Origin of the sequence: Bradyrhizobium sp. UNPF46, assembly GCF_006658625.1 — a bacterium.
GTDB lineage: Bacteria > Pseudomonadota > Alphaproteobacteria > Rhizobiales > Xanthobacteraceae > Bradyrhizobium > Bradyrhizobium nitroreducens.
Genome location: NZ_LFJB01000087.1, coordinates 1 through 55,803, shown reverse-complemented (window position 1 = coordinate 55,803; position 55,803 = coordinate 1). Strand labels below are relative to the sequence as shown.

Sequence of the window (55,803 nt, the reverse complement as noted above, 5' to 3'; positions counted from 1 at the left end):
CTCCGATCGGCGACCTCAAGCTGCGACGAGCTTGGGTATCCGGACGAGGTTGTAGGCAATCAGATTGAGCAGGAAGTCGGCGGCGAAGGAACGATGCGGCCGCGCGACGTCACGCTTACATTGGAATCTCTCGCGAGGCTCCTTGGCCTCGAAGCAGACGATCTCGCGACCAAGATCCAGGGTAACCTCAGACAGCTCGTGTCAGCGTGAGGAGTGCTTCAGCCATGATGCGCTGCCGCCGCAGCACACCTCCACGCGACTGATAGGCTTTCTCTCATTTCCTTATCAGTTACAAAAAACGGTGCATGTGAGGCGACAACACAGACCGACGCAGCGGCCCTCCTAACCGATGCGTCGTCTGCGTGGTCCGATCCAGCTCCCTCCGCTATACAGCCTCCAAGCTCCCGTCGATCTTCTCTACAATGATTGTGTCTTTATACCGTCCGACGTACATGCCGCTCCGCTGCACCTCTTCGATATACTTCCGCAAGGCTCGCAAGACGTCGGATGCGCTCATGGCGGCGCCAGGCAAGATGACAAGCTCGTCCCGTAGCGATGTCGTTCCAATTTGTGCGATAGCCTTACCCCGACTTCGTAACACCTCGCGGTGTCCCCGTGTTTCTTGCCTCGCCCACGGCTCACGCGTGACGATGATCGAATACTCAACAAGCTCGCTCCCCACGAAGTCTTCCGTATTGCCGATAGTTTGGGCGTACGTCGCTCCGTGGAAACCAACTTCTAATTTGTCGTTCTTGCAGAGATTGCATTCAAAGTCTGCTTTTTTGATTTTCATCATTCACTCATTGCTTTCCGCGCCGCTTGTTCGGTCGCTTCGCACTTTACAAGGCGGGCGAATGGCAATTGGCGACGATGAACTATTGACAAAGAAATCAATGTCTCCCGGCTAAAGGACCGATAAGCAAATTCTGAAATCCTTATCAGTTGCCGCGCGCATTGCTAAAGGGCCGCCCTACCCGCGACCGCAACGATCGATAAGCCTCAATCTGACGGCGAAGCAAAATGGCCCGACCCAGACCGTTATCTTACATGAAGGGGGTCAGCGAACCGCCCCCTTCATTATTACGATTCAGGCTTCTCGTACTGTTCGGCCTGCCAGATAAATGACAAGTTCGGACTGTGTGAGCGGCTTATGCGGTGGAAGGCGATTTCTTAATTTCACCGCAGCAGCGCGTGCGTCGCTCTCGATTTCGTCAAATGTTTTGACGAACTCCCTGACTATGCGCACCTTCGTGATTCTATTAGCATTCTTCAAGTCGAGGAAGCGCTGCCGGAAGCAGCCACATTTTTTTCGATACTGACGAATGATATCGAGGCACTCCTTCATCGATTCGTCCGTTATTCCGACCGTCGGTGTTTTCTTTGCCGCGCCTCGCTTTCGCGCCTTCGTTTTCACCGGCTTTACTTTAGGCTTCTTGGTCGTAGGCTTGTCCTCATCCATCTTATTCTCCTAGCGCGTTGTCGCGGAATGCGAGATCGGCTGGAATGATTTACAAGTCTGACCGGCGCAGGTGGTCGCTCTCAACAACCGAATGATCGAGCATTGTCAGGGCTGCTTCGACTGATTGGCCTTTCTTAATTTATCAGTCAGCCACGCTCGACCAACCGTCGGGCGTAGCTTGTAAGGTCGCCATACGATCGTCTCGGTCGTGTCCTTTGCAAGTTCATTTCCCGCCGTTGCTCTGAGTATCGTCCAGCCTCCATGAAAGCGGACTGAACTGCAATTTACGTTCGCCACGCCAGCTACGCGACAGTGTGCAAGCCGTGCAGCGTAACGTGCACGGCTTGCACATGATAAGCCGAAGCCGGCGCTACACCGCCTGCGAACCGCCAAACCTCAAAAATTTCTAGTGAAAACCTTATCAGTCAGAGACATGTGAGATTTCTCCTTGCACGCAGCGTCGAACTCTTTAGAATCTGACTGCAATTGGTTTTGTGTGAGAGATGGCCGGCAAGCAAGCGAAGACACTTTCGACTGATCATATCGACGATCTTTTGTTTTTCGCCGCGCGCTCTCGCCACCCACTTCGCAACCGTCTCATCGTCTTACTGTCGGTCAAGGCAGGTCTTCGCGCCGCCGAGATCGCCAAATTGACATGGCCCATGTTGTTGGACCCAAGCGGCGAGGTCGGCAGCACTCTTGAAGTTCGCGACGAGATCGCAAAGAAGCGCAGCGGCCGCTCAATTCCAATTCATCCCGAGCTTCGACAGGCTCTCGTCGAGGCGCGGCAGCTGTCTACGGGGCAAGGCCCCCTCATTAGATCCGAGCGCGGCGGCGCAATGACACCGATGAGTATCGTTGTCTGGTTTAGCCGCGCTTATGAAGAACTCGGGTTCGAGGGATGTTCGTCGCACTCGGGGCGTCGAACTTTCATTACGCGGGCGGCTCGCTCGGTTCACAAAGCAGGCGGTTCGCTGCGAGATGTTCAACTGCTAGCTGGCCACCGATCCATCCAGACGACGCAGCGCTACATCGACGGCGATAGCGACGCTCAACGGAGGCTGGTATCCCTCATCTAGCGACCAACGTGCCGCGGCAACACTCCGCAAAAGGCCGCACCGACAAGAGGTTGATCGCGGCGAGAGCCCCCGATCCGCTACGCCGGGCTGAGAGCTTGATCCGGACCGTTTGTGCGATTGCGGGGTCGATGTCGTTCCTTGAGGAGATCGACGACGAGGCTCGGCACGCAGGCTTGGTTCAAGCTGTCGCCCTCGCCGACACGCCGCCGATTTTCGATTGGCTCGTTACGACGTTTAGCTTCCAAGGCATCTCCGACCGTGTCGCGCGCGGCTACATCCACAAGCATGGCACCGCGTCCTGGTCGGCGATTGCAGCAAGCGAAAATGACGCTCCCTCGTGCCCGAAGCTGCGCAGCTACTGGCATTTCGAAGGCTGCCGATACGACAAGACCAGTTTTACCTGCGCGGAGCCCGACCACATCGATGCGTGCGCCCTGCCCAGGCCGCGCCTTCGTAACGGCCGACTGAATCAAACCGCATACTCGCTCTTCTTGTTCGTCCGCGACCTCGCCGACGGCGATCTGGTACGCTGGATCGACAGCCAACTGGACAGCGCGAGGGGTGAGACCACGGCCGAACTGGAGGCGGCGCGTCAGGAAGCCTTGATTGGCCCACTGCGAAACGTTTACGGCGTCTCCGACAAGATATTGATGATGACGCTCTCGACGCTGCTGATCGGCGCGCGCGAGCACCGGCCGCTCTGGCTTGAAACCGGTACTGCGATGATCGCGGTAGACACGCTGGTTCACAACTTTCTGCATCGCTCGGGCATTTTACAGGACTGCGGCAGCTCTCACCCTTATGGCGCCGCTTGTTACGGCCCGGGTGGCTGTGCCGAGATCATCAGGAGCGTGGCCAGCCGTATCGATACGCGCACCTTGAACCCGGCATTCCCGCAGAGGTTCGCTAGGTTCGTGCAAAATGCCATTTGGAGGCTCTGCTCTCTCGACGGCCTCAACTTGTGTAATGGCAACAAGATCAACGACCGGCAAGCCTGCCAAATCGGCTACTGCCACCTGCACCAAAGGTGCGGCCGAATACCGTTAAAAGTCGATAAAATCGACGTAAAAACAATTAGTTAGAGCGTATTCTGGCGTAGATTTCTCTTGAGACTGCACCACGATTTGCTATACTCGCTTTGCAAGGCATTAAAAATGACTTTGCAATTTATAGTGGAGAGACTTCCGTGATTGATTTGCCTTGGCGGGCGCTTGGCCCGCCGCCGTGGCCAAGCCATGACATCGCTAGAACCGCAGATCACGGGGCCCTATTGGGCCCCGTCTGCTTTTGAGGAGGAGAAACATGGGAAAGCAGCAAGACAAGAAGACGGCCAACGCTCCAGACAAGCTCTTTGTTTTCGGACTTGATGAGGATGGAAAGCCACGCGGCGCCCGGTTTCCGGAGTTTAACGAGAAGGTCGTTAGCGCCGCGGCGCAAATGAAGTTGGCGTCTGTGCACCCGGCTTCACCGGCAGTCACTGAGATCGGCATGAAGCTGCCCGTGGGGAGGTTATATGCGAGCGGCAAGGCGTTCGTGCCACCGATCCGCCGCGACCTCGTCGGCAAACTCAAGGCAGCGCTCGAGACGGCCGGTGACGAAAGCCACGTCCACCAACCCGCGCCACCCCCTGAAAAAGCCAAGGCGGCGGGCACCGTTGCTGCTGCTGGCCTACCGCGCACGTGGGAGAGTATCGCTGTCGGCCAACTGGTGCTCGTTGAGGACGATGACCCCGAATTTGGCTGGTGGCCCTGCCTCGTGACCAAGCGCGATGACCAGGTCTTGACGCTTCGCCTTCGCGATTACCCGGACAAAGGCACCTACGTCCGGCACATCGCCCAAGTCGGACTAATAAACCCCGGTCCAGAATAGCCTGTACGACTAGACTCGAAGCTCGGACCATGGCCCGAGCTCCTACCACTCTGACATCGCCTGGCAGCAATCGACACGCGTCCAGGCCCAAACATCAAACAAATCATATCGGAGAAATAACCATGTCCATGCAAACGGACGCGGAGAAAACGCGTGCGCTGAACGATGAGCTTCGGCAACACCTGCTCGGCGGCGGTGCGGTCATCACAGCGGGCATCGCCGAACTAGGTCCAGAGGCCGTCGAACGCTTGGTCAAGACCATCGCCGTCTTTGACGACTTTTGCCACGCCAACGATCCCTATGCGGAGCATGATTTTGGCGTCTTTGACTTCGACGGCACCGCCGTGATGTTCAAGATTGACTACTTTGACAAGTCGCTCAACTTCCGCTCACCCAATCCGGCGGATCCTGCTGTCACCGAGCGAATTATCACGATCATGAGGGCGGACGAATACTAGCCGCCTTCTCAATCAACCAAGCTTACCCTCCCTGTTCGCTCAAGAGTTTGACGAGCGGCACCGACAAGGCTTCAGCAATTCGAGCCATCGCTAAGAGGCTGGGGTTACGCCGCCCTCGCTCGATCCCGCCGATGTAGGTCAAGTCAAGGTCAGCTTCGAACGCCAACTTTTCTTGGGTTAGCCGACGCTGCTGGCGAATACGCCGGACATTCTTGCCAACGATGACGCGCCAATCCTGCATTGCCGGATGGAGCACCATCGGGCATATAGTCTCTAGGGACTATATTCCCTATTGAGCGAGAATCTGGGGTCGAAGCGAGGGCAACTTCCAACATCATCACTGGAACGAGGAACACCAAAGTGACTGAAGAGCTTTCTGCACCACCGCCGCTGCCGGATCTTGGGGCCGCTAGCCAGCCCGGGCCAAACGAGTGGCACTACGTCGTGAACGGCGCTCGGCGAGGCCCGACGACCGCTACGACCATCAAGGAGCTCCTGAACAAGAAAGAGATCGAGACCGACACGCAGGTCTGGCGGAAGGGTATGCCTGAATGGAAACCCCTCCGAGAGAGCGACCTCGGTGAACTTGTAGCTGCCGAGCCACCTGCCATTTCGTCGAAGCACATCGGCAACGGTTACGTCTGGACGCTAGCCTTCTTACCAATCGTCCTGGGGGTGATCGAGGCTATGGTGAGCGCCAGCAACCAGGACGCTGCGGCTCGCGCCGTAGCTTTCGGTATTCCGTACCATGCCAACCGGGGGCTGCCGTTCCAGGTGCCCGTTGTCATCAACAGCCTGCTCGGTTGGCTCGATGATCGCAGGTTGCAGCAAGCAGGCTATGGCTCTCGGACAACCCGAGTCACAGCGGTTTTACTCGCGCCGGTCTACCTGTTCCTGAGGGCAAAACGCTTGAAGCAACGCCCCTACTACGCGGTCGCGTGGATCATCAGCATGATTGTGGGATTTCTCATCTACGCGTCCGTTGAAGGATGAGGTGGAGCTCATCTGCTCCCCCATCCGCCTAAACGTAACTCACACCAGAGATCACAAATGATGAAATGGATTGCCCTGCTCTCAATTTTCTTGTGCTCATCGGCGTTTGCACAGACTCCGTCGCCCGATCCCATAGCGGTGATCCGTGCTCAAATAATGCAGCACTGGTTTCCGGCCCCGCAAGTCAACCTCAACTTTGCTGTCAGTTTCGACTTGGATCGAGACGGTAGGATTATCGCTCAACCGGTGGTCGCCGCAACAAGCTACGATCAAGGCGGCTCAGCTGAAAGCCTAAAATATGCCGTCCTGGGCGCGCAGCCGTTCCTTTTGCTTCGGCCGGAGGATTACGAGAGCTGGAAGCACGTTACGACCACCTTCACTCGCGCTGATAAAAACTCAACGGACATCTATGCCTTTACAAAAAGGGATATTCTGGGAGTAGCGACCGGCATGACTGCGGAAGCGGCAAAGGCCGCGATGGCTGAAAAAGGATGTAGCGTTTCGTCACCCAAGCCAACGATCCTAGAATGTACGAACAAGGGCAATAAGCTTGTCGCCCGAGTGACAGAGCACATGTCCCCCAACGTGGTGACAGTCATTTCCTACATCTTCCAATCTGGCGCACCGGCCCAAGAACTCGTCGGACTAATCTCCGCCCAATTTTATACCCGGCCATTTAACCGAATTTGGCACCTCAGCAACTCTTCAACGATGGAGCTTAATCAGTATTCTAGCGAACCGCGATCCGCAAATTCCCCCGTTCCGTCATGGGTGCTCACTATCAACGAGCCCCGGTTTTTGGACCAAGATCAGGATGCCCTCGCCGATAAGCAACGGGCTGCCGCTCCACCTCCAAAATTCTAATTGCGCTATTATCAAGGGAATTGGCACATGCGCATTCTGCTCACTTTAATCGTAGCCCTGCTATCCGGCACAGCCAACGCGGAACAATTCAAGATTCCGTGGAAGGGCGACTACGCGCACAACTCAGAACGCACTTGGTCGCGGGAGAACAAGGACGACTCCGGCTTCAGCAAGAACTTTCTCAACGGTGCGCCGGAGGAAGGCGGTGTTATTCAGAAGGATGGTGAGCTTTGGGTCGAGACCGTCGCGCCCGACAATACCGCTGGCCCGATCCCTTACGTCGTGCTGATGCACGGCTGCATGGGCATGTCAACGCTGACCAGTGCGTGGGCACACCACGTCGCCAAGGTACTCAACGCTGAGGGCGTGGGTGTGATGATCCTCGACAGCTTCACAAGCCGCAAGGTCGAGAAAAGCTGCGGCTACCCTGACCTGCATTGGGGGCGCCGCCGCGCCGATGATGCCTACTCTGCCCTCGATTATCTAGTCGAGAATAGGTTCGCGAAGCCCGACGAGGTTTACCTCATGGGGCAGAGCGGGGGCGGTACGGCGACTTTGGTGGCGATGACTAAGAAGGAAGCGGATCACAAGAACAAGTTCGCCGCGGGCTTTCCGGTCGTACCGCCCTGCTTTTACACTTCGGTTCGCTACGCGGATTTTTACGGTCCGATGGTGCTGTTCGTTGGTGAGAAGGACGATGCCAACGATCCGAAACAGTGTATCGAGCTTTTAAAGAAGAAGCGGCCGGTCCCCGTGCAGGTGATCGTCTACAAAGACGCCAATCACGGCTTCATGGAGGACTACAGGGCGCGCACGATGTATGGCTGGACCGATAGCCGTGGCAAGGTTCACAATTGGACCTTGAGCTACAATCCGAAGGCCGCGAGCAACATGATGGACTCCATCATCCGCGCAATCAAGAACAAGAGCTACGTGAGCGGCGTTGACTCCAGATGAGCATCTTGGTCGTCATCGAGGGTCTCCATGGGCCAAAGGGAAGAACCGTCGGGCGCAGACCAAATCTACGTTCTCGGCCCAGACAGTCATGGCCATCCACGCGGCGCTCGATTCAGTGTCCTGAGGGACAGCATCGTCTCCGCGGCTATGGACATGAACTGCCGCATCCTGATCCGACAGCCCCCCGAGGTGAGCGCGCTGGCTAGAAAACTGCCGCTGGGCTACGTACTCGGCACCGGGAAGACGGTTAGCCTGTTGATCCCGAGAATTGGATACGATCTTTACAGACGTATCTTGGAAGCGTCGCGCGCGGCCAGAATTGATGAAGAAACTAGAATTGCCGCTGCGATTTCGATGACTGTACATTGAGTTTTTTTGACCGGCAATTCGCAAAAAAGCATGACTTGGGAGCGCCCCAACAGCTACGACCGATTGCTAATGTTGAGACAGGTATTAGTAGAGGGGGGGCCGCGGTGGTTTCGGCTGTGCCTGACGCGGGCCACAAGCAAATGAGCCGTTGGATACGAGCTCTGGAATACATCTAGTCCCAAGATGTCCCGGCCACCAAGCTACGGCAATTTGCACGACTACACGATGGATTAGCCGGGTGCGCGCGGGCAGCCGTGGAGATTAAAAGGAAGCGGAGGCGGTCGCTTCGCGATTTTCCAACGGGCGATTGGACCGATTGAAGATGTGAAGCCATCACCAATAGAACTCAGTGCGGAGCAGGAGAGCTCCGCACTGGTTTCCGATACCGAGCCATCGTGACTCGACAGGCCGCATAGTTTTCTAAGCTAGATACTTTTCCCCGAAAGTCCGTCATATTCCCGGCTTCGTCGACCACGTCAATGCGCCCTTCTGACCTGTTGAATGACAGAAGCCATCATCTTTCCCCCGGTACTCAAGCAATCCTAGTGCGTGCATCCCGAAGAGACGAAGAACGTAATCGGTCACGTCGTTGATGGCCTCATCGTTACAATCCAGAATTTTGGAAAATTCGTCGATAAGCGTCGAGATCGCTAGTGGCGCCTCGATCCGCTCGAACTCGTCCGGTACTCCATGAGTCTTCACACCAATGCTCTTTTGGAGTTGATGCGAGGGTCGCCAGCGCCGCACTTTTCTCCTGCCGTACTTTTCGCCTCTGGCGATCCCGCGTGTTGCCAAGCTTCTGGTGATGAAATGCATCCTTTGAGGCTTCGGCAACTGCGCGAACTCGGGATCGTGCATTAATAGACTGTGATCGATAGTTCGGGCGATCTCAGCGATGATAGCGTCAAGCTTAACGTCCATTGAATGTCTCCTTGTTGGCCGCGACATCGCGGCTGGACAAGGTTGCTTTACAAGTTCGCCTTAGCGCAGCCCGCACGCGCTGACTTACTCGTCACGTTGATGAGGAGAGTCTCGCACTGCCTGATGCGTATCGCATGGGAAAGGTCAGGAGAGCAGGATTTAGCCGGTGGGTCTACGACTGACGAGAAAGACTCTGCTTCCCAGCTGAGAGGAGCAGTCGTGTCGTCCAGTTGGCACAATACAAATAGCCGAACATGACACGGCCATGCCTACAGTTTACATTATACACTGCACCACAACGATCTTCCGGCATTCGCTTTTGAGACATTTCATTAGGCGAAGCCATCCATTTGAGTCACGGACAGGTCCGTTACTCCCCACCCTGTCCGTGGCTGGGCCTTGCTCGCAGTGACGATCCGACAAGGCATTGATCGTTGTCCGCGACCAAAATCCGTTCAGGTGTTGGACAGGTCCTCCAGACGCTGAGGAGCGTTCTCTCAGCGCACTCTCAGCGCGGGAAGGAATTTGTCGTTACCGTGCCGGATCATCCGACCGAGGAAACCTTGTTGATCCTGAAGGATCGCGAGTTCAGCCTGATGGTGGAATGCCAAATCGTCGTGTTCCGTATCTGCATTGCCACGGCTATCGGTACATGGCCTTCGATTCTTGAAGCGTGACTTGAAGGTGTACGTGGCGGTGGTTATCAAGTCTTTGTCACTGGTCTTCTGAGGGGTGACGAAAACGGGTTGTTTAACGTCCTCGCTCTTCGGGTAATGACGGCGGAAGGTGCCGTCGACCAGGCCTTTCCCTCCTCCGCCGAAAAGAAAGTAGAGATGAGGACACCATCTGGGAGGCCGATCATCGTCATAGTGCTTTAAATCGTAATCGATGCCGCCCAGGACTACAGGCTCGCTTATTGGGCCTCGGGCGATTTGTTTACGTACGCGATCTTTGAGCATGCCATAGTTGAAGCCGCCGAGATGTCCCACGTCGAACAGATCTGGCGGTACAATGCTTACCGTAAACCAGAACTCTGGATCACGGGCCATGTATTCGGCCAGCGTTGAGCCCCACCAGCGACGAAAGGCGCGAAGGCAGACTGGACAGCCTGCTGAACGACATCTGAAGAAACCACACCCGTTAAGACGCTCGGCGAGGGCGCGGCCAGGCTCACCAAATTCGGGAAGAGCGCTCATCAAACGGCGGCGCCGATCGTGAGCTTCACTCAGCGTCTCGAACTTTTTCAGATGTTTTGCAGGATCGTAGTCTTCGTTGATATCGGCGGAGTAGAAGTTGAATTTCATGAAGATCTCAGGGGTGGTTCAAGAATAAGATCGCTGGAATCGATCCATCCGAGCGGCGCTAAATCGGACACAGCCAAGGTTCGCTTAAAGCGAACCTTGGCACGAGACCTCAGTCACCCCAATCGTCTTCGTTCTCCTCCTGCGCGCTCGAGCCGCTCAAGGCGGTGATGTCCTGAAACTCGATGGTCGGTTGCTCTCCAGTTGGGACACGAACGAAACCGATAATCTTGATCGCGGTGCTGTCGGCGAGATCGTCCAATTTCGCTCTGAGTTTTGGTGGCAGGGCAATCTGAACCTGCCTGTCAAACACGGGTTTTCTTTCTTTCCGGTGCCTTACGTCAAAATGATCCGCTTCGCCCTGCTCTGCAGTATTGGATCCGGGGGCGATAGGCGGTGATTTCCTGCGCGGGTCGTTAAGAGCCGCCAGCTGAGCAAGTTTCTGGATGCCGCCATGCTTCTGTAGGGCTTCAGGGATATTGTCGACCGAAACTCCAATTCGGTCGACTAGGTACCGAAGCGCGCGGGCCGCTTTTGAAGCCTTCTTGCGGGCCTCCTCCGACTTGGCGTCCGTGATGAAGATCATTGCGGCGTAAACGACGTCCGATTTTTGTCCAACGCTCTTCAGAAACTGATCCTTGCGCTCGCGGTCAGCCTCGATCGCCGTCGCAATGCTCATTGCGTCCGCGAACATCTGGTACAGAGCTAGCCGGTAGCGCTGATCAACGCGCCGGTATTCCTTCTTGATATGGTCAAGGCGGTCCAGCAGTTCATCGTATGAGTGCGGTGTAGCAACTAATTCTTGGGACATAGGCTCACGTCTCCTTACTTTGTGTAAGCAAAACGCCAGCCGGCACTTCGTCATCCGCGTAGCTTAGATGCTACTCGATTGATTAAATCCCAGATCGGAATCGCTTGTTGACGCGCCTCGCGCGTGACTGCGCTGCCACGAATTCAGCAATAGGCGCATCAAAGGTCTAACATGGAGCCCGGTATTGGACCGGCACACCCTGCTTCGTCCGCTTTCCGACCATTGAGCAATTTCGATGCTAGGACGAGCCCGGCATCGGCTTTTTGGTTGTAACGATCCTACAATATGCTGTCAATCGCATTTTTATGTGTTATGATCGGTCATGAGAGACCCGTTAGCGCCGCGTCTTCTGACCGCACAGGAATGTGCAATCCTGCTGCTGCGTCTGATTGAGCTTCGAAATCAGGAAGGTACGCCGACTAGTCGCGTACGTCTCTCTGATCTCACGTTGCGCCGCCTATGGGGGCGGCATCGCTTGGATAGAGAATTCGTGGAGGAAGTTCAGGAGTGGTTGTTCCGAGGTGGATGGACAATTTTCTTTGCCGGCTCCACGTATGCCGCCATCAAGACCTCAGCAGTGCTCAATTGGTCCCGCCTATCGTCGAAGCGATTGTTTGAGGAAGTAGGCACTGACGACTTGAGGTTCATCCAAAATGGCGACTTTGATTTCGCTCAGCATGCGCGCTTGCTTGCAAGTGAAGTTGATATTTACGATAGCGAGTGAGCGCGTGCGAGCTTCGTGACTGCCGAGCTTTTGATCTATTGATCCATGCTCGAAGCTAGCATATCTTACAGGTACACACGGTTTTATCCGGTGTTACGCTAGTTCTCCTCCACTCAGTCTGCGGACGAGTCACGTGAAACAATCGCCGCTGGTACCGGCGACTGGCACGTCAAAATGGAGTCGGAATCTGCTGACCGCGCGCGCAAAGCGCGTCTAACGGACGAACATTCGCCCGCTTCTGATCGTCGCACATATCGTGGAAGCACCAGTGCGGCTATCCGCTTATCAAACTCAACCATAACCCAGGACGTCGACTCGACGCCCTGCGGACACCTGGCGCCGAGATTGCTGAGCAGGCAGCAAGCAGCTGCTTACTGCAATCTATCGCCGAGCGCTTTTTCGTCTTGGGTGCGAGCTGGCAAGCTGCCTTCACCACTCGCCGGAACAACTCGCTGGGATCTCAAAGCTATCGACATCGCGTTAGATGCGATGAGTGGCCTGCAACCGAAACAAGAGACATCTGCCTTAGACCAATGGAGAGAAAGTCGTGCGCGTCGTTCTGAAAGGAGTTCATAAGGTCAAGGTGCCGCTCGCAAACGGCGAGATGAAAACCTACTATTATGCCTATCGCGGCGGTCCGCTGATCAAGGCCATCCCGGGCACCCCTGACTTTGTCCGGCAATATCAAGATGCACACGCGAACTTGCGCAAGCCCAACGCGAGGTCGTTCATGTCGATCATCATGCAATACAAGGCGGCGCCGGAGTTCAATAAGATCGCGGCGTCTACTCGCCGTGACTACCTGAGGTACATAAAGCTGATCGAGGAAGAATTCGGCGATTTGCCGATTGCTGCCCTCGCCGACCGTAGGATCCGCGGAGACTTCAAAAGCTGGCGAGACAAGTACGCAAATACGCCGCGTAAGGCTGATCTGGCCTGGACGGTATTGGCGCGCATCCTGTCTTTCGCGAAGGACCGAGGCATCATCACCACCAATCCATGTGAGCGCGGCGGCCGGCTCTACGTAGCAGACCGCAAGGACAAGATCTGGACTGAGCAAGACATTGCCGCTGTCTTCGCGGTCGCATCCAGCGAGATCCAGCTCGCGCTGATCTTGGCTTTGTGGAGTGGGCAACGGCAGGGAGACATGCTGCGACTGCCGTGGTCAGCCTACGAGAGCCCTTATATTCGCCTTCGGCAGTCGAAAGGCGGCCGGCGCGTCGCGATGCCCGCAGGAGGCCCTCTACGAGCCCTACTCGACACCACGGAGCGCCGAGGACCGCTCATCCTGACGAACACGCTCGGGCGGCCCTGGACGTCAGACGGCTTTCGGACGTCGTGGGCAAAGGCATGCGAACGAGCAGGCATCAGTGGCCTTACGTTTCACGACCTGAGAGGCACCGCCGTGGTTCGCTTGGCAATTGCCGGCGCGAGCGTACCGCAGATCGCGGCCGTGACTGGTCACTCGTTGAAGGACGTCGAGGCCATTCTCGATGCACACTATCTCGGCCGAGATATTCAGCTCGCCGAAGCTGCGGTGCTGAAGCTCGAAGCGCGAACAAAACTGTAAAATGGCCTGTAAAACGAGGCCACTTACTGTATCGCGATCAACGCTAAGTGTTTGATTTATATGGTGGGCGCACCAGGGCTCGAACCTGGGACCCGCTGATTAAGAGTCAGATTTTTTGCTGCCACATAGCGCCTAATGGCAAACGTAACCGCCGGTAACTCCTTGTTCTTTCATCTGTCTTGGTTACATAGCACTCCGCTGCTGCAACCTACAGCACGCGCTTTCGGAGTGCCAAATCGGTGCCACAGCATCAACCGCTGACCGACGTTTTGCTGAGAGCGGCGAAGCCGCCGGAGTGTGGTACGACTACCCTCTGGGACGGCACGCTCAAGCATTTCGGCATTCGGATCAGCAGCGGTGGAGCAAAATCCTTCATCGTTCTTTTGGGCTCAGGCCGACGTCAGGCGATCGGCCGATATCCGACCATCACTCTGGCGAAGGCGCGTGAAAAAGCCAAAGCAATCCTCGCCGAACGCACGCTTGGCAAGCATCGACCGAACTCCATTTCTTGGAAGAAGGCACTTGAACTGTATCTCGCCGAGGCAAAGACGAAGAACCGGCCACGCACATATAAAGAGTATGAACGCGCGTTGCGCCGATACTTCCCATTTGGCGACACCAAACTTGCCGATATCACTAAGCAGGACATTTCCGCAAAGCTGTCGCGGCTGAGTGACACGCCATCACAACAAAAGCACGCAGCCGTTTATCTCAAGACATTCTTCAATTGGGCGATCAACGAAGAATATCTCACAACCAATCACCTGCATTCATTCAAGCAGGGCAAGGCGAAACGCCGCAAGCGTGTTCTCAACGACGACGAGTTACGCGCGGTATGGTTTGCGGCGGATCAGGTCGACGGCCTGTTCGGCGTGATTGTAAAACTCGTCCTGCTCACCGGCCAGCGGCGCGGCGAAATTGCTGGACTCCTCGATACCTTCTTCTCTCACAATCAGCAAACTGTCACACTGCCCGGCTCGCTCACCAAGAACCACCTGGAGCACACCTTCCCGGTCGGACAAATGGCATCTGCCATCATTTCAAAGCAACTCACATCGGACGATCGGCGCAGGAGTGCCTTCCTCTTCCCTTCCCGCATTTCAGACGAGCGCCCATTTAACGGCTGGTCTAAGTGCAAGCGCGAACTCGATAAGCTGGCGAACATTGCGCCTTGGACGCTGCACGATCTTCGCCGGACGTTCCGCAGCGGACTGGGGCGGCTAGGTGTTCGGCCAGACATTGCCGAGCGACTGGTGAACCACGTCTCATCTCGCAGTGAGATGGAAGAGACCTACGATCTTTGGACCTACCTCCCGGAAATGCGGGAGGCGATGCAAAGATGGGAGTCCAACATGAACTCGTTAATCACCTCAGATTTTCCAACAGCGAATACAGCACGGGAGCGCACGCGGACAGCCTCAACCCTTGCTTACCAATCGGAGATTGGTAACGACATCTGGCCCACCTCGCAATTTTAGATCGTAGAACAGCGATCGATAAATCAGATACATAGCGTGTGGCGAGAGCTGTTTTTCGAACAGCAATATACTCGCCTCATTGACGAACGCTTCATCCAGGGCAATTGAGGAAAGATACTCCTCCCTCTCTGGGCCGGCCCTCTTACTTGCCACAAAATACAAGCAGATGCGAAATCCCAGTAGAAAGGCACATGTCTCATTGGGTCTTTCAAGAAAGACCCGTTGTCGAGCGGTGCCGACGAAACCTGTCCCCTCCCGAACAATAGAAATAACAATACGACGACGCAGCCAATAGACCAAAAAGCCCGCTTGCTTGAAGTGATCGGGTTCACCCCCACCCGAAATTTTCATATTCTGAATCTCGTTCAGCCATAGCTCGCGCGCTTCACGAATCCTTCTCTTTGAGAGCTGGATTGTACATCCGTGTTTGGTCGCTATGTCTGAGAAAGTATGGAAAATGGCTTCGCGGAACCAATCATCGCCGGACAAAACGGCTCCAGCGTCGTCCGGCCCGCCGCCCTTCAAACGATCAAAAAATTCAGGCTGAAAAGGAGAAAAGCTCATGCTCAACACTAAAAGAAATAGGTAGCCCTGTGGGCTACCTAAGAACTGAACTAGTCGTGCACGCCAATGCTCTCCGCAATCTCGATCTCTTTCTTCGTGAAAGGTTCGCGATCTCGATCCAACCTATTTTGTCCCCACTTGGGGACGATATTTTCAGTCTGAAAAGCTCGTGACGTTGGAGTGTCGTCATCGATAATGCCTGATGTCTTCTGATCTTCCATGAGGTTCCCCGTTGATGCGTCCGGTATTATAGTACCACGCAACAAACGCCGCGCGAATTCATGGGCACAACGCCGTGACACAGAATCAACGATTGCGCAACTATTGCGCGATTCGATTAAGTCGATGGCACCCGCATCGATCTCGAAGTGTTGCCAAAATGAAACGGAGCCGGTGCACCGCTGAATTTCTGCATGGCGCCCGATTGCCTCCGTTTAGGCAGCTTGCCATCAGCACAAAACAAGAACATTGTGCGGAAGTTCACGGATTGTTTTGATTCGGCCTGCAGTCTGTGCATCATGGCGCTGCAAAGTGATGCACTCTGATGCGCGACGGGATGAGCAAGAATCCGCGGACCACGGCGACCCTGACGGCCGAGCAAGGCCGCCTTCTGCGCCTTATGGCGGAGCGGCGGAAGGTCTCGGTCGCATGGCTCATCCGGCATGCAGTTGATCGCCTCATCGAAGACGAAAGCAAGGGCCTGCAGCTCACGTTGGATATGGCTCCGCAGGATCGGAAACAGCACTGATGCCGCAGACCCAGAAGCACAAGAAGCCGCTGCGAGCGTTTCGCTGCCTAGACTTGTTCGCGGGCGCGGGTGGCTTTTCCGAGGGCTTTCGCCAGGCTGGTTTCCGTACTATCGCGGCTACGGACATCGACCCGTCGGCCGGCGCTACGTATCTCCACAACCACCAGAAGCACGGCACGAAATTTGTGCTTGGCGACATATCTGAGCGAAGCATCAAAGAAGAACTATTTGATGCCGTCGAGGGCATCGAGCTTGATGCTGTGATCGGCGGGCCGCCCTGTCAGGGGTTCTCGCAGGTTCGCAATCATAATCGCCTCATCAACGATCCACGCAACAAGCTATACCGCCACTACGTGTCGGTGATCCGGACATTACGGCCGCGAACGTTCGTCATGGAAAACGTTCCCGGCCTTGAAAATCTCGGCGGCGGAACCGTGCGCGCCCAGATCCTTGAAGATCTCGCGATCGATAATGAGTATCGCGTTGAGTGCCGCGTGCTTGATGCCGCGGGGTTCGGCGTACCGCAGAACCGGCTACGCATTCTCTTTATCGGCGTTCGCCGAGACTTGGAGCTTGCACCGCATTTTCCTGAAAGTCAGTTTCTTGGGTCGCTTCCCTTCTTGGAGCGCAGGCCAAGCGGTGAGCGGTGGAAGTATCGCCACGGCAAATCTTCTGAGACAGTTCGATCCTTAGCGAAACTCCTTGACCCCAATAACTCGCAGCTTGTCACCGTTGAACAAGCGATCGGTGATTTGGATTGGCTTACTCCGAACAAGAAGCTCGTCCGGAAACCTTCAAACGAAGCTATCGAATATCAGTCCAAGGCACTCTCCGCGTATCAAAAGGCACGCCGTGCCGGATCGAATGAACTCTTCAATGCCGATGTGCCCTCTATCCGAGAGGACACCGTGCTTCGGCTGCGCTCCATTCCCCAAGGGGGCAACTTTCGGGACCTCCCCGAGCACCTAGCCTTACGGTATCTGTCGGAAAAGAAATGGGGGCCCGAGCTTGGACGCGATACGCTTAGCCGAAAGTATTTCTTTGCGTACCGGAAGCTATACCCACAGCATTTCAGCTGGACCCTAAATACGAAGGCTGACTGCGTGTTCCACTACGGAAAGCCTCGGGCACTCACCGTGCGCGAGTTTGCGCGCCTTCATTCCTTTGACGATACCTATCATTTTCTTGCGGGTGACCGACACAGCAGGTACAGGCAAGTTGGAAACGCAGTACCACCACTTTTCGCCAAAGCGATCGGCGAAACTCTCGCCGCCATTCTCGCGCAAGCGGACAAGGCGAAGCAGCTAGCATTGGCGCTCTAGTTATTGTTCGCCAAAACGGCCGCGCATCTCGACTAAAAAATTGTCGAGCGATCGCAGTTTACCCGTACCAACCCAAGGCTCGATTTCTTTAAACCTATCCCCGTGCGTTTCGCGCAGCAACGGGAGACAGATGTGGTACACGTTGTGGAAAATGTATCCGCCACGGTCGCGGCCCGGCTCCGCGTTTACGACATTCTTTAAACGGGCAATATCGAACTCATTCGTAATCAACGCGTACGTCAGCTCTGTTGTTTGAGTCTTGTTCATTTGGAATGAATTGTATTCCGACTGAAATTGAGTTTCGCGATCCTGACGCATCGACCACTTCGCGGTTGCGATAACGTGCGTTATGTCGCCCTCAACAATGGCAATATCAGGATGCGGTTCGCGCTTGCGTGGATCACCCTTGTTCCGCGGAGGCGCACGCCGGAAGCCGGGCAAACCAGACACTGGCGTACGAAGCGGCAATTTCTCCAACGGAATTTGTGACACGCGCTGCAACAGAATTAGCAACAGATCTTCAAAGCCTTCACCGAGCGCATTCTTCCTTTTATTACCCAGCGTGAAGAAATCGCGGCTCTGCACCTCGATCATGCGCGCGAGTACAAGCGCACGATCGTCCTTGATACCTTCGCCGCATAGTTGCGCTTGGATTGCGGAGATGAGTTCCGATTCCGTTTCGCTATCGATCTCCCCGTCCTCTTCTTCGCGGCGTTTGAGTTCGGCAACGCAACCTTTGAAGAGGATATCGATGCGTGCAGGAAGTTCCTTTTGAGAAATGTTCCAGCGCTTACAAAGCAGCTCTGTAAAGCGCACCGCACGAGCATGGAAGACACCACCGGATTGCATGTGGTTGGAGTCGTAAATGTGAGCAAGTCCGGCGCCGACGTTCATCCAAAGTAGGCACCGGTAAACATGCTCCCACGCGTTGGCTTCGTTTACCGCGCCAGCTCCCGCGAAATATTCTTCCAGGACGCGCATGCGCGTCCCCTGCCCAAATGGTGTATCTTTGGCCAACCTGCACTGCCCCCGCTTCCACCGTCCGAATCGCAATCCAGCCGCAACCTATGATTACTCTTTCGGGCGTGAGAATCGAGTCATTGAATCACGATGGACCATCTAACCCCTGAAGCACGCAGCAGAAATATGGCTCGCATACCTAGCCGGGACACAGCTCCCGAGCTTGTTGTGCGCAAGTTTCTTCATGCACATGGCTTGCGCTACCGCCTTCATCGCCGCGATCTTCCGGGCAAACCGGACTTAGTTTTCAGTGGCCGTCGAGCAGTCCTGTTCGTACATGGTTGCTTTTGGCACGGATGCCCCAAGTGCATCGACGGAACCCGCAAGGTGAAATCAAACCAGGCCTACTGGAATCCGAAAATCGCGGGGAACCGCGAGCGCGACGCGCGACATGCTGCGACATTGCAGGCCAGCGGCTGGAAGATCTTTACTGTTTGGGAATGCGAGACCGTAGACTCCCAACAACTCCATCGGCTCGCTAAGAAAATAATGAGGATGCCGCTGGCTCCGCGCTCCTAACAGCATGGGGATAACCGGCATGGTCACGCGTGCTCCGCGTTATCATCAACCCATGGAAAACATCGATATGTCGCGACAAGCCGCGACCAGCGACGACAGCGAATTTACTCTAACAATCGAAGACGCTCTCGCCCTCTACGCCGCAGCCGGCATCCCCCGCACTCCCCGAAGCATTCAGAGATACTGCGCAAAACAACACCTTTCGTCGCGTCTCATCGAAACAGAGTTTGGAGAAAAATATCTCATAACACGCGCATCAGTCGAGAAACACATTGCGTACATAAAGGAAGTAATGGCAGCGACCAGTCGTGACTTGTCGCGACCAGTCGCGACAAACACTGCCATGGAAAATACGGACGACATGCCGCGACAAGAGGGGTCGACAAAGGGCGACGAGCCACGACAAGTATCGACAACTGTCGCCGCCGAAAATAAAGACGACATGCAGCGACAAGAGCCAGCGACAACCGTCGACCAATCGCGACAGGTCACGACAGCACCGACAGGCGACGACAAGTATATGTCGCTGCTCGAAAGAGAGAATGATTTCTTACGTGCTCAGATCGACGTTAAGGACAAGCAGATTGGCGAGTTGACCGAACGCAATCGCGAAACGAATGTCCTCGTCGGCGGATTGCAGAATCTGCTCCGCCCATTGTTGGGCAAATCGAGCGAACGTCGGAACGGCGCGCCCGATGACAATCTACGCACTGACAGTCCACAGCGATAAGCAGGAGCTCGTCTCTTTTCGTGTCATAATTCAATAGCACGTATGGAGACAACACAAAGCGACGACAACCTAAAAACGATTGAGACCGAAGCAGTATACCTCGAAAATACTTTGCTTCGTGTGTTCGGTGTCTTGTTCTGCCACGATCCAAAACGCGCTCGCGGCCGAACCGGCACAATCGAAATCAATCGAGGTGTCACCGAAAAGCACATCACCGTGCGACTCGATCCAGAGTACGCCCAACCGGGTCCATTCGCACACAAAGTCGCGATGGCCGTTATACGGAAACAGTCGCGGTTTGGATCTCCAGCTCAGAAGCAAATATCATTCTCACAACGTGAACTAATGAGATTGACTGGACGCAAAACATGGGGAGGCCGCGATAGCGAAGAATTAATTCGAGCACTGCGACAGATCCAGTACGCACACATTCTAGCGAAATTTAAGAAAGATGATCGATTCGTCGAGCACGACTTCAGTATTTTTAATGAAGTGATGATTGAACGGCGCAATTCCGCGACGGACCCGATTGCGGCTTGCACAGTGATTGTCGCCGATCCAATTATTCAATCCTTAAATGACCACCATTTTACCTGCCTGAACCACGTGCTGATGCAGCAGCTTAGTTCAGTCGCAAGCGCATTCTATATGCGGCTCTTCTATCATTTCTCCATCCCTTTCGATGGCAAGCATTTGAACCGCGTGTCATTCAAGAAACGCTATGATGACATTTGCCTTGAATGGTTGGGTGGTCTGACCGTCCTCAAATATCGATCTGACATCCGCGACCAACTTAGCGGACATCTCGACCACCTTGTGGAAGTTGGCTTTTTGCGGTCTTACGATATTAGCCCAGCGGAAACCCGCGAAGGCTTTGTAGTAGAATTCCGGCCGGGAACTAGGTTCGCATCGGACTACCAAACATTCTATGTGCGTCGCCGCCAGGGCGATTTCCAATTCAATTTTCATGATGAGAACCAGGCGATGGGGGAGCCTCACCAAGTCGCGTATCTGTTCGTTGAAAAGCGAACGGGTCAAAAGCGTGAGGGCATTCCGTATGTCTCATCCAGGGATGTAGAGACGGCGAAAGAATTGCTTCGATCTGTTCCCCTGGACCAGATCGGGGATTTCCTCGACTTTGCATTATCGGAGGCCCGCAGGACCCGCTTCGACCTGCAAACTCTCGGTGGCGTCAAGCAGTACCTCAATAGTTACTTCCAAGCCTCTGATCGTCGGGCGAGCGAGAAAGCCAAGGCGTTGGCTAAACTGGCTCAAGAGGCAGAAGAACAACTTAAATCTGATTATGCCGCATACCTGCGGACGGCCGCGGGAAAGCTACTTGAGAGCCGCCCAGCTCATGAGAGGGCCGCGATCGAGGATCTAGCCCGCACCAAAGCACGTCCGCCCGTTGGAGGCACAGGCTTTCTTTCAAACACACTATATGAGCTTGAGCGGACCCGTCTGACCATTGATCGTTACCCGGGCAACGTTCTCTCATTTGACGAGTGGAAAGAACGCGCCGCTTGCTAGAATCATAACGCGAGAGGTGAGGGGTTTGACCGGAATAGTGGGGGGTTTGAACGCAGAGACCGGGGGGTTTGACCGGAGAGAATGGGGGGTTTGACCGGAATATCTCAGGTCAAAATGTGCATTTCATCAAGTAGCGTAAGGGTTTTTCGGCCCTAGCAACTTTCCCCTATATATTCCTATAGATTCTTACACACAGGTGTTTCGCTCATTCTTTTGAATGGAAAAACCAGCGCGACACAACACATTCGCAAAGCTGTCAATAGTCCACCTATTCAAAGTCGGGTTTGATCTGAAACTCACGAAAGTTCGGCGCAAAGTTCACCCCGCCCAAACCAAAATATGGCTCTGTTGAGCCACAAAATGCTTATAGCGTCGCAAATCAGATATTGTCCGACGCTTATATGGCTCTGTTGAAGCCATTTCCCTGCCCGCTGATAGCGCAGTATTTGACAGATTCCAAATCTGTGATTCAATTATGGCAGACGCGCTCCTGCGTTCGACGGGGTGGCCGATCAAACCGATCAGCCATCACCCGAGCAACAGGAGCAGTCCCATGAACACCGATATCATCACCGAAGACCGTGTTATCACCATCGACTACGGCATGTCCGTCGACGACATGATCGACGCTGGCGCGTACTACTCATCAGCCGGCTATATCACAGCGAAGAGATTTCCCGTTCAAGGCGAAGGCGTCGTGCAGTACCAAGCCAAAATCTTCCACTTCGACCGGCGTATCTCCTCGGAGGACGCGGTTGCGGCCATCAAAGCGGATGACCGGCAGAATCCCTGGGCACCGGCGAAGATTGAAGGCCTCCTTGCCTACGGCGCCAAGAACACTGAAGAGCAGCGTCAGTACCCCATCGTAGGCCTTGGTTCGGTCGTGAAGGTCCGCGGCGATCACAGCGTGCCGTGCCTCTACCGGTACGATGCCGAGCGCAGCCTCGACCTCGGTTTGTGGAACGACAGCTGGGATGGCTTCTGCCGTTTCCTCGCCGTTCGCAAGCTGTCCTCGGCTGCTTGAGCACTCGACCCCCGGAAACTTTGGTCCTTCCTTTCCCGGCGCATGCCCCATGTATGCGCCGGTTTTGTTTTATCCACGGGTCCTGCGCGCACCACTTCATGGAAAGAAATGCAAGCCATGATATACTCAACAGCATGACTACGAAGACTTTGGAACTAGCTATGAGCAAGGCCTCCGCGCTGCCCGAAGCAGCCCAGGAGAAAATTGGCCGTGATGTTCTTGAGAGTGTCGAAACATTGGCTCGCCTTCGGGCCGAGGCCGAAATTGGCATCCGAGAACTCGACGCCGGCCTTGGAGGAGAACTCCATATGGAGGATGTTATCAAACAAGCTCGCCAGGAGTATGGCCCCCGCTAAGCGGCTACTCTGGTCTCCTTCCTCGCGGCGAGACCTCATCGAAATCTACGGCTATTTCGCGCGCGTCGCGTCGGACGAAGTTGGAGAAAAGGTGCTTTTTGAGATTGAAACTACAGTTGAACGGCTAAAGACCAACCCTCTCATGGGGACACCGCGTTTCGAGATACTTCCCAATCTCCGTGCCACCTACGCGCACCCCTACACCATCCTCTATCGCGTTACGAACGAGGAAGTGGAGATCGCTCGTATTGTTCACGAGCGGCGCGAGCCCTTTTCAGCCGATAATACTCCTGAACGAATGGGGCTCTAGTGAACGACTTTGTCCCTGCGTTATCGAGCGTCCCCTGCGGGCCGGGCTCTCGTGAACGGAGCCGCGATATGTCTCCGCCTTCGGCTTCGATCCCTGACGCCCAATCAAACAGGCGTCATGGTATACTTTTCATATGAGCAAACGCCTACAGCGCGCCATCGCTAAGCTGGAACGGCTACCTAAGGGCCTCCAGGAGGAGGCGGCTACGTTTCTTCTGGCATATGTTGATGAGACCCCCACAACATCCGAGCGCATCTCAATCGACGAGGCCCGTGAAGCCTACGCGAATGGTGACTTCGCAACCCTTGCCACATGGAAGCTAGAGTTGGGACTTTAGCGTCTCGCGCCTTATTGTGCAGTGCATGAGTACACCATGTTCATATTGCTACTTCCGGTAGACCGGCTACACTTCCCTCTCGGCCGGTAACCCCCGCCGTCATGACGGCTCCAACTTTGGAGACGAACATGACTGGCAAGGAAATCGTAGACCACCGGGGCCTTCGCGCTTTGGGCGTAAGGTATTGCAAAGTTCACTTGATGAGGCTGGAGGAAAAGGGCGAGTTTCCATTGAGCTTCAAACTCGGGGAGCACCCCAATTCACCGCGCGTCTGGTGGCTTAGTGAGATCTTTGTCTGGCTGGAAGCCCGAGCTGCTACGAGACAGCCGAAGCTCTGAATAGGAGCAGGGGCGCGGCGTCCAAACCGCGCCCCTTTCCTATCAGTTACTGTCTCAGTTTTTCCACAACTACGCCGACAAGCAGAGTGACAAACCAACAACCTACTGCTTGTCAGAGGCTATCGGCCAAATTTCCCTTACGGGACATACATTTCCGCCACTTGTCCGCTTCGGCTACCGCCTCGACTAAATCCCTTTCTGCTCTTCTTCTCTCATAACGCTACGCGCGCTAGCGCGCGCTCCGCTAAAAGACAACTACCGTGTCTTTTTATGTTCGAAGAAAGAGCCAAGCCACTCGCTCACGCTCGGGAGAAACGGATTTAGTCGAGGCGCAAAGCGCCCAGACGGACAAAGTGGCGGACAGTTTCCAACGCTTCACGTTACAATGACAGTGGACCGGTTCTTTCGTGCTGTAACGTCGCAGCGCCCGACTCCGAGCCGCGCCTACACCATCCGGCAACGCTTTGGGCTGGCGTTGCGACTTCACACCATGAACCGTTTGCTGATCGGCGCAGCCGACAAAACAAATCTGCTTCTGCAGATCTTGCAACACGAAACGTCGGTCACCGTGATTGACCCGATCGGCGATTTCGCCAGGGCGGCCGCCAACCAACTGCCCCCTGCCTTCACGCAGCGCGCCTTGTACTTTGACCCAGCCGATATGGCGCGGCCGGTCGGCCTCAATGTGTTGGAAAACGTACCGCCGGATGACCGGCATCGCGTAACTGAGCAGCTGTGCGCTTACTTCGAAGCGATGTGGCCCAACGGTTGGGGAGCGCAATCAAACTATATTCTTGCAAACTGCCTGCGGCTGCTTTTGGACAGCAACGAAACATTACTCGGCGCCATCAAACTCCTCACCGATCCGTCTTTCAGTGAACAGCTCCTCCGCCAGTGCAAAGATCCCGTGGTCAAAGCTAACTGGGAGGTCATTAACAACTGGGATCAAAGGCAGCGGCTGGCCGCGCTCGCTCCCTTACAAAACAAGCTTGGCACGCTGCTCATGTCTCCGATGATACGCAACATCGTCGGCCAAGCGCACACCACATTTTCAAATAAGACCAAGGTCATTATCGCGAATCTAGACCGGGCCAAATTGGGAGATATTACTGCCCGCCTCTTAGGCGGCCTTCTCATCACCCACAGTACCGGGCATGTCCTCATCAACGACTACGGGTTCTTCTCTGCCCCTCTGCCGCTTCCACAGAACCGCTTTACCGTCGCCGTCAATTTTTTGGACGAGTTACCGCAGAAGCTTCGTGGTGACGTGCTCAGCATAGAGCAGAAGTTTGTCTTCAAAACCCACAAGAAAGATGCCGACGAGCTATCCTTCTACGTCGGCTTACTAAACCCACGAATGATCGTGGACCTCGACTCTAGCGAGGTACGTACGGCACAAGGCCTCTTTAATCCTGAGCGGCCCCCCTCATTAAATCGCTTAAAGGCCTTGAAAAGGCGTACGGTTGCCTGCCATACTCGGACTCGCTCAAAGGTTGAGCTCGATATTTTAACGCATTTGAAAACCAATGGCTCGTAAGAACCCCGACTGGAGCGTCTGGCTGGCCGATGTGTGGCATTGGGCACGGCAACCACCCGGCCTTTACCTCGTTATTACAAGCTTTCTAGTGTGCGGCTTGCTGTATGCATTTGCCGGTCCTCCAACGCGTCAGTACGTAATTCCCCAAAGTGAGATTGATCGCATTAAGAGGATAATGGCAGAACCGCCAGTCCCCCTCACAGCGTTGGAGCCGAATACTCAGCCGCAGTGTCCATCTTCTTCCGTCTACGAAACACGCGTCGGTGGTTGCGTTGCCACGGTGCCGGGCAGCTTTAACAATTGTCCCCGTGATCATATTTTTGTTAGAGCCTATGGTGCCTGCGCTCATCTCTCGACTTGGAAGGGCCAATGGTACCTCCAGCCGGGTGAGATAATCACTCTGTCAGGTCTTCGGCGAACCACCATCTCCGTAAGACAGGGCGACGCCTCCTACAGTGACGATTTCACGCACGAGGCTCACTTCGTGTCGCAAGGCAATGTAGTTTCCACCTTTTCCGCGACAACATTTAGAGCCAGCACCTTTACCCGCATAACCGTTAGTTTCGAATGAAGCACAAGATAGAGCATCGCAAATCTATCTTTCGCACCGGCACAAACGTGTTTGTGCATTTAGAATTCACCGATACCGAGCGTCGACTCATCCGTGACAACAACATGGAAGCGGTGACGATAGTTGAGCAAGAGCCGACTTACCAGATCGTCGAAAACGATAAGGGCAAAAAAGAGAAAGTCGAAGAAGACAACAATATCTACTTCCGCGACCTCTACCGCCGCCGCACGAGCTGGCACTGCGATAGCGTAATTGAAGCACAGGATTTCCATAAAAAGATATTTGAAGGCCTCAAGCAATTTAACGCATACCTTGAAGCCAACATGTCGCCGGTTGAGGATACCGAAGGCGACTTGCTCGATAAGCCCAAAGACTTTTCGCTCGAAATTATCCCGGATTACATGTGGTCGCAGCACGTTTACGTACTAGCGGAAAGCGGCGGCGGCAAAACGCAGCTACTTCAAACCATCTACGCCAAGCAGATGGAGCAAACACAAAAGCCTGGCTTTATCGTACTCGACAGCCAGGGGCAGATGTTACACATCATCAAGGCGCGATTCCCCAACGCGATAATGATCGACCCGGTCGTCAATCCCATTAGCTTAGACCTGTTTAATCCCGGCCTGTTCGACGCCAGCACAACCTACACCATCATCGATACATTCAAATATCTGTTCGAAGCCGGCCAACAACCGCTGACTGGCAGACAGCAGACCGCCTTTACGTACGGTATTGCTCTAATGCTACTTGGCTATCCCAAAGCATTCGGCCGGACAGCGTCCATCGAAGACTTCGAAGAATATTTGATCGGCCGAAAGAAAGGCATGGAATTGCCACCTAGCGCCCACAAGGCGGCTGACACCATGCAAGAGGAAATGCGCAATTGGTACTTCAACCAGTATGCGGGTTTCCAATCGACCCACGGCGAGATACTGCAGCGCCTTAACAATATCTGCGGCCCCTACACTCCCCTGCGTCCTCTGTTTAAGAAACAGCACGACACCATCAACCTCTACGATGCCATCGAAAATGGACGGACTATCTTAGTCAATACCAACTACGAGAAGCTTGGCCGCTACGCCTCTTCATTCTTCGGCCGTTTTTTCCTCAAACTTCTCGACAAGAACATCGCTCATCGCAGTGTGCGAAGCCCTCAAGTCATCCTGATGATCGATGAAGTGCAGGAGTACTTAGACGGCGCAGTCATCACGCCATTTACCGACCAAGCACGCAAGCGTAACTTTAGCTGCATTTTCGCCCATCAACGATTGAGCCAATTTGCCGACCCTTCTCTTAGAGATGCCCTGATGGGCGTGGGCACCCTCATTGCCACGAACGTCAACGACAACGACGTGCGCGAGATAAGCAATCGCTTTCGCGTGGAGCTGGACCAGGTACGCGCATGGCGTCCCCAGTACCGCAAGGAAGGCCACCCCGCCTATGCCGATTTTGGATATTTCATTAAGGGCAAGCATCAGGCTGACAGCTTTCGCCTGAAATACGGCCAGCTCGAGGATCTACCAAAGAGGCCTAGCCGCGTGAACGAGGAGCGCCAACAGGCGGATGGTGAACGAGCCCAAAGCCACCCCAGCAGTGACGCGCCCATTGACGATAGCAAGTATGACGAGCGCTTCGATCTCGAAGAAACGATCACGGTAAGTCCGACTAAGGCCAAGGCGGGTTACGTCCATACCGTCAAGTGTCCCAACGGCCAAACACAGACAATAAGTATCGACCATCAAACCAAGGACGGCACCCGGTTCTGCTTTAAAGGAATGTCTCACATCCGCCGTCCCGATGGCAGGAAGGGCAACTTCTGGGTCCAGGTCAACATTCCACACCCCGCCCAAGAAGATGTGGAAGATTTTTAACGCGTGCTAAAGTTAGCACATAGCGAACGTGCGAACATGGCGGCCTTATGCGTCTGAATGTTCTGCCGTATCTTCCACACTATGGAAGCGTACAACCTCGACACCTTTAAAGCGCTCGATCGCTACCGTTATCTGCGGAGCAACTTTATTGCTGCCTATCATGGCGGCTCAACGCAGCATCGCAAGCGTGATCTTGGCCTCCTGCGGCGCCGCGGTTACATCGCCGCACCTGAGCAGCAAAAGAACTCGGCCAACTACCGTTATTCCCCGCGCGTCTACGAGCTGGCCTCAAAAGGCAAGATCGAACTGCTAGCACACGGCACCACGCCGACGAATTGGCGCGAGTCGCGGCAGTTCTGGCACCAACTGATGATCGCCGACGTTGTCATGTCATTTGAGATAGCGTGCAAGCAGCGCGGCCTTCGCTTCCGGCACCGAACCGAAATCATCGGCGCCAAGCCCCTTCAATTTCAATCTTCTATCTCGCGTCAATTTGTAAAGCACGTGGAGCACTACGAGGGTGCGCTCCAGCCTGACGAGCTGTTCGCCATCAATAACACCTACTTCGTCCTGGAGGCTGACCGACAGCACGAGCCCATATCCCGGCCGACGCTCACGGCATCGAGCTATCTGCGGAAGATCCTACAGTACCGCGCGGTGCTGAAATCTGGGAGCTACAAAGACCTGATCCCGAACATTGTGGTAATCAACATCACAACCAGTCCCACACACGCGAAGAATATCCAGACCTTCATGTTGGAGGAACTTCGCATGTCTTCTTCCGCCCTGCTCTTCAAGGGCATTGAAATCTTGGGTTCGCGGGACAGCTACCCGCAGCCCTTGATACACCTGCTCGATGAGCCGTTTCAGCGAGTGGGGCACCCTGACTTCATCATCTCGAAGGAGGCTTAATGGAAATTGACATAGAACGAGCTAAGGAGTTGATCGCCCAACGCGAGGAAATTGACGCGGAGCTGACTGCCCTCTTTACCGGAGAGAAGAAGAAGCGATCACCGGTAAAATGCAGCAACTGCGACAAGGAAGGCCACACCGCTCGGAACTGTCCGAACAAGATCCCGCCGACTACCCTATGAGAGAAAGACCCCAAGAGATTGGGGCCTTTTTTGTTTTGGTCCTCATCGACCTCGTGTACGAAGCGGGGAACAAGTATGAGCGATCCGTTCCAGTTCGCCATCACGCGGGCAACGTTTCATTGGGCGGCGTCCCAGGACTTAACTATAACCATCGCCAGCGCATTTCATGCACGGCCCCGACCGCTATCGGAAACTGCTCAGCGGGCAGACGTGTTCATTTCAACGAACAGGATTCTGTCGGGAGAAACTTTGCGCGAACCCACTCATTCAAGATTTTGTCTTCACCGGTCTTCCACGCCTGGATAAAATTGGCCTTGACGAGCGCGCGCCATGCGCCATCGCCATTCGGAGCTTTGAGGTCTGAGGCGTTGGTGCATGAAGCATAAGCGTCGCGATGCATGTCGGTGATCCGCCCGTAATTCTTTACCGAGGCGACGTTAGCACGAAGGTATTCTTCCAGTTCGATCTCGGTTGGCTGCGCGAGCGCCTTGCAGCCATCTTTTAGGCTGGCCCGCCAAGAAGTCCTATCCCGTCCAACGAGGCGGACCGTTACGCCGTCACGAAAGCTGAATAGGACGTCTTCATCTTTCGTCTTCCTACAAATCGGGTCCCAGCGTTCTTCAGCGCCATAGCCTTCACTTTTTGGCTCGGTAATAAGTCCGGACACGACGAACTGCGCGCCGTTGCTCTCAAGAATGTGCGTCAATGTCGTATCGGCGCATTCCTGCAACCGTGTGTCCGGCACGCTACGTCTGCAGGCCTGGAACACAGTCGCGGCAACCATCTCAGCGCTCGGGAGCAAGACGAGTGCCCGCGCATTCACCGAAACCTTTGTCCTTCCAACGGAGCTCGTGTAAGACTTTTCCGGCCTGCAATCCTGCACGCGCAGACCATGATAGTCAGCCAGTACATCGTTCCAGTAAGTTGAATCGGGTTTCACGTCTTCGCAGTGCTGCCCGACGTAGCGTTTCTCTTTTCCGTCAGTCGCCACAAAGCTGGCCGTCGCCCTCCCGCGCAAGTTTGATAGTATTTCGGCCTCGGATTGTGCGCGCGCCTGCGGACAGAGCGAAGCAAGCAGAGTCATACCGACGAACGCGGTTCGGCAGGCGACCTGAGGCGTCGCCAACCGTATCCTGGAGTCAGGCATGGCTTTCACTTTCCGAACTGCTTGTCGAAGCTGGATTGGTCGCCCGGGAACCAGCTCATATCGACATACAACCTTCCGGCCCCGCAACTGGCGGCGGCTGGGCCGACAGCACCACTTTCGGAGAACTGCCAGATGTGCTTGTCGTTGTACTGGCCGCCCGTAGCGCCATAGCTTGCACCCTTCGGCAATGCAGGCATTCGGAATGGTTTTGCTTGAAAGATGGTGTTCCAGCTCTGTTGCTTTTTGGGGTAAAGCGATAGCCAATACTTGTATTTGGCGCTGATGACCGCGGTAGCAGTTGGCTGGTGCTCCTCCATCCAGCCTTTCCGGGTGTAGATCATCGGCCGCACCCCCGTGGCCGTCTCGACCTTTTCGAGCCACGTTATCAGGATCTTTAGGGAGCTGTCGGCGTCTCGGAGGTCCCAATCATCCTCGCACTTACTGCCACTCTTGCAAACGACATGGCTGTCCTCGAAATCGACGACAATTGGCATGCGCGGCTTATCGGCGGAACTGATTAAAGTGTACTGCTCAAGAAAGTTGTCAGCCTGCGCGTTCCCGCTTTCCTCAGCGGGGCGGTTCGCGCTGCCATCCGCGCTGACTTCGGGACGAAGGAAATGATATGCACCGATGTGAAGGTCGGGGCGCGCGGCGCGCAACGCCTTCCAGTGCGCTTCGAATTTCGGATCCTTGTAACTCTTCTTGAACGTACTGCTGCTTCCGTCAGATGCTTTCAGCCAGACGAACTTGACGTTTTCCGAGAGCTTCTTGTAATCGAGGCCGGTACAAGAACAATCCTCCTTGCGCGTCGTTTCGTTGAAACATTGCGGATCGTAGTGCGATAGGTTCAACCCATAGATGCCTTTTGTCTCATCCTTGGCCGCGCTATCGAGAGTGAAGACCTCCACAAAATCCTCTACAGCACCAATACCGCCGGTGAGCGCGCGCTCGGCGCGCTCGGCATGAGCCGCCGGAGGCTCCTCTGCCTGAAAGACATCGGCACGGGCAATTGATTGCTCGGAAATCATGGCACAGGCGATGATCGCCAATAGCGGAGCCTGATACGCTGTTCGCCGGTTCATTTAGCCTCCCATGTATATTTGCATGAATAGTTCGATCCGCCTTTGCATAACGGGTCGGGTTGATATTTTCTGGTTAAGATCACCGCACTATCATCCGCGTCGTGGTGCCAGCCTGTAACTTTAGAGTACAGGCTGCACTCGTGGGTTTCCGGCTTCCATTGTGCTGCGAGACACGTCAGATCAGATCGGCAACTGTTGCGGCACGCATTCACCGTGCTCGCTGCCGCGGATTTCTTATCACCAAAGAGGGCGTTGCCGCTTTTTCTATCTTCAGTGCAGAACCTGTCGCACTCTTCCACTTGCTTGGGCGCCAGCGGAATCATCGCCGGCAGCGCCGCTTTTCCTTTTTCTCTGGCGATTCCCACAATCGAATACGGATCGAAAAACAACAACACATCCGCAGACGAGAAAGGCGTCTGCGCAACCTTTCCGGCGACAGTTACCAAATGACCTTTGAGAAAGCATTTGCGATGTAGCTTGTCGTAACTGAAGCCCTTGCATTGGACACGACCATCGGCGCGGCGCACGCACGCGTCGGCGCACGCATCCAGGGTATTGGCGTCCTCGCTATAAAAGTTGTATCCGTCGAAATCACGGTTGTCCGCCAGGATAAACCCGTCCAAAATAGTCTTCGGAGGCTGCGGCCGTTTTCCGGCCTGCTCCCAACCATTGATGACCGTTTGAAGGCGTTCTTCCATGGGTGGATAGCAGCCACCACTTGCTTTCAGATTGTTTAGGTATGGCGTTGCTACGATGGCTCTTAGGGCGGCTGTGGCATCGCTTCCTTGGGCGCCGAGCGTTCCCAGCAGAAATCCAGCCCAGTAATCGGCGGCTCTCTCGGCGTCCGCGCGCAAGATTCGACCTGACGGCGTTTCGCAGCTCAACTCCAGCTCTCGCGTGGCGTGCCCCAAGGTGACATGGGCAAGCTCGTGGCTGATGAAAAACATCCACTTCCAGTAGTCGTCGCTTCCAACCTGCGCCTCGCGTACCAAATCGATGAACAGCTGGTGCACCGCGATTGCCGGTTGTCCGGTTCCCGCGCAGACCGTCGAACCCGGAGTGCTGTCGTCATCATCCACAACGGCTATTCTGAGAGGACGAAACGCGGGCATGTGCGGGCTCAGGAGGCTATAAACCGTTCTGATTTCCCGCTCCTTCGGAGAAAGAACTGCGCCCGGTTTAGGCTGGCTCGGCACTTCAATAGCTTTCTGGCAACTCGACGTAGGCACGTCGGCGTACGCAGGCATTGAAAAGCAACAGAACGAGACAGCGAGCAATGTCGTCACGCTGAAATGCAATGTCAACAAACGCTCCATTTTTCTTGCATCTGGCCGCACGCCGGAATGCAATCGTCAAGATCAATGAAGTATATCGGGATGAAGTTTGCTCATCCTTCGGCACGCGACCGAAGCGGAGGCCGCTAACTAATGCTATTAACCCATAAGGTCCGTAGCCTTTCACGAACATTGTCTGAATGCAACCCCTGTGGAACGATCTTGTTGAAAACACGTCTTGCGCGATGCCGATCGTGACCCGATTTGCCGCGCCTGAACATCGGCTTCACACCGCTCTTTAGGATTGCCCGTCGGATGCCGTCGTGTCCGTCCCGGGATGGGGCCGGCCCCCAACCCTTCGGCATGTGGGCGACGAAGCTTTCGGCATACACCTCGCGGATCGACCGGGTATCGGCCGTGATCCAGCTATCGTGCAAGCGCTCGATCAGCGCCCGCTTCTCCTGCCTCGTCATCCCGGTTCCTTTTGGATGGTGCAGAGCTTACACCAGCCGCCGAGGATCCGACAGAACCGCAACTGTCGTCATGTGTGTCCCGCATGATACGTGCTTGGAGTTCCCGGGATATAAGGAAAAGGCCCGCATCGCTGCGGGCCTTTTTGTTACTGCTGCGAAATGAATTCTTCGGCACGTTGCAGCACCTTGGCGGCGTTCAGAAGATCGCCCGCACCGAGTTGGTCGGTGTCCTTCCACTCATCGCCGTCTTTGTAAGCCTTCGACAGCACGGTGTTGAAGAAATCGTCGTTCTTCCAGACAGTAGCGGTCACGTAGCCGAGGCGAAATTTCGCTGCAGGTTGGTTTGCTCTTGGCATCTCACTCTCCTTCCCGCGGTTGATCATGTGCGGGAAACCGGATCTCGAGCAACTCCAGCACCCCTTAGCGCTTGCCGGCACAACCTCCGGTTTTCCACACACGACCTGCATCCGCTCCCAGTATAGCAGGTGGTAGAATAGTGGCAGAAGCTCGCCACTTACTCAAAGGATGGTCCCATGCCCTTCGTGGATTTCGCGGAGTTGAAAACCCGTATGTCGATCGCTGTGCAGATGCTTGGCCTCACTCTGACGCCTCACGGCAGTCGGTACCGTTGCCCCTGCCCGGCCCGCCATCAGGGAAAGTTGTTGCCTTGAACGAAGCTTTCATTGCGTACGCTGGACGTTTACATCGCTTTGGGAGGACACTCTGCCAGGAGGCTAAAAGCACGCCTGATCAAGAAACCTTCAAGTATGGCTTCGATTTGTCTACCTACCGCATTCTAGACCGCGCAATCACGAGCCGCGAGGTCAAGAAAAGACCGTCCATCGCAAGATTGGCTATGAGTACAATAGTAACAACGACAACTCCCAACGTCACCTTTTGCCGAAGAAATCCTGGCTCGAATTGGTCGATCGCGAGACAAAGCACGACGTAGGCAGTCACTAGCACACGAGAGCCTATCGATCGGTACTTTCCGATTAGCATCCTGCTCTTGACCGACGATGTGATCGTATATGCGACTAAGACCACGCTGTAAAACAAAAGCTGAGTGAACTCTAGTGAACCAACCACCGTTAGGCCAGCCATTACAAACAGAACACCCGCCGTATCGCAGAAGATGTCTAATATTTCGCCGCGGGCGGTTGCGGTCTCACTCAATCTGGCGACCACGCCATCAAGACCATCGCAGAGCAGGCTCAAAGTAAGCAACAACGCGGCGATTGCCGGAGAATCCATCAAGAAGGACGAGCAGATTGCGAGGAAGAGGCCCAAGACTGAGATTGAGTCTGCCGAAAAACCGAGCCGTATCAAAGCGTGTGCCGGAACTCCGAGCAGACGATCGCGCCTGCCTTGTAGGGTCGGATCTCCGTCACTCAGCCTGAAGGCAATGCTTTCTAGAATATTCCATCGTAATGGTCCGTTCGCATCCACCTCAGAATTGTAACCTAATTTTCCATCGAAGCATCTGCTTTGCCGGGGCCATGCCAACACGTTTCGACCAAGCCTAGGTAGCAGCGCCATGGACGAGCTCCTTGATCGTTTTCGCTAAAGAGACCCACTGAGAGAATTTTGTTATTGCAGCTCCGAGATAATCATCATCCTCCTTTGTCCAGAGCTTCCGTACTCTTCTTCGCTTCTGCAACTCCTCCCTTATGCTCTTCGCGCTATCGTACATGGGCGCGGCAGCAAAGGACAGGAATCCAGTAACCGCTAACACCGGCACGAAGAGGTACAGAACTCTTGGCGCATCATCTAGGCTAGCCCAGCTTGAAATCAGCCCAGCATTTTCAGCTGATACAAGCTTAAAATACCCTGCAACACTTAGTAGAACCATAAAGATGATAACAAGAAATGCCCTCACCAACGTTTGCGTTCGCGCAAGTTCGGCAGAACGCGCTTCGGGCGCATGATCGAACATGCCAATTCTAGTTAAATGACGCTGCAGCCTTCTAATGCAGTTTCCCAACACAGCGACATCCCAAGAAACCAGGACAAACATGTACACAAGAAGAAACTGTAACAGCCATTGCACAATAAATATCGGCGTGAGATCCGCGGCGAGTCGGTAGTCGTAGGGACGTAGGCCCACTAACGAGGCGATGGGTTGCGAAATTTTCGTAAAGCTGCCTCCAATGTAGTAAAAGTGCACGCAAGTTGCGACGACCGCGGCGATCGCAGCAAAGAGGTAGTGCAGTCGCTTACGACCCCGATAGGCCGATCCCAAGATATTTACACAGTTGACAGTCGCAAAAGGCCGATCAGCAACTTTACAGTCCGTGACGACAGTCAGCAGCTCCCGTTTCCTCGAAAAATATAACGTGAGTAGAGCGAAGGCACACAGAACCATAATGACTTGAGTTGCGACTTCCGCAAGATTGTTCCACGGCGTAACGACGAGCAGGGTCTTGCTCAAGAAGTCAGCCAGCTTATCCGGGCTATTGATCAGTATTTCCTTGAAAACTGCGAATGTCGCCGCGTCGACCTTCTGCTGATCACTAGACAAAGTCCACGTCAACTTGCTCGACAGCTTGCCGAGTTCGAGCCGCTTCGACCAGACCAAATCCCGAGCGGCACCATAGGTCGATTTGAACTCCTCTATGCTACTCAGTCGAAATGACGGCAAACTGGAAGCGGCTGGCGCAATAACAATCTCACGCAATTTCCTGACGAATTCTTTGTCTCGAATCTGCGAGTCGTGAGGCCCCTGATAGGTTTGGCTGAGTGCCTGCGCGGGAAGCAGATCTTGGTATAGAAGCGACGGAGCAGCCAACACGCCGAGATACATTACTGCGGTGAGTGCCGAGCAAGCGATCAGCTTTGGAATTCTTTCAGATATTCTCCAGTAAGCTCGCGATTCCGCCGGCATGAGATGATCAAAGACATCGCTCTTGTGAATTGAGCGGTAAATGCGCGATCGCGTCTCTCGCTCTTGCGCGTCTGTAACGTTGTGATTGTCAGAAAGAGCCGCAAGCTCCTCCTCAGTCGCGAACGAGAACATGTTCTCGAAATGATAACGTTCGGAATCGACGTTTCCGTTGGTGACGTACGCGCTCGTCTCATTAGGCACCCAGCGCCAGCCGACCTTCTCGAAAATGCGCTTTAGGAAGGCAAACGTTTTTGGTGGGGCCGGCTCGCGCATCCAATATTGACAATACACTGTGACCGCTTCGTTGAGTCGACGATCCTCGGTCGTTGGATGATGGTCGTGCATCGAGCTATTCGCTTTTGAAAATGGCGGGGCCGCGATTGGTTGAAATTGATGCATTTTGGCCACAACCTTATGGCGAGTCAACGGCGTAGCCCTGACCGATACTGATCTTCGCAACTGCGTAACCCTCAATGACAAGAAGGCGCTCGCTGCAGGGCGCGCCAACAAACTCAGTCCTTATTCGGAAACAGGACCAAGCGGCCGTCGATCGGCAGTGCGTGCAGGCTGATCGAGATGCCGTCCTTGTCGACCATCCAGGCCGCTCCAACGTCGTGATAAAAGTTGTTAGGCTCTTCGCCCTCTTTCGCGATGTTCCGCGATACGAAGACTTTGTAGTCCGGTTTTCGGTTCGCCACAGTTCACTCCTCTTGCGGGTTGCCTCTGGCCCTAATGGTACAATCCGAATTGGACGTACCTCCCAGCTATCCCCACATCGCAGGAGACTTCAGATGCCCTTCGTGGATTTCGCGGAGCTCAAAACCCGTGTCTCCTTGGAGGATGCCATGCACATGCTTGGCCTCACTCTCAAGGCGCACGGCAATCAACACCGTGGCCCCTGCCCTGCCTGCAAGTCAGGCGGCGAGCGGGCTTTGGTCATTACCCCCGGCCGAGGCTTCTATTGCTTCGCCAAGGGCGCAGGAGGCGACCAGATCGCCCTGGTAGCTCACATCAAGGGCTGCAACCTTCCTGAAGCGGCAGCCCTCCTGGGCGGGAACAGTACTGTTCCCGCGGCCGGCCGCCGGAACAGTACCAGTACTGTTCCTGCCACCGTTCCCCCTGCCCAGCAGAAGAAGCCGGGCTTCGATCCTGAAACCTATGCGGCCAAGCTTGAGCCAGCCCACCAGGCACTCTCGGAGCTTGGGATCTCGGCCGAGACCTTCCGGGACTGGAAAGCTGGCTTTGCGAGCACCGGGACCAATCGGGGCCGCTTGGCTATTGCGCTGCACGACCCGGCCGGGAATATCGTCGGCTTCGCCGGCCGCGCGCTTGGCACCGAGCAGCCGGTCCTCACGATCCCGAACGGGGTCAACTCGCACGAGATCATCTTCGGGGGCCACCGGGTCGACGCCGGGACGCTCTACCTGGTTCGGGATGTACTCGATGTGCTGCGGGCGTACGAAGCCGGCGCCACCAACTGCGTTTGCTTCGTCTCCGAGATCACCGGCCTCCAAGTCGAAATGTTGGCCGCTCTCATGGAGACCAAGCATTGCGATTCGTTAGAACTCTTCTGAGCATAGGGCCCGCCGCGCGCGGGCCTTTCTTCTCCCTACTGCCCAGCACCCGCGACCTCTCGGGTGCTGCCAATGAGGAGAACAAGGCGGCTCGTCTAGGTGAACGCTACGGCCGTTTCCGACATGCAGCGTGCAGAGTTGTGCGCGAATACGGTGGAGCTTTTTTCAGATGGTACAATTGCAGATATGAAATATGGACGCTACTTCTCATTTTCCTTCAGAGGCCGCATCGGTCGAAGAGACTTTTTCGTCGCATCGCTACTCACCATGCTTGTCAGCATCGCGTTTGCCAGCCTGCCGACTATATCGTTTTTCTTGGAGAGAACTCGCTCACTATCATTTCCTGATCCGTTTGATCTCACGCTCTTTAGACTCTCGATCATATGTTCCATAGGATTTTCTGCCACTTCTTATGCATCGCTATTTGTCCGCAGGTGTCATGATCTTAGCTATAGTGGCTGGCTCGCACTTCTCTCGCTTATTCCCTACATCAACTTCATCTTCTACTTCTGGCTGCTCGGCGCTCCCTCCGACTCGAACTCGAACAAATATGGAGAGAGGCCGAAGTAGTCACTTTTCGGGCGACTCAAAAAAGCGGGTGGCCAATTAGAGAGTTATAAAGAGAATCAACAAAAGCCTTCACGTAGGTTCTCGTCGCATACCCTACTATAAGCGCAGCATTGACTTCACCCGGTACGGTGATTGGAGTTGTCGCAATATCCAGCGCTTTCTCAAGCGCCGTCTTGAGTGAATCTTCCGTCAGGCTAGTCGACCCGAGAAGCGAGACTATGGAGTAGATATCATCTACCTTTTCGGCGAACTTAGCTGAAATGCTTACCGAGATCAGTTCAGCGCCAGTCGCCCCGACTGCCCCAAGGACATCCGGATCGGACTCAACTGCTTTAACGGCATAAGCGTTTGCAGTTTGAAGTATAGTCCTTGTCACCGGCAAGGTCGCGACTGTAGATCCTGCAACTGTCGCATCTAATGAAATCGCCAGCTTTGCCGTCTGATTCGCCAGTTGAGCAAACGTGGTTGCAAGCCCGTGGGTCGGATCTGGAGCGGATGGCGTTATCGTATGCCAGGTGATTATGCTACCCATCTGACGTATCTCGCCGAAGAGTGTATTGATGTCCGCCCGACTGGTGTAGTGGAAGCTATTGAACTGGTTTTCAGCTAGTATGCTCAATCCACCGTTGGGTCCATTGATTGCGGCATCGAGAAAGATTTCGTTGTAGGCGTCGAACGTCAATGTGTGGGCGCTATTCCAAGAGATATTTGAGTTTATGTAGATGTTGCCAGTACCTGCAGGATTGATGACACCCGGGCCGCCCGCCACGGTTGAGGTCGTATGAACCAAGACATCTGTGCCGCTGAGATTGTTCGATATCGTCGCAGCGGCGCTTGTGTCGATAGTCAAATCGTCGGGGTCGAGTAACCAAAGTCCACTCCTCCCGTGCCGCGCAGACGTGTCCACTCGTGCACCTGCGAACGCCAGTTGATGGCCTGACGTCTCTACAAGCCCTCCATTGCCGAACTGTGAACCACCCGTTGCATGAACTACACCGTAGAACGTCGTTGCCTGATCCGACCAGACCACAACCTTCCCACCATTGCCCGTTGATTTCGCGGATGCGTCTATGACCGATGCGGCATCGACACTTACCGTGGAAGCCGCCGCCACATTGAAGCCCTCCAACGTAGCATTGCGGTTAGTTATTGCCGCATTGCCTCGGCCACCTCCAACGTCGCCGCCGATCAACACCTTGCCTCCGCCCGCTTGTCCCGAGGCATCGATAGATGCAGCCGCGACTTTGATATTTTCGCCGCTCACGATGATGGCGCCGCCTTTGGTCCCGTTCTGTTTGCCCGCAACCGATAGCTTTCCTGAGAGCCTTATCGTTTGCATGGGCGCGCCCGCGGGTTTCGTCGAAGCAGTTGCCGCACTGAGCACAATCATCCCATTCCTGCTGCCAATCGAATTGGCTTCGATCACGCCGGTATTGTTGATGACCGAGTCGACCACTTGGCGAGCGGCGGCGGCCGTCAGTTCGATCCTCCCGCCTTTCGCCTTGAGCTTGCCGTCGTTCTGCACGAGCGCATTGAGCGGCCGACCGGTCGCCATGTCGATCACTTTGGCCGCGATGGAGTCGTTGAGGCCCAGCGTGATCAAGCGGTCGCCGTAGAAATCGAGGCTAAAATTGTTGCCCGCCGCTAGGCCAACGGTCCCGAGATTAGCGGTGATCGTACCGGTGTTGCGAACCCCCGGCGCCACCAATGCAGCAAAGCCGCCATTCCGTGCCGTGATCGTACCCAGGTTGACGATCGAGGCGTCCGGACGGCCGGGAATGTTGAACTGATAGCGGCCCGCCATGAAGTCGGCGTTGCGGATATCAATAGTGGTACCAAGAAAGCTTCCCGTATTGATCTTAGAGCCGGCACCGAACAAGATCCCGTCGGGATTGACCAGAAATATGCGGCCATTCGCAGTCAGCGTTCCGTTGAGGACCGAAGCGCCAAGAGTACCAGTGACCCGATTGAGTGTGACCGATGAAGCATTCGGCTGTACGAACTGCGTGGTTTCGCCGCTACCGATATTGAACGTCTGCCAATTTATGATCGCCTTGTCGGTTGATTGGGTGACTGTGACTGTGGACGTTCCCTGTCCTTGGACGTAGGCGGTACCGCCGATAACCTGCGATCCGACTGGATTGGCCGCGGCAGTCATGATCCCGAGCGGCATCAGAGCGGTTGTGGCCAACAATATGTTGAGAAAGCGAAACATCATCGCGCCCCTAGTACCTCGCCGTCACGGCAAAGAAGGCGCGCCAGCCATTGCGCGGCCCTTCAACGCCCTTGGCGCCCTGCAAGTCGAGGTTGATGTAGTCACGGTAGTTGATGCGAATGCCCCCACCAAGTGATGCAGCTTCAACTTGGGCCGGCGTTCCAGCCGACGGTAAATATGTCCACAGCCTTCCCCAGTCGGCATAGCTATACAGCTGCACGAGCCCGCCCTGTGGTACCACGGTTGGAATGTCGTATCTCACTTCGCCAAGTGCCTCGAAGCAACTGTCGCCGAGCAATTGCGAGGGATCAAAAGCGCGGCCGAAGAACCGCCCGCCGTAGCCGCACTGTTCGGGCGACAGCAACGGCTGGAACGCATATTGCGCGTACGCTGCAACGAAGACTGACACCGGATTGAAAAGCGGTTGGGTTCGATTGGCGCTGAATTCGACTTTGCTGAAATCGACCCGCCCCGACGCACGTGAAGCCAACAGACTGCCATTGTCAGTGCTGCCGAGCCCAAGGACGCCTTGACTGACGGCTAGGTTGAATTGGTTGACGCCGCGAAACGAGTCAGCGAAATCGGTGTCGATCTTAATGCGCAGTCCGCGCAAGCGGTCTTCATTGAATGGCAGGCCGAGAATATCGCTATGATTCTCGCTAGAGAACATTAGCCCAGAAATAGTTAAGTTGCGTTCCCGCGAGCGAATGACCGGATATGATAATCCAGCGTCGAAGTAGTTGCCCTTGGTGCGGTAATCCAGCAACTCAAGCGCTGCAGTGCCCGGTCGGCCACCGGTGTTGCTTGCGTCTGCAAACAACGTTAGCCCCTCACTGGTAAGAACCTGCCGATAGTAGAGCGAGTAATATTGCAGCTCACGCATTGGCTCGACACTCGCCCAAGTTACAGTCAGTGCCTCGTGCTGCCCAAGAAAATTGTTCAGCGTCGTCGCGGCCAAATATTGAATGGGCCCGCGAGCCGGCGTGCCACGATTGTCGACCCTGGCCAGGACGTCGATCTTCTTCTCAGTCACTTCGACGACAAGAGTTGAAGCTGCGGTGTTGGTCTCAGATGCCTTCAGGCTGGTCGCGAACTTAAGGCCTGGCAGATCCCCAGCCAACAATATGTACCGTTCGATAGTACGAATATTGACTGGGCGATCTGCAACGATCTTCGCGGCATAGCTGGAAAAGAAGTCCCGATAGCGCGCCAGGCTCCTGGGCCATTCAACCCTATCGACATACCCTTCGACGATCTCGATATGGACGGTCGCGCCTTTCGGGTTCAACTGCTGCGGCGGCACCACCGCCCGCGACAACACGTAACCGTCATTGCCGTACTTCGCGGTAATGGCGCGGGCCAGATCATAAACGGCTTGAACCGTAACCTCGTTGCCGAGCAGCGCCTGGTAGAGAGGCGAGAAATCGTTGGCCGTGTAGATCGTCGACCCAATAATACGGACATCGCGCACGATGATCGTTGCGCTCGCGGCACCTGCCGGGGCCACCGTGCTTGGCAAGGAAATGGCACCTGTCCCCGGCTGCGCTTGTGGTCCGGCGGGTTGAATAAATCGTTCGCGGTCCCGGCCGAGCTGTTCGCTCTGCGGGATCACTTGCGCGATAGCCGATGATGCGAAAAGCAACATCGCCGAGATTGCGGCGATGTGGCTACGAACCCCACCCCAACGCACCTAACCGCCCCCAAAATAAGGCCGATAAAAAATGCATTTCAATTATAGCGAGCATGTAAGCGCATATCACAACCAAGCGCAATCAGAATAACGACCGTTGACACCCGCGTGCGGCCCGTTTCGCTGCATGTTAAAATTAGTGCGGAGGTTCCGCGTCCTAGTCTAGTGCAGCATCTCTTCTCCCTGCTGCACAGCATCCGACGGCTCGGGTGCTGCTCGCAAGGAGAAGAATTATGAGTAGTACGCAAGATAGGGTGAGACGCGTCCGCCATCTCAATGATGCCTTCCGCAAGACGTTTGCGGGCGGTAGGATGATGATGTCTGCTAGCGTCGCGGCTCTGCCAGACATGGTGAAGTCGGCCGCTTGGTTGAAGGTATCGGAGTTCAACAAGTGGGATGCCGGCAACGACCCGCACCACGAGCACGACTTTTTCAGCTTTGAACTTTGCAATCGCACCTTCTTTTGGAAGTGCGATTACTACAACAACGAGATGGACGGCGGCTCGGAAGATCCCTCCGATCCTTCTAGGACCGTCCGCGTCGGACTACTTATGTTGGTCGACGAGTATTGAGAGCCGTACCCTTTACAAAATCTTTACAGGGTGCACACTATTTGAAGAGATCTTTCCTAGAGCGATTGTCGAATGGACAACGGCTCTCGGCGCTAACTGTGTTCAGCTTTTGACGATGGCCTTTGTGGGTTTCGTCAAATTTCGGGGCTTGGTAACCCCCGACGAACCGGGCGCAAGCCCGGGGAGTTTTGGTCGCTTTCTCAGAGCGGCCAACAAAAGCGCTCGTATGCATGGTGAAGCGGCGGTTAAACGTCACTTCTTCCAGCCTACGAGCGCTATTTTCTTGCACATTTCAAAATCTGAACAATCTTGCGAAAGCCTTAACTCGAAAAAAGATTTCGAGCTGGCGGAGGAGAATTCAACTCGCTCTGATTGCGGCAGCGCATGATCCCATTCCATCACGCGCCAGTCTGGGTCTTACCAACCCAGATCAAACAGAACCCACAACAACGAGATGCCATGCTGCATCTCGAGTGATAGGCCATTTCACATGTCTAATATTCTGAAGACCGCGAAGCGCGTCGGAAGGGGCTCGTATCCTAGTCCGAACAAAGACGACTCGCCCGTACGCAATGACACAAAGACTAACGTGACTGAAGCGCTTCGCCCGAGCGAGAGTGACGCTGCTGCGGTCAGGCCGGGCCCCAAACGAAGCTACTTGTCCTATCCTGTGTGGGATCGGAGATATTGGGAAACCTGAGGCGCGGCGCATCACGGTGTACAATAGCCATAGCCCTGCCCCTTCCCACCTAGGCCATCGGTCAGCTAAACGCACTGGCGAGTGTTACGCCCCGTTGGGGGAACGTCGAGACACGCCCCGACTACGTTCGATTCGTAGCGGTGCTCCACCAGCGGGCAGGGCTAGCCACTCAAGGAGAGCATCATGCTTATACCGTACGTGCTTCTCATGCACCTGCAGACCCATGTTCGCGGCCTGTTCGTAGTCCAGGAGAATTTCGACGCTGCGCAGTTCGCGCAGCTTATCGAGCAGTCGGACGTCATCCCTAGAAAGCTGATGACCGACTACTGCACGGATTATGAGGAGGCCTCCGAGTATCAAGGAGCATCGATATTCCGGGACGTTCAGTTGCCGTGGCTCATAGTCGTCCTTAAGTCTGAGCCGCGTGAAATCCGCTCAACGGCGCTGCATGAGATAGTACATTTAGCCGATCATCTTACGTGCAATCCAGAGAACCGTGCCCGCTTCATCGAGCACGTCTACATGACGTTTTCCGATGATCTGGACGTTCGGTTGGCTCGCCTATAAGGCGAGCCTTTTCTTTTCCGGCCGCTAGCGCTGATGACCCAGTCTGATTCCAAGCTTGAGCGCCTTCTGCCGCAAAGATCCTTCGCTGCGCTTAGTAATTTTGGCGATTGTTACCACTGGCGTCTTTGCCTTTGAGTGCGCCCGCAACTCCTTCACATCGGCCTTGGTGTATTCGCGGCGTACAATCTTTTTTGCCGTCTTCTTTGCTTTCTTCGCCACCAGCGTCTCCTCGATTTGTGGAGCGGCTTTACTATCACAGATCTCTTGAGCAGCAACCTGGATTGAATCTTGCCAACCGGCCCCCATCGATCAATATCCAGGGCAGCAATCTTGCGACGATCAATGTCGGCGACACCTACACCGACCTCGCGCAATCGTGCATGACAACCAAGGCCACGACCCCTCCTACCGCACCTTCCTCAATGGCGCTCTGCTGAGCAAGATCGTGATTGACACGAGCGCTGTTGCACCGACACCATCGACTACGTCGCCACCGATAATCTACTTCTCCAATCCGTTCTCTAGGTAGATTCGCCGAAACAATTCGATCGCTCTCCCGGTATATTCCGTTATGTCGTCGGCCGCTGCCCTCAAGCGCGTGACCTCTGTCTTACCCTGCAGCAAATTGAACTTCCCTTCGCCTTCGCGCTCATAGCGCAAAAATTCAAACTGATGATTTCCTTTCCGGTCAGTGGTCAGGGTCAAAAAGCCGTGTGCCATAAAATGACGGATTTCGTCATATACTAATAGCTGATCACAGATTGCCTCCAGCTCTGCTTTGTAGGCTCCGTACCCTTCCCTGTCAGCGATCCGCTTTGCGGCTTTTATTCGATCCTGGATGCGGTAAGGAAATCTCAAGTCCAGCTTAACGGAAATGTCTGCAAGCAAGAACTCCACTTGAGAGTACGAAGCGATAATGCGGCCTCGGATAAACAACGCCTCATCCACTAGCGCCTTCTGTTGGTCTGTTGGCGATATCTCCATCATCTGCCTGCCTTTGTTCGTCCGGGTAATAGCCGATATTCGGAAAGAGCGGAGTTGCCTCCAGATCCTTTGACATGCACTTCGCAACAAATGGAGTTTGCGATTCATCGTGGGCCCACACGAATCGACGAGCGCGCTCAACTATAAACCTGTTGTGGCTATGAACGAGCTCCCGTGGTGGGAGCGCCCTCAGCTGCCGCAATGTGGCGGCATCGTTTGCGGCGACAAAAAGTTTCGTTGGGCTAATGGGCAGATACGCCACGCCGTGTCGTTCTTTCAAATTCGCAAAGCACACCGGGCGGCAAGACAGCAGAAAACGATGGTTCGACGCGGAAACATCCAAGACACCCCATTTCATGTTGTTGAGATGCTTGCCGAGCATCTCGTTGTCAAAGATCTTTACGATCATATTGACGTGCATTTTCGCCCCGGCCAGTGGATCTTTCGCGGCCAAATACTCGTCGAATGTTGGAGGATCTTCCGGCTTCTTAATCGCCTCGTACTCCTTTTGATACTTCACGCCACTTCCGTCCCATACTGATTTCGCCGCGGCTCGAAACTCAGGCATCGCGTCAGGATGGCGAAAGTGGAGAGCAATTACGAAACGCGACCACGCACTGATGAGTTCGATTGTCCAACTTGCCGAAATTCCGTTCAGGTGAAGTTTGAGGGCATCTGCGGCCACGCGATCCGCATAATCAAAAAATGTCTGCTCAAGAAATTGAGCGGCATCGGGGGGCAATTCTGGAAACGAATACAGCTCACGTTCGAAGCCGGTTGCCTTTGGCCCTACCGGCTTTGCGATGAGCTTTCCGGCCTTCTTTGTGTATTCAACCAGCTTTCCGTTCGCACCAGCCCATTGCGCCAGAAAAAACGCTGGGATGAAATGGTGATCGAGCGGGGCGTTCATGTGTCATTATCCCGAACCGGCGTCGGCGTCTGGTCGCGCCTTCTTGCGCCGCGTCTTTCCAGACTTTGCACTAGAGCGCGCCAATTTATCGATGCTGACGATTGTATTTTTCAGGCGCTGAGACAACTCGTTGTACGGCACAATTTGGACGTTCTTCAAACCTTCGTTTAAGAGCCGAAAGTCGTCGGCTTTTGCGGGCTTCCCTGTGAACTCAGAGGTGCTGCCAGCCACCACCAATCCACGCGGCTTAATAATCCGGAGATCAATCCCAAGATCGTCGCGCAGCTTCGAACGAATGGCATCACTTTGCTTCGTGATATTATCGATATAGTTCTCGACCTGCGATATCGCTTTCGCAATCTCAGTACTCCAATAAAAATTGTGCCGCGACTTGTCCTCCGAAAGCAAAGTCGTACCGGGCTTCTTGATCTCCAGTATGTCCAAATAGCCATCCGAGGTTACGACACAGAAATCCGGATACTGAGTCCCCGCGACAATGATGTTTAGCTTTTCCAGGCGGCGAATATAGCTTTCTTGAAAGAACAGAATATTCTTCTCGAAATACTTCTGCCACCAACTCTCATCATGCCCCGTCGTGACTTCAGCGTCGAACTCCTCCACCAGCCGCCGTAGGTAAATCAACTGCACGTCCTGTTTTGCCTGATAAGCGGTGGGTATGTCGAGCGTTTGGCTGGTGGAAGCGCCGGTTACAAACTTCGTGAGCGCTTCCCGGTCTTCCGTTGAGATCAGCCGCTGGTCGACACTAGTCAATATCTCCGCAAACATACCCCGCTGGTATGCGTGATAGCTGGCTGAGGGAAAATGCTCCGGGTAGACCTCTGCTAGCATCTGCTGACCTAGCTTCAAGTTGAGCTGTCGGGTGCCATCCCAACGCCTCGTGCCATACTTTTTTATTACGCGCGCCGACAAACGAACCTTGAAAAGCGATCCATCTTTCAGCACTGAGTTATCTTCGGGAGTAATTGTTAGCGTGAAATTCTTGAACTTCTTCTTGAGGTGCTCAAGCGTATGCTTCAACCCTCCAAAGCCTCGACCGTTAGCCGGCAGGAATGCCGGCGTCTTAACAAATCCGGTGTAATAGATGGTGGTCCCGGCGAATTGTCCGTAGCTGCGAGCGGTAAGTTTGTATGCGCGTGGTCGGGCCATAATGGGCTGAATGAAAAAATGGAATCAAACTCCCCAAGTCTACAGCCTCCATCGTTCGCGTCCAGCGAGAACCGTTGCTCGTGACAACTGCTCAGATGCTTTCTGGCGTGGTAAGTTGGTCGGAAACACCGCTGTATGGGGGGCGCAATGGGTCTGTTTTCGGGGCCATCCAAGTACGTGACTGTTCGCATGGGCCAGGGGGTGGCGAGCGTTGCTCTTCAGCTCCATCATTTGCGTGGGCTTGAGGCAGAGCCTCGCAAAGTCATCTTGGACGGCATGAAGGCCGAGGGTTCTCCAACATCAATGGAAGAACTAATATCCGCTGCAGCTTCGGTGATACGTGAGCACGAACTCGGTACCTGGAGAAAGGGCCAGTACCTCGCATCTATAAAGGCTAGCCTTCTCACCGGCGGGATGCCTCAGGCCGACGCAAACTATCTCGTCGGAATGATCGAGCTCGACAGAGGGCTCCCGCCTCGACCATCTGCGCCAAAGAACGCGGATATCACTCCCCCAATGACCCCAGAGCCAGCCCCTCAGGCGCCGGCCAAACCCGCCCGAGAAGAGCCCTCACCGAGAGCGGCAGCCGCCCAGAGCCAAGGCTTCAAGGCCAATGAATTCGTAGTGTACCCGGCCCATGGCGTCGGGCAAATTCTTGCCATTGAAGAACAAGAGATCGCCGGCGCCAAGCTCGAACTCTTCGTAATCAATTTCATCAAAGACAAGATGACCCTTCGCGTACCCACCGCAAAAGTAGCGCACGTTGGGATGCGGAAGTTATCCGATCCGGCGACCGTCAATCGGGCACAACTGGTGCTCGCGTCCAAGCCGCATGTTCCCGAAGGTGATTGGTCACGAATAGCGCAAGAGTATGAGGCAAAGATCAACTCTGGTGACATCATCGCTTTGGCCGAAGCGGTCCGTGATCTCTACCGGCCGGCAATAAATCCGGCTCAATCGTACGGAGAGCGCCAGCTTTACGACGCTGGGCTTGACCGGCTAACCAGAGAGATTTCCGTAGTCCATCACATCACCGAAGCCGAAGCCGTCCGAGATGTTGAGTCGATCCTCATTGCGAGGCCGCGCCAGTGGTCCGCCACCACATAACCTAGATTGGCATCTTCAAGAAGTCGCTGGACATGACTCGCTTGACGCCAAACGACGGCTCCGTTCTAATTCACCCGCGTTGCCGTTTACACCATCGAAAGCTGTCGCGATCTTCGCAAGATTGAGGCTATGGCCGGTTAAGTCTAGCCGGGACGCCAGAGCTTTTCCTTCGCAATCAAATCCTACGACTCTCGATTGCGGCTTCCAAACCCATACATACCAAAGTCAACTGAGCATCCGGCGGCAACTCACGAAATGCTGTACTGACCCAACCAGCAAGCCCGTTAGATCCGGCCTTCTCATAGAATATCTTTGCAAATTTATAGAAAATGAATGCTCCTTCGACACCGCCGGCCCTCATCTCCTGCAATGCATCATCGAAATTCATATCTGCTTCCTTTCTTTAGTTTCCACAAAAATGTGGGAGCTGCATGCCACACTCGCTCGGCTCAAGGAATTGCCGATGAATTATGGTCGAGCTGCCCATCCACGCCAATGAAGAAATTGTTTACGCCTTCCATCACTCCGCAAAGATTATCTAGGTCGATCGCGAAGTCCGGCAGGTCGACCACTTGTCCCCTCTTCGTTGTGGAGTAGCGAAACGAGAGCGCTCCTGGATCTATAGAATCGAATTCGGTTACGATCTGTTCAACGGCGTTCAGTGCATCAACGTCACCGGGGCCGCCTACCTGCTCAATCACCTGCCTACATGGTTTCCAAAGATCTAGAAGCTTGTGGTTCTTTTCATAGGTACCGATGCTCGCGTATCGTCCGTACCGATCCAATACCCATTTGATTGCAACTTCCAGCCCGTGCCGATAGTTGAAGATGATCGGATAAACCAAGTCGAACCGATCGACGCTGTCGGCCGCCTGCTCCACCAGAATTTCACCGGCGGCCATATACCCACTCCAGATGTGAGAGTCGCGGGCGAACGGATGGTCCGAGAAATCGACTCCGCCGTCCCAACGCGGCTTCTGTGTGAGAAGTCTATCGCCGGATCGTGGCCAACGCCCCGGCGATGGGCTTAGCAGGTCCGCGAACGACTTAATTTTACGGATCACAGCGTCTATCTCCAAAAATCAGGTGCCACTTCAAAAGCAACCTGACACGGGACTGGCCACGGGTCGGGACAACTTGGCGGCCGGCATGTCATTCATCCACCGGTTGTGATACCTTACCAGGATGGGACAGCCAAACGAATTTGTTTCACGGCGGTTCGAGCAGTTCTTGGAAAACATTAAGCTCACGGTCGCTCAAGCGAGCGACGGCGAGACTAAGCACAAAAACGTTCGGTCTTGCCTGAACTCCCGCTATTATTCGTCCACCTCTGAAACGGCAAACAGCCGTCTTATAGGCTCCTGGGGAAAGTCACTTCGGATTAGACCTCCCAGGGACGTGGATGTGCTTTTTCAAATTCCCTACGAGACTTATCAGCGCTTCGAGCAAAGAACCGGCAACAAGCAGTCCCAGCTTCTTCAGGAGGTTCGAGACGTACTGAAAGCACGGTTTTCAAGTACAGATGTCAAAGGGGATGGACCAGCCGTGGTGGTGCCCTTCCAGTCGTACAAGGTTGAACTAGTCCCGGCTGTCAAACTTACCAGCGGCCAATTCTGGATATGCATCACGAAGGATGGAGGCTCCTACAAGACCTTCGACCCGGATGCAGAGCTTGAAAAGCTGCGCGCCTCAGATCAGCGCAGCAACGGCAATACCCGAGCGCTCATCCGCATGATGAAGGTCTGGCAAGCTTACTGCAGCGTGCCGCTGAAGTCTTTTCACATCGAGCTGCTCGCGGTCAATTTTCTTGGCCAATGGGCAAATTACGACAAATCGACCGTCTATTACGATTGGATGGTGCGCGACTTCTTCTCGTACATCAAAGACAAAGACTGGACCTACCTCTATGCCCCCGGCACCAGCGAATCTATGTTACTCGACGGAAGCTGGAAATCGAGAGCAGAGAGCGCCCATGCAAGAGCGGTAAAGGCGTGCGAGAATGAAGCCGGTGGATATAATTATCTGGCCGGTGAAGAATGGCAGAAGATATTTGGAACTGACATCCCGATGGGCGTATGACCTCCGACCTTAATCAAAACCTCAAGACGCAATGCGCGGAGCAGCGCGAACGTTGCCAATACACTTCGGCCTCTCTATTCATCTGGCTGCGCACGTTACGACTCATTCGCATCGTCTTCATAGTCGGGCCCATTGTTTTCGGCGGCATCGCCGGTTGGGACATCCTGAAAGGACCTGACGGGCATCCTCTTTTTGCAGCCACGATGACGCTTCTCGCCAGCATCGTTCCCGCCGTTTACTCAGGTCTCAAGCTCGACGACCATCTGCAAGATGCGGCTAGACTTGCTGGCGAGTACAAGAACCTTGAGATTCTTTTCGGTGTCTTAGAGAACGTCGGCTCCTTGAAGAGTTTTGCGGATTTTGAGCCGGAGTTCACCAAGACTTTGGAGAGGCTTCAGCTCGCAAATAGTGCAGCCTACACTGCTCCTGAGTGGTGTTTCGTCAGAGCGCGCAACAAAGTTCAAAGAGGCCACTACTCCTTTGATAAGTGAATAGCCGCGCGCGAACGGATTGTATCCGTCTCGCGATCGAGAATGCCCATCTGCTCGCAGACCCGCCGGAAGTCCACCAAGCCCCGATCGACTACCTTGGACCGCTCCGAGAGCGGGCGACGATCTACTGGCACGGGCCGCGCGCTCTTCGCTGCCTCTGTCTCGCACAGCCACTCGTTCTCTCTCATTGCGTATCCTTCGCCCGGCCGCGGTCGCCGATAACGTACGGCCTGTTCAAGAAATACTCCCGACTGCCAAGGGCTTTCTCCGCGTACTGGTCTATCGCAACGATGATCGCCTGGACGTGCTGATAGCAGTAGCCCTCCCTGGTCGCGCGGTGACGCACTTCCGCGAGCGCCGCTATCCAAGGAGGATTGTCTGCTTTCTCGTCGCACCACTTGAGAGGATCAGGCGAGCCCACGGTGTCAGCTCCGCTTCCCGCCAATTCGGATTTGCGGTCCAAGGATGAACTTGTTCTTGCCTTGGTACTTGCGGCGCGATTCCCCGACGAGCCGGTCGCGCTCGGCGCACAGCTCATCGACCTTGTTAAGCATTCGCGCCAACAATTCTTCCGCGGACTTCGTGCTGATACCCGCGCGTTGGAGATCGAGGATTTCCTTCCGCTGCCGCACTATCTGCCGGCGGCGCTGTTCGATGTCCGCTCGAATGAACTCAAGATCCATGGCCTCGCCCTCTTTGCTCGAAAGAACAAAATAGGAACATAGAAGCAAGGGCCAAAAATATTTTCGACGTATGAAAGCACCCGTTTGGCGGTGCCAAATCGGTGCCATGCCATTTACGTTTGATGAGGAAAGGTGTGTAGCGGAAATGAAAAAAGCCCTTGCGGGCCAATCTCTTGAGGATGGTGGGCGCACCAGGGCTCGAACCTGGGACCCGCTGATTAAGAGTCAGCTGCTCTACCAACTGAGCTATGCGCCCGAAAGGCGGTCAATGCCTTGCGAGGCGGGTCGTTTAGCAAAGCGATCCGGGTCTGGCAAGCGATGCGGCGAAGGTTTTTGCACAGTCCCCAAAATGCGAAAAGCCGCTGGATTCCAGCGGCTTCGCCAAGGTTAATTCCGGGGTTAATCCCCGCAAAAGCCCGCTATGTTCAGAGCCGGCCCTCGCGGTCCCGGTCCGGGCCGCCATCGCGGTCGAAACGATCATGATGGAAGTGCTCCATGCTGCGATCCATCATGCGGCCCATGCCGCGCTCCATGAAGTGGCGGGGCGGGCCGTCTTCGCCGCCGCCGAACGGGCCGCGGTGGCGGGTCAGCACGGCGAGGCGCCGCTTCTGGCCCTCGTCCAGGGTCTTGTAGAGCGGATCGGCGGCGTCGGCGATCTTCTTCAGGGCCGCCGACGTGGCGCCCATGTCCTCGGCGCGCTGGCGCAGGCGGGCGACCGGATCCTCCGGCCTGTCGGCATCCTTGCCGGCGTCGCCGGGGCCGGCATTCATCCGCGCATTGGCGCGGTCGATGCGCAGCTTGGCGAAGTCGCGCACGGCGGCCTCGACCGGCGGCCACAGCTTTTCCTGATCGGCGTTGAGCTTCAGCCCGGCATGGACGGCGGCGATCCGCGCGTCGACGAGGGCGGCGCGGTCTTCCGGGTTCATGCGGATGTGGTGGCGCATGTGCTCCATCCACGGACGATGATATTGGGCATAGACCGCGCCCGAGCCGGCGATGCTGAGCACGGCGATGGCGGCGATGGTGAACTTCTTCATCCGAACCTCCTCTGGAAGGATGTCCGTGAAGATGGGCGCAGTGTGGCCGACACGCAACTTACAACTTGGTCAGGGAGCGCGACGTTACCAAGATGTAACGCGCGATTTTACCTTCAGTCGCAACCTGGAAATCATTCGCAACAGAAAGGCTTCCGTGCAGAGCGCACGGAAGCCTTGGTTCTTCGCTTGAGGCGATCAGTTCGTCGTGCTCAGTTCGTCGTGCTCTTGGCCTCTTTGAGGAATTCGTCGATCAGCGGCTGACCGATGCGGCCCGCGGCATCCTTGTAGACCGGCTCCATCGCCTTGCGCATCGCCTCGTTCTGCTCCGCCGTGAGCTTGATGATCTCGCTCTTGCCGCTCTTCTTGATCTCGGCGAGCGCGTCGTCGTTTTCCTTCTGCGACTGCGCATTGCCGAAATCGGTCGCTTCCTTCATCGCCTTGGTGAGCTGGTCGCGGATGTCGGCCGGCAGATCGTCCCAGAACTTCTTGTTCACGATCACGACGTAGCCGATATAGCCGTGATTGGTCTCGGTGATGTACTTCTGCACTTCGTGCATCTTCTGCGTATAGATGTTCGACCAGGTGTTCTCCTGGCCGTCGACCACGCCGGTCTGCAGCGCCTGGTAGACTTCCGAGAACGCCATCACCTGCGGCAGCGAGCCGAGCGCCTTGAACTGGGCCTGCAGCACGCGCGAGGACTGGATGCGGAACTTGACGCCCTGATAGTCGGCCGGGGTCACCAGCTTCTTGTTGGCGCTCATCTGCTTGAAGCCGTTGTCCCAATAGGCAAGGCCGGTGATGCCCTTGGCATCCAGCAGCTTGAGCAGCCGCGCGCCGAGCGGGCCTTCCGTCACCTTCCGCAGCGTCTTCAGGTCGGGCAGGATGTAGGGCAGATCGAACACCTCGAACTCGCGGATGCCGAGCGGTCCGAACTTGGAGTTGGACGGTGCCAGCATCTGCACGCTGCCGAGCTGAAGCGCCTCGAGCTCCTCCTTGTCCTTGTACAGCGTCGAGTTCGGATAGACCTCGACCTTGACCTTGCCGCCGGTGTACTTCTCGGCGAGTTCCTTGAACTTCTCCGCCGCCTTGCCCTTCGGCGTCTCGGTGGCGACGACGTGGCTGAACTTGATGATAACAGGCGATTGGGCCGATGCCGGCCCGGCAAGCCCGAGTGCCAATGCCGCGATGGATGCGGCGATCGCGAAGGTGCGCATAATCTCTCCCTGATGTTCTTTGGGCCGCCCGTCGTGCGGGCGGCCAATCCTCATGCCGGCTGCATCAATAGCGGCTCGCCTACACTGCCGCTATTGGCCCTTAGCAGGGCAGCCATTCATCGCCACACACGCCGTCATTCCAGGATGGTCCGAAGGACCAGACCCGGAATCTCGAGATTCCGGGTTCTCGCTTCGCGAGCCCCGGAACGACGCGCTGACGCTTGTCAGCTCGCCGCGGCCGTCGTGACGGTATCGCGCTGGCGCTTCATGACGATCTTGTTGAGAGCGCCGAGATAGGCCTTGGCCGAAGCGACCAGCGTATCCGGATCCGCCGCGCGCGCCGTCATCGAACGGCCGTCCTGGGACAGCCGCACCGACACTTCCGCCTGCGCGTCGGTGCCTTCGGTGACCGCGTGGACCTGGTACAGCTCCAGCTTGGCCTCGTGCGGCACCAGGCGCTTGATGCAGTTGAACACCGCGTCCACCGGACCGTTGCCCTCGGCTTCCTCGATCTTGATCTGGCCGTCGACGTCCAGCTTCATGGTCGCGCGCTGCGGGCCATGGGTGCCGGCGATCACGGTCAGCGAGGTCAGCTTGATGCGGTCGTGGGACGCCGCCATCTCCTCGTCGACCAGCGCCTCGATATCCTCGTCGTAGATGTCCTTCTTGCGGTCGGCCAGCGCCTTCATCCGCGTGAACGCATCTTCCAGCTGGTTCGGGCCGAGCTTGTAGCCCATTTCCTCCAGCTTATGCACGAAGGCGTGGCGGCCGGAGTGCTTGCCGAGCACCAGCGAGGACTGCTTCAGGCCGACCATTTCGGGCCGCATGATCTCGTAGGTCGAGGCGTCCTTCAGCACGCCGTCCTGGTGGATGCCGCTCTCGTGCGCGAACGCGTTCCGGCCGACGATGGCCTTGTTGTATTGCACCGGGAACGAGGTCGCCGCCGACACCACCTTCGAGGCGCGGGTCAGCTGCGTGGTGTCGATCTTGTTCCAGTAGGGGAATTTGTCGTTGCGCACGTTGATCGCCATCACGATCTCTTCGAGCGCGGCGTTGCCGGCGCGCTCGCCGATGCCGTTGATGGTGCACTCGACCTGGCGCGCGCCGCCGACGATGCCGGCCAGCGAGTTCGCGACCGCCATGCCGAGGTCGTTATGGCAGTGCACGGAGAACACGGCCTTGTCGGAGTTCGGCACGCGCTCGATCAGCGTCTTCATGAAGTGGGTGTATTCCTCCGGCACCGTGTAGCCGACGGTGTCGGGGATGTTCACCGTGGTGGCGCCGGCCTTGATCACGGCCTCGACGATGCGGCACAGGAAATCCATCTCGCTGCGGGTGCCGTCTTCTGCCGACCATTCGACGTCGTCGATCTGGTTGCGGGCGCGGGCCACCATCGCGACCGAGGTCTCGAGCACCTCCTCCGGCGTCTTGTTCAACTTCACCCGCATATGCAGCGGCGAGGTCGCGATCACGGTGTGGACGCGGCCGCGCTTGGCGAACTTCACCGCCTCGGCGCAGCGGTCGATATCGGCGGGATGGGCACGGGACAGGCCGGCGATGACGGCGTTCTTGGAGCGCCGCGCGATCTCGCTCACCGCTTCGAAGTCACCCTGCGACGTGATCGGGAAGCCGGCCTCGATGACGTCGACGCCCATATCGTCCAAGAGCTCGGCGACCTCGAGCTTCTCCTCGAAGGTCATGGTGGCGCCGGGGCACTGCTCGCCGTCACGCAGCGTGGTATCGAAAATGATGACGCGGTCCTTATCGGACTTGTTCGCGGGGGCCATTGCAAATTTCCTTTTGAGCTTTCGCGCCGTCAGTCTGAAAGGCGCTTGAGGTGTCCGGTGATCTCGACCAACCCCTGAGCGCCCAGGCGCATGGCGCCCAGCCGGCCCTCAGGGGCAAGTAAGAAGAAGCCCGCCAATCAGGAGGGTGGGCAGCAGCGCGGCCGGGATCGTGGCGGCGGCCAGAGCCACCTCCCCCGAAATCCCATCGATTTGGCCGCGAATCAGCATTGCCAGACCCTTTTGAGCCCATAAATCCTCGGCCAAAACCGTTGACGGTTGGTTGCCAGAGGGCTCAGTGGCCTGTTTCTAGACGAGAAATGCCCGCAACCGCAACGCCAAAAGATGGTCAGAGGGGCTGACCTGTTTGAAGCGCTGCCTTGGTGTCCCGGACAAGCCGCAGCGCACAGCGTTGCGGCGCAGAGCCGGGACCCAGGCGGCATGGCGCGATGCGGATGGATGGGCCCCCGGCTCTGCAGCGCACCGTCCCCCGGACGATGCTTCGCATCGCCGGGATGCGTCCGGGGCACGAGAGCGGAGTACGGGGCATGCTTCCGCCGCGTCATTGCGAGCGAAGCGACGCTGTCATTCCCCGCCTTGTGCGCAATTGCGCATTGGGGCGGGGAATCCAGTACGCCGCGGCTTCTCGGTTCGATCACTGCGGCCTCTGGAATACTGGATCGCCCGGTCCTAGTGCGCAATTGCGCACTGGCCGGGCGATGGCACCGTGTGTGTGGTTGCAGGCATACTTTCTCGTTCTCGCGGCTTGAAACGCCCGAGCTTTGCTTGGTCACTCCACCCTCAAATCCAAGAGGGCGCAGGGAAGGCCGGGTGCCGGCTGGCACCCGCGGTCTGCTGCGCGAAAGGCACGCGCA

At 55.6% G+C, this 55,803-nt stretch carries 58 protein-coding genes and 1 tRNA gene; 31 read left to right on the top strand and 28 right to left on the bottom strand.

Annotated features, from left to right (window positions below; translation table 11 throughout):
• On the top strand, window positions 1-210 hold a 210-nt coding region (locus UNPF46_RS38155; protein WP_210248365.1), incomplete at its 5' end, for a hypothetical protein.
• Window positions 211-385: 175 nt separating this feature from the next.
• Here UNPF46_RS38155 and UNPF46_RS31920 read toward each other — a convergent pair.
• Both UNPF46_RS31920 and UNPF46_RS31915 read right to left on the bottom strand, forming a co-directional pair.
• The gene (locus UNPF46_RS31920) at window positions 386-796 is read right to left on the bottom strand and encodes a hypothetical protein (protein ID WP_142252706.1); all 411 of its coding nucleotides are present in this window, start codon (window positions 794-796) and stop codon (window positions 386-388) included.
• A gap of 291 nt (window positions 797-1,087) precedes the next feature.
• On the bottom strand, window positions 1,088-1,459 hold the full coding sequence (locus UNPF46_RS31915) for a hypothetical protein (protein WP_142252705.1): 372 nt from the start codon (window positions 1,457-1,459) through the stop codon (window positions 1,088-1,090).
• Window positions 1,460-1,962: 503 nt separating this feature from the next.
• On the opposite strand from UNPF46_RS31915, the gene UNPF46_RS31910 reads away from it, so the two are divergent.
• The 4 genes from UNPF46_RS31910 to UNPF46_RS31895 all read left to right on the top strand — a co-directional run bounded on the left by UNPF46_RS31910 (window position 1,963) and on the right by UNPF46_RS31895 (window position 4,865).
• Window positions 1,963-2,538, top strand: coding sequence for a tyrosine-type recombinase/integrase (locus UNPF46_RS31910; RefSeq protein WP_142252704.1), 576 nt, complete (start codon window positions 1,963-1,965; stop codon window positions 2,536-2,538).
• Between the two features lie 128 nt (window positions 2,539-2,666).
• Window positions 2,667-3,620: a hypothetical protein gene (locus tag UNPF46_RS31905; protein WP_142252703.1), complete on the top strand. Its 954-nt coding sequence runs from the start codon at window positions 2,667-2,669 to the stop codon at window positions 3,618-3,620.
• A gap of 220 nt (window positions 3,621-3,840) precedes the next feature.
• A complete protein-coding gene (locus UNPF46_RS31900; RefSeq protein WP_142252702.1) occupies window positions 3,841-4,407 on the top strand; it encodes a hypothetical protein in 567 nt (188 codons plus the stop codon).
• A gap of 122 nt (window positions 4,408-4,529) precedes the next feature.
• A complete protein-coding gene (locus UNPF46_RS31895; RefSeq protein ID WP_142252701.1) occupies window positions 4,530-4,865 on the top strand; it encodes a DUF3768 domain-containing protein in 336 nt (111 codons plus the stop codon).
• Window positions 4,866-4,887: 22 nt separating this feature from the next.
• Here UNPF46_RS31895 and UNPF46_RS31890 read toward each other — a convergent pair whose 3' ends face one another.
• Window positions 4,888-5,124: a helix-turn-helix domain-containing protein gene (locus UNPF46_RS31890; protein WP_181770208.1), complete on the bottom strand. Its 237-nt coding sequence runs from the start codon at window positions 5,122-5,124 to the stop codon at window positions 4,888-4,890.
• Between the two features lie 101 nt (window positions 5,125-5,225).
• On the opposite strand from UNPF46_RS31890, the gene UNPF46_RS31885 reads away from it, so the two are divergent.
• From UNPF46_RS31885 to UNPF46_RS31875, 3 genes are read left to right on the top strand one after another with little or no spacing between them, the layout of a single operon-like run.
• On the top strand, window positions 5,226-5,858 hold the full coding sequence (locus tag UNPF46_RS31885; RefSeq protein ID WP_181770207.1) for a DUF4339 domain-containing protein: 633 nt from the start codon (window positions 5,226-5,228) through the stop codon (window positions 5,856-5,858).
• 57 nt (window positions 5,859-5,915) lie between these two features.
• A complete protein-coding gene (tolA, locus tag UNPF46_RS31880; protein ID WP_142252699.1) occupies window positions 5,916-6,722 on the top strand; it encodes a cell envelope integrity protein TolA in 807 nt (268 codons plus the stop codon).
• A gap of 27 nt (window positions 6,723-6,749) precedes the next feature.
• Complete coding sequence (locus UNPF46_RS31875) at window positions 6,750-7,679, top strand: dienelactone hydrolase family protein (RefSeq protein ID WP_142252698.1); 930 nt, start codon at window positions 6,750-6,752, stop codon at window positions 7,677-7,679.
• Window positions 7,680-8,498: 819 nt separating this feature from the next.
• Here UNPF46_RS31875 and UNPF46_RS31870 read toward each other — a convergent pair.
• From UNPF46_RS31870 to UNPF46_RS31860, 3 genes are all read right to left on the bottom strand, one after another.
• Window positions 8,499-8,969, bottom strand: coding sequence for a hypothetical protein (locus UNPF46_RS31870; RefSeq protein WP_142252697.1), 471 nt, complete (start codon window positions 8,967-8,969; stop codon window positions 8,499-8,501).
• Window positions 8,970-9,466: 497 nt separating this feature from the next.
• Entirely contained in the window at window positions 9,467-10,273 is an 807-nt protein-coding gene (locus tag UNPF46_RS31865) for a hypothetical protein (protein WP_142252696.1), read from the bottom strand.
• 109 nt (window positions 10,274-10,382) lie between these two features.
• Window positions 10,383-11,081 (bottom strand): hypothetical protein, encoded by a 699-nt coding sequence (locus UNPF46_RS31860; protein ID WP_142252695.1) that lies wholly within the window; start codon window positions 11,079-11,081, stop codon window positions 10,383-10,385.
• Window positions 11,082-11,403: 322 nt separating this feature from the next.
• Between UNPF46_RS31860 and UNPF46_RS31855 the strand changes: the two genes are divergently transcribed.
• The 3 genes from UNPF46_RS31855 to UNPF46_RS31835 all read left to right on the top strand — a co-directional run bounded on the left by UNPF46_RS31855 (window position 11,404) and on the right by UNPF46_RS31835 (window position 14,853).
• Window positions 11,404-11,805 (top strand): hypothetical protein, encoded by a 402-nt coding sequence (locus tag UNPF46_RS31855; protein WP_142252694.1) that lies wholly within the window; start codon window positions 11,404-11,406, stop codon window positions 11,803-11,805.
• Window positions 11,806-12,352: 547 nt separating this feature from the next.
• Window positions 12,353-13,375, top strand: coding sequence for a tyrosine-type recombinase/integrase (locus UNPF46_RS31845; protein WP_181770206.1), 1,023 nt, complete (start codon window positions 12,353-12,355; stop codon window positions 13,373-13,375).
• A 239-nt stretch (window positions 13,376-13,614) separates the two neighbouring features.
• Window positions 13,615-14,853 (top strand): tyrosine-type recombinase/integrase, encoded by a 1,239-nt coding sequence (locus tag UNPF46_RS31835; RefSeq protein ID WP_142252693.1) that lies wholly within the window; start codon window positions 13,615-13,617, stop codon window positions 14,851-14,853.
• On the opposite strand, the gene UNPF46_RS31830 is transcribed toward UNPF46_RS31835, so the two are convergent.
• Window positions 14,794-15,417 (bottom strand): hypothetical protein, encoded by a 624-nt coding sequence (locus UNPF46_RS31830; protein WP_142252692.1) that lies wholly within the window; start codon window positions 15,415-15,417, stop codon window positions 14,794-14,796. The genes UNPF46_RS31835 and UNPF46_RS31830 overlap by 60 nt on opposite strands.
• 50 nt (window positions 15,418-15,467) lie before the next feature.
• On the bottom strand, window positions 15,468-15,638 hold the full coding sequence (locus UNPF46_RS38005; protein WP_181770205.1) for a hypothetical protein: 171 nt from the start codon (window positions 15,636-15,638) through the stop codon (window positions 15,468-15,470).
• 323 nt (window positions 15,639-15,961) lie between these two features.
• Here UNPF46_RS38005 and UNPF46_RS31825 point away from each other — a divergent pair, with 323 nt between their 5' ends.
• Together UNPF46_RS31825 and UNPF46_RS31820 are read left to right on the top strand one after the other, a co-directional pair.
• Window positions 15,962-16,165: a ribbon-helix-helix protein, CopG family gene (locus tag UNPF46_RS31825; RefSeq protein WP_142252691.1), complete on the top strand. Its 204-nt coding sequence runs from the start codon at window positions 15,962-15,964 to the stop codon at window positions 16,163-16,165.
• The gene (locus UNPF46_RS31820; RefSeq protein WP_142252690.1) at window positions 16,165-17,487 is read left to right on the top strand and encodes a DNA cytosine methyltransferase; all 1,323 of its coding nucleotides are present in this window, start codon (window positions 16,165-16,167) and stop codon (window positions 17,485-17,487) included. The genes UNPF46_RS31825 and UNPF46_RS31820 overlap by 1 nt, the downstream gene beginning before the upstream one ends.
• Here UNPF46_RS31820 and UNPF46_RS31815 read toward each other — a convergent pair whose 3' ends face one another.
• Window positions 17,488-18,468 (bottom strand): hypothetical protein, encoded by a 981-nt coding sequence (locus UNPF46_RS31815; protein WP_142252689.1) that lies wholly within the window; start codon window positions 18,466-18,468, stop codon window positions 17,488-17,490.
• Between the two features lie 129 nt (window positions 18,469-18,597).
• Here UNPF46_RS31815 and UNPF46_RS31810 point away from each other — a divergent pair, with 129 nt between their 5' ends.
• From UNPF46_RS31810 to UNPF46_RS31770, 9 genes are all read left to right on the top strand, one after another.
• Window positions 18,598-19,026 (top strand): very short patch repair endonuclease, encoded by a 429-nt coding sequence (locus tag UNPF46_RS31810; protein WP_142252688.1) that lies wholly within the window; start codon window positions 18,598-18,600, stop codon window positions 19,024-19,026.
• Between the two features lie 19 nt (window positions 19,027-19,045).
• Window positions 19,046-19,756 carry a hypothetical protein gene (locus UNPF46_RS31805; protein ID WP_142252687.1) on the top strand — a complete coding sequence of 237 codons (711 nt, stop codon included), beginning with the start codon at window positions 19,046-19,048 and terminating at the stop codon, window positions 19,754-19,756.
• 42 nt (window positions 19,757-19,798) lie between these two features.
• A complete protein-coding gene (locus UNPF46_RS31800) occupies window positions 19,799-21,286 on the top strand; it encodes a replication initiator protein A (RefSeq protein WP_142252686.1) in 1,488 nt (495 codons plus the stop codon).
• A 553-nt stretch (window positions 21,287-21,839) separates the two neighbouring features.
• Window positions 21,840-22,310, top strand: a complete 471-nt coding sequence (locus UNPF46_RS31795; protein ID WP_142252685.1) for a hypothetical protein — start codon at window positions 21,840-21,842, stop codon at window positions 22,308-22,310.
• Window positions 22,311-22,471: 161 nt separating this feature from the next.
• Window positions 22,472-22,666, top strand: coding sequence for a hypothetical protein (locus tag UNPF46_RS31790; RefSeq protein ID WP_246668780.1), 195 nt, complete (start codon window positions 22,472-22,474; stop codon window positions 22,664-22,666).
• Window positions 22,626-22,976 (top strand): type II toxin-antitoxin system RelE/ParE family toxin, encoded by a 351-nt coding sequence (locus UNPF46_RS38785; RefSeq protein WP_502705510.1) that lies wholly within the window; start codon window positions 22,626-22,628, stop codon window positions 22,974-22,976. The genes UNPF46_RS31790 and UNPF46_RS38785 overlap by 41 nt, the downstream gene beginning before the upstream one ends.
• Before the next feature lie 1,165 nt (window positions 22,977-24,141).
• The gene (locus UNPF46_RS31780) at window positions 24,142-25,188 is read left to right on the top strand and encodes a type IV secretory system conjugative DNA transfer family protein (protein WP_142252683.1); all 1,047 of its coding nucleotides are present in this window, start codon (window positions 24,142-24,144) and stop codon (window positions 25,186-25,188) included.
• Window positions 25,189-25,755: 567 nt separating this feature from the next.
• Window positions 25,756-27,630, top strand: a complete 1,875-nt coding sequence (locus UNPF46_RS31775; RefSeq protein ID WP_142252682.1) for a type IV secretory system conjugative DNA transfer family protein — start codon at window positions 25,756-25,758, stop codon at window positions 27,628-27,630.
• Between the two features lie 57 nt (window positions 27,631-27,687).
• Entirely contained in the window at window positions 27,688-28,542 is an 855-nt protein-coding gene (locus UNPF46_RS31770) for a replication-relaxation family protein (protein ID WP_142252681.1), read from the top strand.
• Between the two features lie 396 nt (window positions 28,543-28,938).
• Here UNPF46_RS31770 and UNPF46_RS31760 read toward each other — a convergent pair whose 3' ends face one another.
• The 7 genes from UNPF46_RS31760 to UNPF46_RS31730 all read right to left on the bottom strand — a co-directional run bounded on the left by UNPF46_RS31760 (window position 28,939) and on the right by UNPF46_RS31730 (window position 36,282).
• Window positions 28,939-29,871, bottom strand: coding sequence for a hypothetical protein (locus tag UNPF46_RS31760; RefSeq protein WP_142252679.1), 933 nt, complete (start codon window positions 29,869-29,871; stop codon window positions 28,939-28,941).
• A gap of 5 nt (window positions 29,872-29,876) precedes the next feature.
• Window positions 29,877-30,953: a glycoside hydrolase family 25 protein gene (locus UNPF46_RS31755; RefSeq protein ID WP_142252678.1), complete on the bottom strand. Its 1,077-nt coding sequence runs from the start codon at window positions 30,951-30,953 to the stop codon at window positions 29,877-29,879.
• A complete protein-coding gene (locus UNPF46_RS31750; RefSeq protein WP_142252677.1) occupies window positions 30,950-32,269 on the bottom strand; it encodes a PAN domain-containing protein in 1,320 nt (439 codons plus the stop codon). Before UNPF46_RS31750 ends, UNPF46_RS31755 begins: the two co-directional genes overlap by 4 nt.
• Window positions 32,270-32,846: 577 nt before the next feature.
• Window positions 32,847-33,056, bottom strand: a complete 210-nt coding sequence (locus UNPF46_RS31745; protein WP_142252676.1) for a hypothetical protein — start codon at window positions 33,054-33,056, stop codon at window positions 32,847-32,849.
• Window positions 33,057-33,486: 430 nt separating this feature from the next.
• Complete coding sequence (locus UNPF46_RS31740; RefSeq protein ID WP_142252675.1) at window positions 33,487-34,239, bottom strand: CDP-alcohol phosphatidyltransferase family protein; 753 nt, start codon at window positions 34,237-34,239, stop codon at window positions 33,487-33,489.
• The gene (locus UNPF46_RS31735) at window positions 34,223-35,929 is read right to left on the bottom strand and encodes a hypothetical protein (protein WP_142252674.1); all 1,707 of its coding nucleotides are present in this window, start codon (window positions 35,927-35,929) and stop codon (window positions 34,223-34,225) included. The genes UNPF46_RS31740 and UNPF46_RS31735 overlap by 17 nt, the downstream gene beginning before the upstream one ends.
• A 167-nt stretch (window positions 35,930-36,096) precedes the next feature.
• On the bottom strand, window positions 36,097-36,282 hold the full coding sequence (locus UNPF46_RS31730; protein WP_142252673.1) for a hypothetical protein: 186 nt from the start codon (window positions 36,280-36,282) through the stop codon (window positions 36,097-36,099).
• 93 nt (window positions 36,283-36,375) lie between these two features.
• Between UNPF46_RS31730 and UNPF46_RS31725 the strand changes: the two genes are divergently transcribed.
• A complete protein-coding gene (locus UNPF46_RS31725) occupies window positions 36,376-37,158 on the top strand; it encodes a CHC2 zinc finger domain-containing protein (protein ID WP_142252672.1) in 783 nt (260 codons plus the stop codon).
• 123 nt (window positions 37,159-37,281) lie between these two features.
• Window positions 37,282-37,728 carry a DUF805 domain-containing protein gene (locus UNPF46_RS38780; RefSeq protein ID WP_142252671.1) on the top strand — a complete coding sequence of 149 codons (447 nt, stop codon included), beginning with the start codon at window positions 37,282-37,284 and terminating at the stop codon, window positions 37,726-37,728.
• A gap of 16 nt (window positions 37,729-37,744) precedes the next feature.
• On the opposite strand, the gene UNPF46_RS31715 is transcribed toward UNPF46_RS38780, so the two are convergent.
• Together UNPF46_RS31715 and UNPF46_RS31710 are read right to left on the bottom strand one after the other, a co-directional pair.
• The gene (locus UNPF46_RS31715; protein ID WP_181770202.1) at window positions 37,745-39,943 is read right to left on the bottom strand and encodes a two-partner secretion domain-containing protein; all 2,199 of its coding nucleotides are present in this window, start codon (window positions 39,941-39,943) and stop codon (window positions 37,745-37,747) included.
• Between the two features lie 10 nt (window positions 39,944-39,953).
• Window positions 39,954-41,588, bottom strand: a complete 1,635-nt coding sequence (locus UNPF46_RS31710) for a ShlB/FhaC/HecB family hemolysin secretion/activation protein (RefSeq protein WP_142252669.1) — start codon at window positions 41,586-41,588, stop codon at window positions 39,954-39,956.
• A 278-nt stretch (window positions 41,589-41,866) separates the two neighbouring features.
• Here UNPF46_RS31710 and UNPF46_RS31705 point away from each other — a divergent pair, with 278 nt between their 5' ends.
• The 3 genes from UNPF46_RS31705 to UNPF46_RS31695 all read left to right on the top strand — a co-directional run bounded on the left by UNPF46_RS31705 (window position 41,867) and on the right by UNPF46_RS31695 (window position 43,472).
• Window positions 41,867-42,205: a DUF3768 domain-containing protein gene (locus UNPF46_RS31705; protein WP_142252668.1), complete on the top strand. Its 339-nt coding sequence runs from the start codon at window positions 41,867-41,869 to the stop codon at window positions 42,203-42,205.
• A 124-nt stretch (window positions 42,206-42,329) separates the two neighbouring features.
• On the top strand, window positions 42,330-42,593 hold the full coding sequence (locus tag UNPF46_RS31700) for a hypothetical protein (protein ID WP_142252667.1): 264 nt from the start codon (window positions 42,330-42,332) through the stop codon (window positions 42,591-42,593).
• Between the two features lie 495 nt (window positions 42,594-43,088).
• On the top strand, window positions 43,089-43,472 hold the full coding sequence (locus UNPF46_RS31695) for a hypothetical protein (protein WP_142252666.1): 384 nt from the start codon (window positions 43,089-43,091) through the stop codon (window positions 43,470-43,472).
• A 24-nt stretch (window positions 43,473-43,496) separates the two neighbouring features.
• Here UNPF46_RS31695 and UNPF46_RS31690 read toward each other — a convergent pair whose 3' ends face one another.
• From UNPF46_RS31690 to UNPF46_RS31675, 4 genes are all read right to left on the bottom strand, one after another.
• Entirely contained in the window at window positions 43,497-43,778 is a 282-nt protein-coding gene (locus UNPF46_RS31690) for a hypothetical protein (protein WP_246668779.1), read from the bottom strand.
• 195 nt (window positions 43,779-43,973) lie between these two features.
• Window positions 43,974-44,420: a hypothetical protein gene (locus UNPF46_RS31685; RefSeq protein ID WP_142252665.1), complete on the bottom strand. Its 447-nt coding sequence runs from the start codon at window positions 44,418-44,420 to the stop codon at window positions 43,974-43,976.
• On the bottom strand, window positions 44,413-45,366 hold the full coding sequence (locus UNPF46_RS31680; RefSeq protein WP_142252664.1) for a DUF4238 domain-containing protein: 954 nt from the start codon (window positions 45,364-45,366) through the stop codon (window positions 44,413-44,415). The genes UNPF46_RS31685 and UNPF46_RS31680 overlap by 8 nt, the downstream gene beginning before the upstream one ends.
• 6 nt (window positions 45,367-45,372) lie before the next feature.
• Complete coding sequence (locus UNPF46_RS31675) at window positions 45,373-46,533, bottom strand: Shedu immune nuclease family protein (protein WP_142252663.1); 1,161 nt, start codon at window positions 46,531-46,533, stop codon at window positions 45,373-45,375.
• Between the two features lie 147 nt (window positions 46,534-46,680).
• On the opposite strand from UNPF46_RS31675, the gene UNPF46_RS31670 reads away from it, so the two are divergent.
• A complete protein-coding gene (locus UNPF46_RS31670) occupies window positions 46,681-47,640 on the top strand; it encodes a CarD family transcriptional regulator (RefSeq protein WP_246668778.1) in 960 nt (319 codons plus the stop codon).
• Window positions 47,641-47,815: 175 nt separating this feature from the next.
• Here UNPF46_RS31670 and UNPF46_RS31665 read toward each other — a convergent pair whose 3' ends face one another.
• Both UNPF46_RS31665 and UNPF46_RS31660 read right to left on the bottom strand, forming a co-directional pair.
• Window positions 47,816-48,028, bottom strand: coding sequence for a hypothetical protein (locus UNPF46_RS31665; RefSeq protein ID WP_142252662.1), 213 nt, complete (start codon window positions 48,026-48,028; stop codon window positions 47,816-47,818).
• Between the two features lie 61 nt (window positions 48,029-48,089).
• Window positions 48,090-48,542, bottom strand: coding sequence for a hypothetical protein (locus UNPF46_RS31660; RefSeq protein ID WP_142252661.1), 453 nt, complete (start codon window positions 48,540-48,542; stop codon window positions 48,090-48,092).
• A 283-nt stretch (window positions 48,543-48,825) separates the two neighbouring features.
• Between UNPF46_RS31660 and UNPF46_RS31655 the strand changes: the two genes are divergently transcribed.
• From UNPF46_RS31655 to UNPF46_RS37995, 3 genes are all read left to right on the top strand, one after another.
• The gene (locus UNPF46_RS31655; protein WP_246668777.1) at window positions 48,826-49,719 is read left to right on the top strand and encodes an SMODS domain-containing nucleotidyltransferase; all 894 of its coding nucleotides are present in this window, start codon (window positions 48,826-48,828) and stop codon (window positions 49,717-49,719) included.
• Window positions 49,716-50,210 carry a hypothetical protein gene (locus UNPF46_RS38000; RefSeq protein ID WP_181770200.1) on the top strand — a complete coding sequence of 165 codons (495 nt, stop codon included), beginning with the start codon at window positions 49,716-49,718 and terminating at the stop codon, window positions 50,208-50,210. The genes UNPF46_RS31655 and UNPF46_RS38000 overlap by 4 nt, the downstream gene beginning before the upstream one ends.
• A 422-nt stretch (window positions 50,211-50,632) precedes the next feature.
• Window positions 50,633-50,935, top strand: coding sequence for a hypothetical protein (locus UNPF46_RS37995; protein WP_181770199.1), 303 nt, complete (start codon window positions 50,633-50,635; stop codon window positions 50,933-50,935).
• A 138-nt stretch (window positions 50,936-51,073) separates the two neighbouring features.
• On the opposite strand, the gene UNPF46_RS31635 is transcribed toward UNPF46_RS37995, so the two are convergent.
• The 4 genes from UNPF46_RS31635 to UNPF46_RS31620 all read right to left on the bottom strand — a co-directional run bounded on the left by UNPF46_RS31635 (window position 51,074) and on the right by UNPF46_RS31620 (window position 54,931).
• Window positions 51,074-51,149: transfer RNA gene (locus UNPF46_RS31635), tRNA-Lys, on the bottom strand.
• A 169-nt stretch (window positions 51,150-51,318) separates the two neighbouring features.
• Window positions 51,319-51,930, bottom strand: a complete 612-nt coding sequence (locus UNPF46_RS31630) for a Spy/CpxP family protein refolding chaperone (protein WP_142252657.1) — start codon at window positions 51,928-51,930, stop codon at window positions 51,319-51,321.
• A 209-nt stretch (window positions 51,931-52,139) separates the two neighbouring features.
• Window positions 52,140-53,144 carry a TRAP transporter substrate-binding protein gene (locus UNPF46_RS31625; protein WP_142252656.1) on the bottom strand — a complete coding sequence of 335 codons (1,005 nt, stop codon included), beginning with the start codon at window positions 53,142-53,144 and terminating at the stop codon, window positions 52,140-52,142.
• A 224-nt stretch (window positions 53,145-53,368) separates the two neighbouring features.
• Window positions 53,369-54,931, bottom strand: coding sequence for a 2-isopropylmalate synthase (locus UNPF46_RS31620; RefSeq protein WP_100179104.1), 1,563 nt, complete (start codon window positions 54,929-54,931; stop codon window positions 53,369-53,371).
• Window positions 54,932-55,803 lie beyond the last annotated feature (872 nt).

Coding starts and splice junctions, on each gene's coding strand:
- UNPF46_RS31795 (WP_142252685.1), top strand. CDS start 21,840: ATGAACACCGATATCATCACCGAAGACCGTGTTATCACCATCGACTAC.
- UNPF46_RS31790 (WP_246668780.1), top strand. CDS start 22,472: ATGAGCAAGGCCTCCGCGCTGCCCGAAGCAGCCCAGGAGAAAATTGGC.
- UNPF46_RS31710 (WP_142252669.1), bottom strand. CDS start 41,588: ATGTTGCTTTTCGCATCATCGGCTATCGCGCAAGTGATCCCGCAGAGC.
- UNPF46_RS31705 (WP_142252668.1), top strand. CDS start 41,867: ATGAGTAGTACGCAAGATAGGGTGAGACGCGTCCGCCATCTCAATGAT.
- UNPF46_RS31680 (WP_142252664.1), bottom strand. CDS start 45,366: ATGAACGCCCCGCTCGATCACCATTTCATCCCAGCGTTTTTTCTGGCG.
- UNPF46_RS31620 (WP_100179104.1), bottom strand. CDS start 54,931: ATGGCCCCCGCGAACAAGTCCGATAAGGACCGCGTCATCATTTTCGAT.
- UNPF46_RS31860 (WP_142252695.1), bottom strand. CDS start 11,081: ATGTCCCAAGAATTAGTTGCTACACCGCACTCATACGATGAACTGCTG.
- UNPF46_RS31820 (WP_142252690.1), top strand. CDS start 16,165: ATGCCGCAGACCCAGAAGCACAAGAAGCCGCTGCGAGCGTTTCGCTGC.
- tolA (WP_142252699.1), top strand. CDS start 5,916: ATGATGAAATGGATTGCCCTGCTCTCAATTTTCTTGTGCTCATCGGCG.
- UNPF46_RS31815 (WP_142252689.1), bottom strand. CDS start 18,468: ATGCGCGTCCTGGAAGAATATTTCGCGGGAGCTGGCGCGGTAAACGAA.
- UNPF46_RS31755 (WP_142252678.1), bottom strand. CDS start 30,953: ATGAACCGGCGAACAGCGTATCAGGCTCCGCTATTGGCGATCATCGCC.
- UNPF46_RS31875 (WP_142252698.1), top strand. CDS start 6,750: ATGCGCATTCTGCTCACTTTAATCGTAGCCCTGCTATCCGGCACAGCC.
- UNPF46_RS31770 (WP_142252681.1), top strand. CDS start 27,688: ATGTTCTGCCGTATCTTCCACACTATGGAAGCGTACAACCTCGACACC.
- UNPF46_RS31905 (WP_142252703.1), top strand. CDS start 2,667: ATGTCGTTCCTTGAGGAGATCGACGACGAGGCTCGGCACGCAGGCTTG.
- UNPF46_RS31715 (WP_181770202.1), bottom strand. CDS start 39,943: ATGTTTCGCTTTCTCAACATATTGTTGGCCACAACCGCTCTGATGCCG.
- UNPF46_RS31735 (WP_142252674.1), bottom strand. CDS start 35,929: ATGCACGACCATCATCCAACGACCGAGGATCGTCGACTCAACGAAGCG.
- UNPF46_RS31695 (WP_142252666.1), top strand. CDS start 43,089: ATGCTTATACCGTACGTGCTTCTCATGCACCTGCAGACCCATGTTCGC.
- UNPF46_RS31670 (WP_246668778.1), top strand. CDS start 46,681: ATGGGTCTGTTTTCGGGGCCATCCAAGTACGTGACTGTTCGCATGGGC.
- UNPF46_RS31910 (WP_142252704.1), top strand. CDS start 1,963: ATGGCCGGCAAGCAAGCGAAGACACTTTCGACTGATCATATCGACGAT.
- UNPF46_RS31895 (WP_142252701.1), top strand. CDS start 4,530: ATGTCCATGCAAACGGACGCGGAGAAAACGCGTGCGCTGAACGATGAG.
- UNPF46_RS31900 (WP_142252702.1), top strand. CDS start 3,841: ATGGGAAAGCAGCAAGACAAGAAGACGGCCAACGCTCCAGACAAGCTC.
- UNPF46_RS38005 (WP_181770205.1), bottom strand. CDS start 15,638: ATGGAAGATCAGAAGACATCAGGCATTATCGATGACGACACTCCAACG.
- UNPF46_RS38780 (WP_142252671.1), top strand. CDS start 37,282: ATGCAGCGTGCAGAGTTGTGCGCGAATACGGTGGAGCTTTTTTCAGAT.
- UNPF46_RS31725 (WP_142252672.1), top strand. CDS start 36,376: ATGCCCTTCGTGGATTTCGCGGAGCTCAAAACCCGTGTCTCCTTGGAG.
- UNPF46_RS31810 (WP_142252688.1), top strand. CDS start 18,598: ATGGACCATCTAACCCCTGAAGCACGCAGCAGAAATATGGCTCGCATA.
- UNPF46_RS31780 (WP_142252683.1), top strand. CDS start 24,142: ATGAACCGTTTGCTGATCGGCGCAGCCGACAAAACAAATCTGCTTCTG.
- UNPF46_RS38785 (WP_502705510.1), top strand. CDS start 22,626: ATGTTATCAAACAAGCTCGCCAGGAGTATGGCCCCCGCTAAGCGGCTA.
- UNPF46_RS31740 (WP_142252675.1), bottom strand. CDS start 34,239: ATGGCGCTGCTACCTAGGCTTGGTCGAAACGTGTTGGCATGGCCCCGG.
- UNPF46_RS31665 (WP_142252662.1), bottom strand. CDS start 48,028: ATGAATTTCGATGATGCATTGCAGGAGATGAGGGCCGGCGGTGTCGAA.
- UNPF46_RS31920 (WP_142252706.1), bottom strand. CDS start 796: ATGATGAAAATCAAAAAAGCAGACTTTGAATGCAATCTCTGCAAGAAC.
- UNPF46_RS31805 (WP_142252687.1), top strand. CDS start 19,046: ATGGTCACGCGTGCTCCGCGTTATCATCAACCCATGGAAAACATCGAT.
- UNPF46_RS31630 (WP_142252657.1), bottom strand. CDS start 51,930: ATGAAGAAGTTCACCATCGCCGCCATCGCCGTGCTCAGCATCGCCGGC.
- UNPF46_RS31915 (WP_142252705.1), bottom strand. CDS start 1,459: ATGGATGAGGACAAGCCTACGACCAAGAAGCCTAAAGTAAAGCCGGTG.
- UNPF46_RS31855 (WP_142252694.1), top strand. CDS start 11,404: ATGAGAGACCCGTTAGCGCCGCGTCTTCTGACCGCACAGGAATGTGCA.
- UNPF46_RS31865 (WP_142252696.1), bottom strand. CDS start 10,273: ATGAAATTCAACTTCTACTCCGCCGATATCAACGAAGACTACGATCCT.
- UNPF46_RS31775 (WP_142252682.1), top strand. CDS start 25,756: ATGAAGCACAAGATAGAGCATCGCAAATCTATCTTTCGCACCGGCACA.
- UNPF46_RS31800 (WP_142252686.1), top strand. CDS start 19,799: ATGGAGACAACACAAAGCGACGACAACCTAAAAACGATTGAGACCGAA.
- UNPF46_RS31625 (WP_142252656.1), bottom strand. CDS start 53,144: ATGCGCACCTTCGCGATCGCCGCATCCATCGCGGCATTGGCACTCGGG.
- UNPF46_RS38000 (WP_181770200.1), top strand. CDS start 49,716: ATGACCTCCGACCTTAATCAAAACCTCAAGACGCAATGCGCGGAGCAG.
- UNPF46_RS31870 (WP_142252697.1), bottom strand. CDS start 8,969: ATGGACGTTAAGCTTGACGCTATCATCGCTGAGATCGCCCGAACTATC.
- UNPF46_RS31890 (WP_181770208.1), bottom strand. CDS start 5,124: ATGGTGCTCCATCCGGCAATGCAGGATTGGCGCGTCATCGTTGGCAAG.
- UNPF46_RS31745 (WP_142252676.1), bottom strand. CDS start 33,056: ATGCCAAGAGCAAACCAACCTGCAGCGAAATTTCGCCTCGGCTACGTG.
- UNPF46_RS31660 (WP_142252661.1), bottom strand. CDS start 48,542: ATGGCCGCCGGTGAAATTCTGGTGGAGCAGGCGGCCGACAGCGTCGAT.
- UNPF46_RS31830 (WP_142252692.1), bottom strand. CDS start 15,417: ATGAGCTTTTCTCCTTTTCAGCCTGAATTTTTTGATCGTTTGAAGGGC.
- UNPF46_RS31690 (WP_246668779.1), bottom strand. CDS start 43,778: ATGGGGGCCGGTTGGCAAGATTCAATCCAGGTTGCTGCTCAAGAGATC.
- UNPF46_RS31675 (WP_142252663.1), bottom strand. CDS start 46,533: ATGGCCCGACCACGCGCATACAAACTTACCGCTCGCAGCTACGGACAA.
- UNPF46_RS31825 (WP_142252691.1), top strand. CDS start 15,962: ATGCGCGACGGGATGAGCAAGAATCCGCGGACCACGGCGACCCTGACG.
- UNPF46_RS31760 (WP_142252679.1), bottom strand. CDS start 29,871: ATGCCTGACTCCAGGATACGGTTGGCGACGCCTCAGGTCGCCTGCCGA.
- UNPF46_RS31750 (WP_142252677.1), bottom strand. CDS start 32,269: ATGGAGCGTTTGTTGACATTGCATTTCAGCGTGACGACATTGCTCGCT.
- UNPF46_RS31655 (WP_246668777.1), top strand. CDS start 48,826: ATGGGACAGCCAAACGAATTTGTTTCACGGCGGTTCGAGCAGTTCTTG.